The 56294-nt window shown below is 66.4% G+C and carries 53 protein-coding genes and 1 pseudogene (1 of these 54 only partly in view); 6 read left to right on the forward strand and 48 right to left on the reverse strand.

The window, feature by feature from the left end:
• Positions 1-34: 34 nt before the first annotated feature.
• The 34 genes and pseudogenes from AB8810_RS02090 to AB8810_RS02255 form a co-directional block, all read right to left on the reverse strand.
• Positions 35-433, reverse strand: a complete 399-nt coding sequence (locus AB8810_RS02090; protein ID WP_369915420.1) for a VOC family protein — start codon at positions 431-433, stop codon at positions 35-37.
• A 116-nt stretch (positions 434-549) separates the two neighbouring features.
• A complete protein-coding gene (locus AB8810_RS02095; protein ID WP_369915421.1) occupies positions 550-915 on the reverse strand; it encodes a hypothetical protein in 366 nt (121 codons plus the stop codon).
• A gap of 60 nt (positions 916-975) precedes the next feature.
• Positions 976-1263 carry a hypothetical protein gene (locus AB8810_RS02100; RefSeq protein ID WP_179571010.1) on the reverse strand — a complete coding sequence of 96 codons (288 nt, stop codon included), beginning with the start codon at positions 1261-1263 and terminating at the stop codon, positions 976-978.
• 25 nt (positions 1264-1288) lie between these two features.
• The gene (locus AB8810_RS02105; RefSeq protein WP_369915422.1) at positions 1289-1777 is read right to left on the reverse strand and encodes a YcxB family protein; all 489 of its coding nucleotides are present in this window, start codon (positions 1775-1777) and stop codon (positions 1289-1291) included.
• Between the two features lie 79 nt (positions 1778-1856).
• Positions 1857-2057 (reverse strand): annotated as a pseudogene (locus AB8810_RS02110) (AI-2E family transporter); the annotation flags it as partial.
• A gap of 353 nt (positions 2058-2410) precedes the next feature.
• Positions 2411-2854, reverse strand: coding sequence for a DUF3592 domain-containing protein (locus tag AB8810_RS02115; RefSeq protein ID WP_369915423.1), 444 nt, complete (start codon positions 2852-2854; stop codon positions 2411-2413).
• A gap of 216 nt (positions 2855-3070) precedes the next feature.
• The gene (locus tag AB8810_RS02120; protein ID WP_369916601.1) at positions 3071-3475 is read right to left on the reverse strand and encodes a VOC family protein; all 405 of its coding nucleotides are present in this window, start codon (positions 3473-3475) and stop codon (positions 3071-3073) included.
• A gap of 50 nt (positions 3476-3525) precedes the next feature.
• Positions 3526-4167, reverse strand: coding sequence for a DUF2625 domain-containing protein (locus tag AB8810_RS02125; protein ID WP_179571006.1), 642 nt, complete (start codon positions 4165-4167; stop codon positions 3526-3528).
• Between the two features lie 332 nt (positions 4168-4499).
• Positions 4500-5486, reverse strand: coding sequence for an AI-2E family transporter (locus tag AB8810_RS02130; protein ID WP_369916602.1), 987 nt, complete (start codon positions 5484-5486; stop codon positions 4500-4502).
• Positions 5487-5699: 213 nt separating this feature from the next.
• Positions 5700-6017 (reverse strand): hypothetical protein, encoded by a 318-nt coding sequence (locus AB8810_RS02135; RefSeq protein ID WP_255432865.1) that lies wholly within the window; start codon positions 6015-6017, stop codon positions 5700-5702.
• A 95-nt stretch (positions 6018-6112) separates the two neighbouring features.
• Positions 6113-6673: a hypothetical protein gene (locus AB8810_RS02140; protein ID WP_369915424.1), complete on the reverse strand. Its 561-nt coding sequence runs from the start codon at positions 6671-6673 to the stop codon at positions 6113-6115.
• Positions 6646-7323, reverse strand: coding sequence for a DUF1963 domain-containing protein (locus AB8810_RS02145; protein WP_179571004.1), 678 nt, complete (start codon positions 7321-7323; stop codon positions 6646-6648). Before AB8810_RS02145 ends, AB8810_RS02140 begins: the two co-directional genes overlap by 28 nt.
• Before the next feature lie 46 nt (positions 7324-7369).
• Entirely contained in the window at positions 7370-7915 is a 546-nt protein-coding gene (locus AB8810_RS02150) for an NADAR family protein (protein ID WP_369915425.1), read from the reverse strand.
• A 78-nt stretch (positions 7916-7993) separates the two neighbouring features.
• The gene (locus AB8810_RS02155; RefSeq protein ID WP_369915426.1) at positions 7994-8413 is read right to left on the reverse strand and encodes a hypothetical protein; all 420 of its coding nucleotides are present in this window, start codon (positions 8411-8413) and stop codon (positions 7994-7996) included.
• Between the two features lie 59 nt (positions 8414-8472).
• Entirely contained in the window at positions 8473-8805 is a 333-nt protein-coding gene (locus tag AB8810_RS02160; protein WP_369915427.1) for a hypothetical protein, read from the reverse strand.
• 648 nt (positions 8806-9453) lie between these two features.
• Positions 9454-9780 (reverse strand): DUF4288 domain-containing protein, encoded by a 327-nt coding sequence (locus tag AB8810_RS02165; RefSeq protein ID WP_369915428.1) that lies wholly within the window; start codon positions 9778-9780, stop codon positions 9454-9456.
• Between the two features lie 79 nt (positions 9781-9859).
• Entirely contained in the window at positions 9860-10210 is a 351-nt protein-coding gene (locus AB8810_RS02170; protein ID WP_369915429.1) for an excalibur calcium-binding domain-containing protein, read from the reverse strand.
• A 311-nt stretch (positions 10211-10521) separates the two neighbouring features.
• Positions 10522-10833, reverse strand: coding sequence for a hypothetical protein (locus AB8810_RS02175; protein WP_369915430.1), 312 nt, complete (start codon positions 10831-10833; stop codon positions 10522-10524).
• A 769-nt stretch (positions 10834-11602) separates the two neighbouring features.
• A complete protein-coding gene (locus AB8810_RS02180; RefSeq protein WP_369915431.1) occupies positions 11603-11857 on the reverse strand; it encodes a hypothetical protein in 255 nt (84 codons plus the stop codon).
• Between the two features lie 130 nt (positions 11858-11987).
• Complete coding sequence (locus tag AB8810_RS02185; protein ID WP_369915432.1) at positions 11988-12794, reverse strand: trypsin-like serine protease; 807 nt, start codon at positions 12792-12794, stop codon at positions 11988-11990.
• 82 nt (positions 12795-12876) lie between these two features.
• Positions 12877-13110 carry a hypothetical protein gene (locus AB8810_RS02190; protein ID WP_369915433.1) on the reverse strand — a complete coding sequence of 78 codons (234 nt, stop codon included), beginning with the start codon at positions 13108-13110 and terminating at the stop codon, positions 12877-12879.
• A gap of 55 nt (positions 13111-13165) precedes the next feature.
• Entirely contained in the window at positions 13166-13387 is a 222-nt protein-coding gene (locus tag AB8810_RS02195; protein ID WP_369915434.1) for a hypothetical protein, read from the reverse strand.
• 499 nt (positions 13388-13886) lie between these two features.
• The gene (locus tag AB8810_RS02200; RefSeq protein ID WP_369915435.1) at positions 13887-14612 is read right to left on the reverse strand and encodes a hypothetical protein; all 726 of its coding nucleotides are present in this window, start codon (positions 14610-14612) and stop codon (positions 13887-13889) included.
• A gap of 395 nt (positions 14613-15007) precedes the next feature.
• The gene (locus tag AB8810_RS02205) at positions 15008-15364 is read right to left on the reverse strand and encodes a hypothetical protein (protein ID WP_369915436.1); all 357 of its coding nucleotides are present in this window, start codon (positions 15362-15364) and stop codon (positions 15008-15010) included.
• Positions 15365-15477: 113 nt separating this feature from the next.
• A complete protein-coding gene (locus tag AB8810_RS02210) occupies positions 15478-16011 on the reverse strand; it encodes a hypothetical protein (protein ID WP_369915437.1) in 534 nt (177 codons plus the stop codon).
• Positions 16012-16088: 77 nt separating this feature from the next.
• Positions 16089-16463: a hypothetical protein gene (locus tag AB8810_RS02215; protein ID WP_369915438.1), complete on the reverse strand. Its 375-nt coding sequence runs from the start codon at positions 16461-16463 to the stop codon at positions 16089-16091.
• Between the two features lie 70 nt (positions 16464-16533).
• Entirely contained in the window at positions 16534-16929 is a 396-nt protein-coding gene (locus AB8810_RS02220; RefSeq protein ID WP_206257386.1) for a hypothetical protein, read from the reverse strand.
• 16 nt (positions 16930-16945) lie between these two features.
• The gene (locus AB8810_RS02225) at positions 16946-17515 is read right to left on the reverse strand and encodes a hypothetical protein (RefSeq protein ID WP_369915439.1); all 570 of its coding nucleotides are present in this window, start codon (positions 17513-17515) and stop codon (positions 16946-16948) included.
• A gap of 64 nt (positions 17516-17579) precedes the next feature.
• Positions 17580-18032 (reverse strand): hypothetical protein, encoded by a 453-nt coding sequence (locus AB8810_RS02230; protein ID WP_369915440.1) that lies wholly within the window; start codon positions 18030-18032, stop codon positions 17580-17582.
• 117 nt (positions 18033-18149) lie between these two features.
• Positions 18150-18470, reverse strand: a complete 321-nt coding sequence (locus tag AB8810_RS02235) for a hypothetical protein (protein WP_369915441.1) — start codon at positions 18468-18470, stop codon at positions 18150-18152.
• A gap of 399 nt (positions 18471-18869) precedes the next feature.
• Positions 18870-19211 (reverse strand): hypothetical protein, encoded by a 342-nt coding sequence (locus tag AB8810_RS02240; RefSeq protein WP_369915442.1) that lies wholly within the window; start codon positions 19209-19211, stop codon positions 18870-18872.
• A gap of 57 nt (positions 19212-19268) precedes the next feature.
• Positions 19269-19724 (reverse strand): hypothetical protein, encoded by a 456-nt coding sequence (locus tag AB8810_RS02245; protein WP_369915443.1) that lies wholly within the window; start codon positions 19722-19724, stop codon positions 19269-19271.
• A gap of 1249 nt (positions 19725-20973) precedes the next feature.
• On the reverse strand, positions 20974-21267 hold the full coding sequence (locus AB8810_RS02250; RefSeq protein ID WP_369915444.1) for a hypothetical protein: 294 nt from the start codon (positions 21265-21267) through the stop codon (positions 20974-20976).
• Between the two features lie 838 nt (positions 21268-22105).
• A complete protein-coding gene (locus tag AB8810_RS02255; protein WP_369915445.1) occupies positions 22106-22504 on the reverse strand; it encodes a hypothetical protein in 399 nt (132 codons plus the stop codon).
• 252 nt (positions 22505-22756) lie between these two features.
• Here AB8810_RS02255 and AB8810_RS02260 point away from each other — a divergent pair, with 252 nt between their 5' ends.
• On the forward strand, positions 22757-23770 hold the full coding sequence (locus AB8810_RS02260; protein ID WP_369915446.1) for an integron integrase: 1014 nt from the start codon (positions 22757-22759) through the stop codon (positions 23768-23770).
• A 130-nt stretch (positions 23771-23900) separates the two neighbouring features.
• Here the strand turns inward: AB8810_RS02260 and ilvD are convergent, their stop codons facing one another.
• Positions 23901-25739 (reverse strand): dihydroxy-acid dehydratase, encoded by a 1839-nt coding sequence (ilvD, locus tag AB8810_RS02265; protein ID WP_369915447.1) that lies wholly within the window; start codon positions 25737-25739, stop codon positions 23901-23903.
• A gap of 260 nt (positions 25740-25999) precedes the next feature.
• Here ilvD and AB8810_RS02270 point away from each other — a divergent pair, with 260 nt between their 5' ends.
• From AB8810_RS02270 to AB8810_RS02280, 3 genes are all read left to right on the forward strand, one after another.
• On the forward strand, positions 26000-26542 hold the full coding sequence (locus AB8810_RS02270) for a DUF1190 domain-containing protein (protein ID WP_191825863.1): 543 nt from the start codon (positions 26000-26002) through the stop codon (positions 26540-26542).
• A gap of 40 nt (positions 26543-26582) precedes the next feature.
• Positions 26583-27764 carry a glutathionylspermidine synthase family protein gene (locus AB8810_RS02275; protein ID WP_369915448.1) on the forward strand — a complete coding sequence of 394 codons (1182 nt, stop codon included), beginning with the start codon at positions 26583-26585 and terminating at the stop codon, positions 27762-27764.
• A 137-nt stretch (positions 27765-27901) separates the two neighbouring features.
• Positions 27902-28090, forward strand: a complete 189-nt coding sequence (locus AB8810_RS02280) for a hypothetical protein (protein WP_369915449.1) — start codon at positions 27902-27904, stop codon at positions 28088-28090.
• A gap of 211 nt (positions 28091-28301) precedes the next feature.
• On the opposite strand, the gene AB8810_RS02285 is transcribed toward AB8810_RS02280, so the two are convergent.
• The 9 genes from AB8810_RS02285 to AB8810_RS02325 form a co-directional block, all read right to left on the reverse strand.
• Positions 28302-29609: a PstS family phosphate ABC transporter substrate-binding protein gene (locus AB8810_RS02285; RefSeq protein WP_369915450.1), complete on the reverse strand. Its 1308-nt coding sequence runs from the start codon at positions 29607-29609 to the stop codon at positions 28302-28304.
• A 320-nt stretch (positions 29610-29929) separates the two neighbouring features.
• Positions 29930-41980, reverse strand: a complete 12051-nt coding sequence (locus AB8810_RS02290) for a filamentous haemagglutinin family protein (protein WP_369915451.1) — start codon at positions 41978-41980, stop codon at positions 29930-29932.
• A 24-nt stretch (positions 41981-42004) separates the two neighbouring features.
• Positions 42005-42358, reverse strand: coding sequence for a hypothetical protein (locus AB8810_RS02295; RefSeq protein ID WP_369915452.1), 354 nt, complete (start codon positions 42356-42358; stop codon positions 42005-42007).
• A complete protein-coding gene (locus tag AB8810_RS02300; protein ID WP_369915453.1) occupies positions 42355-43035 on the reverse strand; it encodes a hypothetical protein in 681 nt (226 codons plus the stop codon). The genes AB8810_RS02295 and AB8810_RS02300 overlap by 4 nt, the downstream gene beginning before the upstream one ends.
• Before the next feature lie 2 nt (positions 43036-43037).
• A complete protein-coding gene (locus AB8810_RS02305) occupies positions 43038-44741 on the reverse strand; it encodes a putative porin (protein ID WP_369915454.1) in 1704 nt (567 codons plus the stop codon).
• 28 nt (positions 44742-44769) lie between these two features.
• Positions 44770-45441, reverse strand: a complete 672-nt coding sequence (locus AB8810_RS02310; protein ID WP_369915455.1) for a TonB family protein — start codon at positions 45439-45441, stop codon at positions 44770-44772.
• A gap of 9 nt (positions 45442-45450) precedes the next feature.
• On the reverse strand, positions 45451-45855 hold the full coding sequence (locus AB8810_RS02315; RefSeq protein WP_185814983.1) for a biopolymer transporter ExbD: 405 nt from the start codon (positions 45853-45855) through the stop codon (positions 45451-45453).
• A gap of 4 nt (positions 45856-45859) precedes the next feature.
• The gene (locus AB8810_RS02320) at positions 45860-47629 is read right to left on the reverse strand and encodes a DUF2341 domain-containing protein (protein ID WP_369915456.1); all 1770 of its coding nucleotides are present in this window, start codon (positions 47627-47629) and stop codon (positions 45860-45862) included.
• 35 nt (positions 47630-47664) lie between these two features.
• On the reverse strand, positions 47665-49227 hold the full coding sequence (locus AB8810_RS02325) for a ShlB/FhaC/HecB family hemolysin secretion/activation protein (RefSeq protein ID WP_369915457.1): 1563 nt from the start codon (positions 49225-49227) through the stop codon (positions 47665-47667).
• A 774-nt stretch (positions 49228-50001) separates the two neighbouring features.
• Here AB8810_RS02325 and AB8810_RS02330 point away from each other — a divergent pair.
• Positions 50002-50385, forward strand: a complete 384-nt coding sequence (locus tag AB8810_RS02330; protein ID WP_369915458.1) for a hypothetical protein — start codon at positions 50002-50004, stop codon at positions 50383-50385.
• A complete protein-coding gene (locus AB8810_RS02335) occupies positions 50382-51383 on the forward strand; it encodes a hypothetical protein (RefSeq protein ID WP_369915459.1) in 1002 nt (333 codons plus the stop codon). The genes AB8810_RS02330 and AB8810_RS02335 overlap by 4 nt, the downstream gene beginning before the upstream one ends.
• A gap of 58 nt (positions 51384-51441) precedes the next feature.
• Here the strand turns inward: AB8810_RS02335 and AB8810_RS02340 are convergent, their stop codons facing one another.
• From AB8810_RS02340 to AB8810_RS02355, 4 genes are all read right to left on the reverse strand, one after another.
• Complete coding sequence (locus AB8810_RS02340) at positions 51442-52740, reverse strand: DUF58 domain-containing protein (RefSeq protein WP_369915460.1); 1299 nt, start codon at positions 52738-52740, stop codon at positions 51442-51444.
• Between the two features lie 163 nt (positions 52741-52903).
• Positions 52904-53896: an AAA family ATPase gene (locus tag AB8810_RS02345; protein ID WP_369915461.1), complete on the reverse strand. Its 993-nt coding sequence runs from the start codon at positions 53894-53896 to the stop codon at positions 52904-52906.
• Positions 53893-55080: a DUF4350 domain-containing protein gene (locus AB8810_RS02350; protein ID WP_369915462.1), complete on the reverse strand. Its 1188-nt coding sequence runs from the start codon at positions 55078-55080 to the stop codon at positions 53893-53895. The genes AB8810_RS02345 and AB8810_RS02350 overlap by 4 nt, the downstream gene beginning before the upstream one ends.
• Positions 55077-56294 carry the 3' portion of a DUF4129 domain-containing protein gene (locus tag AB8810_RS02355; protein WP_369915463.1) on the reverse strand. The gene runs 450 nt beyond the window's last position, so only the last 1218 of its 1668 coding nucleotides appear in the window; its start codon lies beyond the right edge, outside the window; its stop codon occupies positions 55077-55079. Before AB8810_RS02355 ends, AB8810_RS02350 begins: the two co-directional genes overlap by 4 nt.

Consider the following 56294-nt stretch of genomic DNA (forward strand, 5'->3'; position numbering starts at 1 on the left):
GCGAGCGCCGCCAACCGCCGCGGTGTCGCCGCGCTTACAGCGCCCGATTGATGACGGCTTCGATGTGGTGGCCATCCGCATCGACCACGAACGCCGCGTAGTAGTCCGGGCCGTAGTCCGGGCGCAGGCCGGCGGCGCCGTTGCTGCGGCCGCCATGCTGCAGCGCCGCCGCGTGGAACGCGGCGACCGCGTCCCGGCTGGGTGCGGCGAAGGCGAGGTGGAAGCCGGGACCGGGCGCGCGGGCACCGGCGCCGCGCAGCTTGATCGCCAGCTTGTCGCCGCCGCCGGGCAGTCCATAGCCAAGGGCCTGGTCGTCGTCCCCCGGACTCAGGTCTTCCCATACCCGGACATAGCCGAGCGCACCCAGCACGGCATCGTAGAAGCGCGCGGCGCGTTCGATGTCTGCGACGCCGAGAGACACGTGATGGAGCATGTTGCGGAGTTCCTGGTCGAGTGGAGCGGCTGCGCCGTTGCGGAAGCGGAATGCCATGGCGTGTGGGACTGGTGCGGATCGGACGATTCGACACGTGGTCCGACGCGAGGGGCAGCTTACCAACGCCAGCCGTACTTCTTCATCCGCTTGCCGTGCACCCGCATATCCTCCGCGGCCGTGGAGCCCTTGCGGGCCCTTCCATAGCGGCCGACCTGGTGGGCGGCAAGCGCAAGCAGGACGCCCAGCAGCGCATAGCCGACATGGCGAACGTCTTGCAGCGCGAAGGCGAGAGACACGTTGCGCAGTGCGCCCAGAACCAGCAACAGGGAACATCCAAGCATCACCAGGCGCCTGACGCCAAGCCATGTCGTCGCAATGGCTTCTTCTGCAGAGCGCATGGGCCTGCGCCGGCGGCGCAGCCAGAGCAACGCGCAGAAAAGCACTGCCAATAGGCCGAGAATGTAGATTCCAGAATGCGGCACGCAACGTCCCTGTCAGCCCCGATATGTCAGCGCCGCGCCAGAGGCGCCGGCTCGCGTAGTTTAGGTGTCATTGAGCGGTTTGTGGTTCGCCCACTCGCGCTCGAACTCGGTGCGATCGATGCGAAACGGCTCGAACTCGTCTGGATCGAGCGCCGCGGCACTGAGGCCTCCATACGCATCCTCAAGGCGGTCGCGGTGGTAGAACAGGACCGGGCCGGCGTCATAGATCTCGATCTGCCGGCTCGGCCAGAACGCATCATCGGTCTCGAACAGCCACCAGGAGTGACCCCATGCGTCGTAGCGATCGGCGCGGGACTGATTCCAGCGGCGTTTGTAGTAGTGGGGCATTGGGTGGCCGCGACCGTATCCGGCGTCAGGAAACCTTGCCGCCCGCAGCCAGGATCCTTGTGCGGATGAACTCCGCGGCTTCCGGGCTGAGGTCGGCGAGAGGCAAGGTGACGAATTGAGACTTCGAAAGCAGCAGCAGCCAATAGGAGTCGAATCGCCACACTTCGCAGACTGCCGACCAGGGCATGGTCGTGGTGCCAGCGCCGGACGAAAGCGACAGCGAGGTTTCGGATGCCGCGAGCGTGCCGAGGGGAGTACCCATTGCATCGAGCCTGAGCAGCGAGTTGCGATAGTGGATGGCGTAGAGCGCTACGGGAAGGGCAATGCCGAGCGCCAGTACGCTTGCCAGGACGCCGACCAACCAGGAGGCGTTGCCGCCGCGAACGAGGAACACGAGGGGCCCCGCCACCAAGGCCAGGGCGACGACATAGCGCAGCCCGACGACGCGCCACCAGTAGCTCGCCACGGCTTGCCGGATCAGCTTTCTGTCGTAGCTCAGGGTGGCGCGGTGCATCGGATAACGTCCGCATTGGGCGCCGCTGTGCGGCGGCATCGGTCATGAAGATCCGGAGTCTACGCGTTACCCGGCCGGATCAATCCGCCGGCACGGCATCGTCGGGGTCGTCCAGGGCATGGTGAACGTATAGGTGCTTGACCAGCACGTAGATCACCACGGTCAGCGGCGCCGCCAACACCACGCCCATCGGTCCGAACAGCACGCCGATGCCGAACAGCGAGAACAGCAGCAAGGCCGGCGGCAGGTCCACCGCACGCGCCTGGATCAGAGGCAGCGCGTGCAACTCGCCGCGGACGCCGCCAGCCTCCAGATACAGATAGCCCACGCCGATTGGCAGAGTGAAGCGGCGCGGCCCGGCGCTGCCGGGATTGAGGTGCAGCACGCCGTCGCGGGTCTGCAGTGCGGGTGCGTGCGCAGGCCGATCCGTAGAGGCTGGGTTGGACGCATGGGGGCCATTCACAACGGAGGGATGCCGCTAGCCTAATCGGTGGCACAGCAAGGATGCCGCCAGGGCGCTGGCTTCGGAGAACTGCCGCTAGCGCCTAGGCGCTCGGATGGATCCCCACGTTATGGTCCGATGGTGCCATCGACCTTACGATCATCGGCATCGAAGTGGTGTGGCGCCTGCGTTCAACGCCTTTGCTGCGAACGATCGGTATCGCTGCTGCGCCAGCGAACGGCCTTTGCCAAGCCGACGCCGCCGAATATCAGGCCCAGACCTCCCAGGAACCCAGGGACGCCCCACAATGCGCCCGGATCATCGACGATGGCGCTGCCTGCGGGCCGCTCGGGCAGGTAACGCACCCGCACCCGCTGATCCTGCCGATAGCCGGAGATCAAGCCGCCCTGGGGATAGGAAATTTTTTCGCCAGCACCGGTAGTGAAGGCGATCTCAGGGTGCGAACCGCCGGCGTTCAAACGGCTGACGACGCCATCGGCGATGCGTGCGCGGGCGAGGAACGCGTGCCGATCCAGCGCAAGATTGACGGCGATGCCCAGCAAGCCGATCCCTATCAGGGCGAACAGCAGGCCCAGCAACATCTTCCCGATGTGGGGCGAGGAGTGGTTGGACATGGTTCTCGGCGTTCGTCCATGAAAAAAGGGAGCCAGGATAACAAGAAGCTTCGCCGGCGCATTTCCCGATACCTCGCCATCGCCGACCAGCGTTGCGCAACGATGCGGAATGGGGTCCGGTTGGAGGAGCGAACGAAGTCGCGGAAAGCTTCTCGACGGCATCCATCGATGCACCGATGCTCGCGCTCGCTAGGAGGCCTCGAGCGTATCCCGGCGTCAGTGCATCGGGTTGAGGACGGCCTCAAGACGATGGCCGTCGGGATCGACGACGAATGCGGCGTAGTGGCTGTCCCGGTAGTCCGGACGCAGCCCGGGAGCACCATTGTCCTGACCACCGTTGCATAGCGCCGCCGCATGAAATGCGTCGACGGCAGCGTGGGTATCCGCTGAGGAGGCCAGATGGAATGCGGGACCGGGCGTTCGCGCATCCGCGCTCCTGAGCTTGATGGCCAGCTTGTCGCCGCTACCGGGAGTGCCATAGCCGACGGCTTGATCGTCGTCTCCCGGGGTCAGGTCTTCCCCTACGCGCACGTAGCCGAGTGGCAGAAGCGCGGCGTCGTAGAAGCGCGCCGAGCGCTCGATTTCGGAAACGCCCAGGGAGATGTGGTGCAGCGTTTGGATAGATGTCTTTCAGCGCTGGACAGTGGATGCTACCCGAAGCGGGGACGGGTTCATTCCGCTTCGCTGGCCCACCCTGTATGGGAAGCGTAGTGTTCGGCGACGTCGATCAGCTTGCGGGAGCTGGATGCAACGGATCCTTCCTTGCTCCAAAGAAACGGAAAGAAGCTGAAACACTGGCTTCCACCGGCCTGCCTCACGTCTGTCTCCCACCCGGGCCAGCGCAAGCCTTCGTAGAAAATGTCCAGACGGTCGCTGAGCGCCCAGCGGAGGAAGTCGGTGTAGCCGATATCCAAGGCTTCCCATCGCAGCGTGTCGGGTGCGAAGTAGTACATCGCACCCAGGTCGCTTCCCAGGCTGCCGCCGTTCACCGAGAAGAAGCCACCGGCCACATCGTCTGCGACCAATAGGTGGCCCGAAGCGCGGCTAGCATTCCACTCGACGATGTCGCGCGGCAACTTGGGATGGCCCGAACCGAGGATGCGCAGCCAGCCGTGATCGATCAACAGCCCGCCGGTCTCGTACGCGATGGCGCCCATGGGGGAGCGGGTCGTGACTTGGAGACCGAGCAGAACGCCATCGCGTTGTTGCGAAGGCGAGAGCACCTCGAACGGCCGGCTGGCTTCGGAAAGCCATTGCCTGACCAGCGGCATCGCCGGATCATCGCGGTCGAGCAGTTCTTGCAGCGTCAGCATGAATGTCTGATACCTGTACAGCGTGGTGCGGCCAAGCAAAGGGGTCTATCCGACCGCAACGCTTCAATTGGCGTCCAGGATACCAGCCCACGGAATCCCGGACGAATGCGATGCCGGACGCACCGCCTTGCTCGGCGGCGAGCACGATCCAGAGGATCGGGCGCCGCCCGACGTGGCCGGAGCACGCTCCAGTTCCGATGCAAATCTATCCGCTGGCCAGATCGTTTGGCCGACCGACCCACGCATTTCCCGGCAAACGTTGACTCTTGGGGCGGTTGCTTGGCATGTCCTGGTGCAGAGCCCACGAGGTGGCCTCGGACGACTCCAGCGGATCAGGTCACCGGCACGGCGTCGTCGGGGTCGTCCAGGGCATGGTGAACGTACAGGTGCTTGACCAGCACGTAGATCACCACGGTCAGCGGCGCCGCCAACACCACGCCCATCGGTCCGAACAGCACGCCGATGCCGAACAGCGAGAACAGCAGCAAGGCCGGCGGCAGGTCCACCGCACGCGCCTGGATCAGCGGTTGCAGCACATGGCCCTCGATCTGCTGCAGGACCACGAACACCAGCAGCGCGCCCAGCGCCACTTGCGGACTGACGGTGAAGCCGAGCAGCACCGCCGGAACCGCCGCCACGATCGGGCCGACGATCGGGATGAAGTCCAGCAGCGCGGTCAGCAGGCCGATGCCGAGCGCCACCGGGACGCCCAGCAGCCACAGCCCAAGGCCGGTCAGGCTGCCGATCACCAGCATCGCCAGGAACTGACCGCCCAGCCAGGCGCGCAACACCTGGCCGCTGGCGGCCAAGGCCTCGTCGGCGACATCGCGCCGGTCGCGCGGCAACAGCCGCAGCAACCCGCGCCGGTACAGCTTGGGCTGCGCGGCCAGGTAGACGCCGCCGACGATCATCAGCACTGCGTCGGTGATCCCGCCGCCGGCCGACAGCACGATCGCGCCGGCATGCGTGGCCAGCGTCGAAGCGCCGTCGCGCAACTGGTCGGGGATGCTCTCGATCTGCGGCCCGAGCGGGCCGGACTGCAGCCACGCGTGGAACTTGTTCCATGCCGCCGGCAGCGTGGTCCGGAACGCGTCGATCTGGGCGGCGACTTCCGCGCCGAACAGCAACACGATCGACGACAGGATCAGCACCAACAGCAGGATCACCAGGCCCAGAGCCGCCCACTCCGGCACCGGCAGCCACTTGCGCAGTGCCGACGCCAGCCCGTGCAGCAGCACGCCCACCACCACCGCGCCGAACACGACCAGCAGCAGTTCGGAGAGCTGCCAGGCCAGCAGCGCCAGGCCGGCCAGCGCCATGACGACCAGGACCCGCGCCGCGAAGGGCCGCAGCGGGGACGGAGAACTTGGGGCGGAGGACAGCATCTGGAACATCCCGGCAGAACGGCAGTGGGCGGACGATACGGTCAGCGAAGTGCAAGCCGAGCGAAGGGCGCGAGGCGCCGGGCTTGCCGGAACCATGCCGGTCCATGACCGGGGCTCTCGGCGCGGATGACCGGTCCGGGCGCATTGCTAGCATTGGAAGAAGAAGTACACGAAGGCCAACGCCAGGCCGCCCACCCACACGGCGATCATCCCGCAGAAGCCAAGGACGATGACGGCCGATCGAGAAAGCCAACGCATGCCGCGCGAGCGCCGGACGAGGTAAGCGAACAGCAGGCCGCCAACGACGATGCCCACGGCGACGACGAGCCAGCCCAGCAGGTTGACGGTCGGATCCTTCGGGCCGAATTCGGGCGGGCATTGGCTTGTCGCGTAGGCGGGGAAGGAGAATGCAAGCAGTGCAACAAGCGCGCTGCCTGGCGAACGCCGCTGTTGAATCCCTGTCATTGCTGGCGCAGCGATTGCACAATGGCCGCACGGGCGTCGACGGAGGCCAAGACCACGACAGGCGAAACGGCAGGCGCGGGACGTAGGTCGCATGCCTATCTGAGTTCCTTGCGAATGACCAACTTCAAGCCCGACCAGATCGCGTCCACCGCGCAGACCTTCACGTCGACAAAACCGAGCGGTAGCGCCAACTCCCGGATGGTGTCTTCGGTGATGTCGGTCGGCAGTTTCGATGCCTTCTTGGGCCAGGACACCCAGACAACGCCATTGGGTCTGATCGCGCTTCGCAGCACCGCAAGTTCGGCTTCCAAGACACGCTTGCGCTCGGCGAAGAGATGCACGATGTCGGTGGCAGGGGAGACGGTCGATTCGAAGATGGCCCCAGCGGGAACCGGCTCGAGCAATGCGCGGTAGTTGTCGGGCGCGTATCGCGCAACCACGGTGCTGTTCGCCGCGATACCCAGCTTTTGGGCGAGAGGTGTTTCGGAGTAGCCGGCGGGCTTCATGTCATGACTGTCCGAATGCCTGACTTCGTGGTGGGGCCGGGCCGGAAGCACGAACACCGCCAGGGTGAGCACCCAGACGACATTGCGCTGGTGGCTCGGCTTGGATGCATCGTCGGCTGTATTCAGTAGAACTGGCAAGACCATGACCATTGCCCTTCGGGCGAGCGGAAGAAGTAGCCGACTCCGTTGTCTGCCCACATCCAGCCCACTTTTTCTTCCGATGCCACCTGGAAGACGAAGTCCTTCAGGCCGACGCCATGCTGGACCTCGACAGGGTATCCGCCGAATTTGGTACCGGCATGGCGCGCGAAGTCATCGAAGAATGCAGCGGATGCCGCCTCGTCGTCGTTGACGGGCGTCAGGTCGACGCAGTCCCAGGCATCTTCCCACCCGGGAGCATCGTCCTCCACCTCGCTCCAGCTGATCGGAAAAGGCCGAAACGGGTGCCTCATGGAGGGAAGCGGCTGCAGGCCATCCAGCGACCTGTACTCGCGGACCAGCCAGCCATCGCCATGCGGGCGATCGAATGGGTGGCGCTGCAGGTTCTGGAACAGCACCAGCAACGCGATGCCTTGCAACTGCGGGGGAACGAAGGGCAACTCGTCGATGCGGACCTGCAACAGCGGAAACATCGGCTCGCCATTCCACGAAGGAAGGCCTTCGTTCGGCGGGCCGACTGCGCGGCAGAACCATGAAGTCAGCGGGTCTTCGGGTGGGCGGAAGCCGCCGACCGTAGCGACGGAAGCACGGCGCAGCTTGGTGCTCAGCTGGTTCAGTACTTCGAGTGCGGTAGGGGTCATGGGGGTGCAATGAAGTGTCGGCGGCGCAGCATGGTCCGCAGCGTTCCTAGAAGCCGTCGCGCACCTGCATGAGGGCGAAGCCCAGGAGATTGAGGCCGAGCCAGAGGTTCGGGTTGCCTGCCCTTGCGTCGTCTTGGGCGAGGCCAATGCCCCAGATGGTGTCGACGGGACTCGCCTCGACGAGAATGCGTGAGCCTGTTTGCTTGAGGAACAGGCCCAACGCCGTGTTCTGAGCAAACTTGGCCTCGTTGGCACGGACCACCACGGCGAAGCGATTCTCCAGCCAAGTCGCCTCATCGAAGCCGCGCACCTGCCGCCCTAGCGCCTTCGCTGCTCCGGGCGTAGGCGCCTGAAGTACCAACGCTCTTGTTGCCTGATCCCCGAACAGCGCGGCCTTCTCCGCCATCATGAAGTGTTCGGCTGTCGGATAGCGCTGCCCTTCAGCGACGAACGGAGCTTCATACCATTGGCTGAAGCAGGATGCGGTCACTTTGCCTTTGCTGGTCCGATGACCCCAGAAGAAGAGGTACTTCAGGTCCTCGCCAGCGTTGAAACGGTAACGAAGGGCTTCCAGAGGCTGGGAATCATGCATGGTGGATGTCATGGCGCCTACGCAGGAATCAATCTGCACCGCGAAGCGGCGTACGCTCGAACAGCACGCCAGGGTCCATCAGTCCCACCAACAGGCAACGGGGCGTGTCTCGCGGGGAACTTGATAAGGCTCGTATGGTTGATCCACGAAGCCGGTCCAAGTCTCGTCGGGCTTTAGGTGCTTGGGGAACCATGTCGCCACCTCCTCGGGTGTGGCGGAGGTCATGATGTAGACGGTATCCGAAAACGGCCACTCGGGACAGTCGAATGCGGTGATCTGAACGCGGATGTCTTCGACATCCGGACGCTGTGCAATAGTGCGGAAGAGGTTGTGGAACGCGCCGGGTCCCGGAGCGCCGTCAAGGTTGCAGCCGATGCTCCCGACCTCGACGTTACCCTCGAAGAACTCGTCGACGGTCAGCAGTGGTCGCGGGGTTCCAGGCTCGTCGGGATGCCCTAGACGGCTGACGCGCTCGGTGATGCGGTCGAGAGGGGTCATGGGGACTCCAACATTTGAACTGAGTTGGCACGAGAGGTGGCATCGGCTTGAGTGCGTCGTTAGGCGTCGAGCTCGCGAAGCCTCTGCTCGATCTTGTCACGGTCCAAGCAGCGAGCAACCACGGGCCAATGTCGTGCCGCGGCAATATGCCGTATGCCAATGCCGGTAGCCAACCCGACGATAAGTGCGCCAACCGTCGTGAACAACGCCAGTAACGACTGAGAGCGCATGACGCCAAGGACGATCGCGACAACGAGGAAGGGAACCAAGAGTCCGACAACTTCTCGCTTGAGCATCGATCGCCAGCTGTTGTCTATCGGCTCGTTCAGGCTGGCCAGCATCCATGCCAACGCCTGCTTCTCCTGGCGCTTGTTGAGTGGGCGTAACTTCATTTGATCTCCGAACGTGAACTATGCCGAGCCACCAAGCGGAACTCTGCCTGGGTTGGTCTGCTGTGTGGCGTGCCCCTGCAACAGGCACGGACGATGACACGACTGTCTCCGTCCGGCGCGAGTGCCGAGCATTCCCCGATCTTCATGGCCGAGCTGTTGAGATGCGATTTGCGCTACCTGACGCATGAATTAGGTCGAGCCGTCGGTAGCGTCGTTAGGCCTTATCCGCCTAGACGGATAGGGCTACCGACAGAAATCCTGAGCCAATCCAGATGAGAAAGCAAAGCCCAGCGATAGGCAACAACAGCGGGCGAACGCTTGCTCCAACGATGGCAACGACCATCACCGCCAATGTGCAGCCCCAAAACATGGGCCTTGCGCCAGTGCTCCAAGCGAGCCAATGTGGCGGGCCAATGAGAGATGCATAAAGGACAGAATTTTTTGGTAGCCAGTCCTGCCTGTAAAGAACGATAAGGCAAAGGGCTATGTACGCCAGGACTGCAAGAGAAATGAATGCCGCTGCAACTACTCCAGTCAAGCCAGCCGCTGAAGCCTTGGGAATTTTCATGTCCATATCAAGGCCGGTTGTGCGGAATAAGAACCAAGTTAAGTCTCTTCGGAGCGCATGGTGGGTGTGCCATGTTCGGACTAGCTGCTAGGCCGAGGATCGGGATGGTATTCGTAGGAGACGTAACGGCTCTCATAGAATTCATTGAGTTCGAGACGCGACTCAAAGAGTTTGGACCAAAGTTCATAGCCGTCGGTGAGAGCGTTGCCATCCTGTTTGTAGCTGACTTGATCGGGATGCGCCTCAAGGTTCAGGTCAGCCGCATAGGTAACGGACTCCTTGTGGGCTTTAGTGAAGGCCTCATCCTGGTCGTTTGCCTCAAATGCAACGATGCGCTCCTCAAAGACGTTGGTTCCATCGTCTTTGGTTCCGAAGGCATACACCGTCCTTATCGCGTACCACCCCATGGCAGCTCCTACGCAGCCTGATGCCCGATTTAAGCCGACCCGGAAGCGGGTTCGGTCTGAATGATTGCCAGCGCATAGTCTACCGACGCCCACGGGAAGGCTCGCATCCCACACCGTCGTTGTCCCGGTCCAAGTGAGGCCCGTAGCCTGGATCGCCGCGATGGACTGGAGTCGCCCCCGCGGCACGGGCCTCCGTACAGTTTGCAAATGCGTGACTGCCCGACGTAGATCCCGAGGGGGAAACGCTATTGGCAGGGACATAGGAGCTGCGTGGAGAGGGGGGAGTGCTTCCGCCCCGGTGGCAGTGGTAGTCACCCGTTTTGCGATTGGTGTGGCAGCCGTCCTTGTTGAGGCCGCCGCCGTGCGCCCACGCGCTTCCGGTGATGGCCAAGGAAGCGAGTGCCACAAGCGTCGCAACGAAAGATCGCACACAGCCCCCTGATGCGCGGAAAATCCTATTGGACCGTGTATACGCGGCCTGGCACGATCCTCGTCGAGTCGTCGGTCGCCGTCAATCATTCCAAGCGCTCAGGCTCCTCGTGTGTTTCGGTGCGGTGTTCAGTCTTTGGAGGACATGCTCAGCATGCGGGACCTGTGCCCTGGCTGGTCGTCGCTGCGGTGCCCTTGCGCACCGACCCGACTCGGGATACCGCGCGCCGCAAGGGTGACAAGGTAGACCGCATCGCCAAGCGCGGGCAGGCGCTAACCGTGCCGCGAAGCGGCGTCGGCTTTAATGAATCGCTAGGCTGCGCCCCCATGACCGCTGCCTGAGTCACCATCGTGAACCAAGAAGAAGTCTGCAGCATCAAGGCCGTACTCGAGGTTTGCTTGGGCGAATGCAGCCTCCAGGTTCTCATGCCAAGTGTCCCCGTAGAACTCACCGGACTTTGCATAGCGGAAAACGAAGTAGTGAGCGCTTCCTGGCTCAGGTTCAATCTCGATGCGCTCAGGCAGTGGCATCGTGTTTCCTTCGACCAAGTGCCCATCGACGATACTGCCGACTATATGCATATCAGGCCGTTTGAAATCCCCTGGCCTTGCGATGTATTTCATGGTGATCGAATGCCTGAAATAAGGCGCACCGGGAAGCGGCGTGGACCTCAATGAATTGTTAGGCGCCAACCCTGTTGGCACCATGAATGGACTGCGCAAGGCCACGCAGTATATCCAGCTTGTTGGGCGGGGCATCCGGCGCCATGAAGTCCGGGATTGTATGGGGCGTTCGCCTGGGGCGGGAGAGGAATTGCACCGGCCACTCTGCCACCCGACGTTGCTTGACATGTACGTACCGCCCAGGCTCAGGCTCGTCTATGTACTCGTCCTGCAGGATCAGGGCCAGAGGTTCTTCCGAGCCCTGCGTGTCTTGCGAGAAAGCCAGCGCCTCCTCATACGTTTCGAAGGGATAGTAGTAGTCACTCCCATCAGCGAGGTCCGGTGCACCGCGCTCCGGGTGACACCACACCCGATACTCAAGAACGGCGTCCCATACGTAGCCGCCGCCAGCCTTTGCGCTCGCTGGGTACGTGCCAACGAGCATTGGATCTACAACTGGATGCGATGGAGCTGTCATTGTTGCCTAATGCTTGACTTGAGCCACGCGGCTGAGCAGCGGCGGATCGAATGAGAAGCCAGAGGAGAGCACATGCCGGCGCCGCCTATCTCCGATGATCTTGTTTCCTCCATTCGAGCCGCTCCGAAAAATTGAATTTAGCCTACAGGCGAGGTGGCCTCGACTCGACTGGATTGTTGGCGCCCGCATTGGATTACGAGTTAATAAATGAGTCAAGTCAACTGGTGAAGTGAGTTCGGATTCAATGAAGTGTTAGGCCTCATCGTCGCGGAGATCGCCAAGGCGTGCAATGCCCGTGAAGACTATGCCAACCAAGAGAGGAGCGAATGCGTATTTCTTGAATGGCGCGTCAAAAACGCTGAGCAAAGTTCCCAATCCCATAGCCAAAAGAGTAAACGACTGAGTTGCGGCGCCGAACTTGGAGGCGGTGCGGCCGAACAGGCGCCACCGGGCGCAGAAGATCCGGCGGAATCGCGATGATGGCCTGATCCATGTGACATAGATCATCCCAGCACCGAAGACAAGGAAAGTGAGGCTTGCGGCTATGGCAAAGCCTAGAGATTGCATCATAAGGCCCGGAGTCTGAGTTGAATCAACCGCTAGGCGGCTTCGACCTGATGTAATGATTGGCGCCCGCCTACGGGTGCGTAGATATGATGCTCCCAATCCACTCGCTGTAGTGACTCAGGCGGACATTGCAGGTGATTTGACCATACCTCCCGGGCGTCCTGATAGCGCTTTGAGGATCCGACCATGAAGTCAGTCCAGCCACCAGCCAATCCTTGTCAGCCTGGATAAGGACGGGCCCGCCGCTGTCGCCACTTCCTGACCCACCCTCAAGGGGAAGGGCGTCCGACGGCTTGTCGAACACATAGCAGAGCCAGCGGCCATCGGCGCTGGTGACCGTGTTGTAAGCGCGGCGAAGCTCCGTGCGGTGGGATCTGCCGAATTCATAGCCCGTGACGCCGTTACCGGTAGCGCCTTTCCCCATGACCTTGATGGTCTTGCCGAACTCGTCATCGCGCTTGTTGAGTGCGGCTGGCGAGACATCGGTAACGGGTTGTGCCAGCTTGAGAAGTGCGATGTCATCCGAGGAGGAGAGCGCCACCCGGAAAAGCGTCCAATCCCAAGTGGCGAGCGCCTGGTCCAGCAGCGCTTGTGGCGGCTTCTTGTATCCGGGGTGTATCACGAGACGTTCAACATCCCTGGATATCCCATTGATAGTGACCTGCTTGATGTCCGGTTGCCAGGTGACCGCATGGGCAGCGGTTATCACCCATTGCGGTGCAACCAGCACGCCATGTCCCTCACCAGGCATGTCGACTAGCGCAGGAAACTCAGATACCGGAACTCGATACTTCGCGTCATCCACGTCATCCCGAATGACGATTGCGCTTGCACCGAAAGGCACAACGAACAGTGCGAGCAACAAGAGTCGTGTCATATGCGATTCCCTTGGAAGGATCTCCGAGTGGCTCGCGCCTGAGCCAAGCCAAGCCATGATGCGGATGCCGCTGAACGAGGTGTCAGGTGGGCGCCCCGCGCTCGATCAGTACGAAATCCTCCGCCGTCTCCGTCGTGTAGTGCACAAGCCCGGCGAAATCCGTGTCGACCATGATGCCTGCGCCACGATATGCCCAACTGTCCTCGCCCGGCAGGTACTCGTTTGTGTCCATCGAGGCAATGACGCGGCCACGGTAGGCCCCGTCGATCCTGAGAATGTCGCCAACTTCTATATCTGTGCCATCCGCGTACTTCATGCTGTCGCCTGACGTTCGAGCTAGGTCCCGCTGCGGAACGGCCCCCGATTGAGCGCTAGGCCGCCGCTGTGTGTCCCGGCCGCCAACCAAGGAGGCGGGCAGGCAGGAACAGGAGGGCGTGCAGGAGCGCGAACACTGCGGAGAACGTGATCCCCACTAGGTGAAAGGGCAAGGTCAGTAGCCAAACGATCGGCCACAGCACCAAGACCAGCAGGGCCAGCGGCCAGCACAGAACAAAGAGAAGGCACCAGGCAACTGTCGCAATTAGCGCTTTCACGACGCGGCTCCTTTGGCCCGTGAGCGGAAGCGGAAGGATTGCAGCTCCAGGGAAATGCGGCAACTGGCGTGCGACGAACGCGCCAAAGCACCGGATGAAGCGCCAGATATGGCGACGAACTCTCCCAGTGGGCTGACGCCTGAGTCAAGCCGATCCGCGAGGCGAGTCCGGTCGCGATGGTTAGGCAGCATCCGCAACGCCGCACGCGCCATGGCTTGATGCTACTGACGTCAAGGGCGCTGACGATCCGAGCAGCCATGGACCGCCAAGTCCGAAAGATGCTTGTTCAACGCCTAAGCGACCAGGCCCAGGCACTCAACGTGGCGTGGCCGTCTTTTGGGTGTAATGCACAAGCGAGGTAAACGGGCGACGATGGCAGGACGCCAAACCCAGGTCTGCGAAGAACGTACCGCGTTCCGCCAGACCGAGCTTGCTGACTTGCCATTGGCGCCCCGCTTGACCGAAGGGTCAGGCATCAGCGTGGCCGCCGATGCAAAGCCTACGGGTGTAGAGGTCTGAGCGGCGCGACTTGCAGGTTGGCGTATTGGCCGTCATCTGAATCGACGAAAAGTCCAACGGGGCGTTCGGTACCACCGCTCGACAGCCTGGCGACGACCAGGCTCGGCTCCTTTGCGTGATTCACGAATACGCGCACCTGGCTGGCGGTCACCTCAATCTTGGCGTGAAACCAGGCGTCCGGATCCGGGACCGGGTTCACTGCCTTCTCGAACTGACCCGGTGCGCGTTTCCTCAGATGCTCCCAGGTGTTTTCCGGCCACGCTATGTACTGTACCGAGCGGTTGCGAATGGGCGCTTCGGCGTTGAAGTTGAACGGCCGAAAATACACGGCCTCGAAGGTCTTCTCGTCGATGACGTTGAACGCTACGCCGAGAAAGCTTCTCTGCTTGACGTTCTTGCCCTTCAAGTCGACCTCAATCGTCCCGGTCGAGAAGGTCAACCCGCGCGGAAGCGCCAAACCCACGATTCCAATGGGTGGGTCCCCTTTGGCGATTAGGCGCACCGCAGTGCTCCCATCCTTCTCGGTGGGCTCGACGTTTGCATGAAACACCTTCCACGACTTGCCGTCGGCAATCGTCGAGAGATCCGGCGTGGAAGGTTGCGCCTGAGCTGCATGAGCCAAGCCAAAAACTGCAACAAGCAAGGAGAGAGCAATGGTCTTCATCGCAAACCTTTCTATCGTTGATGCTGCACTGAGGTCGCTCATGATTGGCCTTGGTAGGGCGCGATGCAGGTTATATCGATTTGAAGCCGAAGCCTAGAGTCAAGCCCCGCCGCGGAGCGGGTTCGGCTTGAATGAATTGTTATGCCGCTATGCCGGGATAGCTGGCGGCCAGTGCTTGAGCAGAACCTAACGTGCCGGTGATGGAAACTCCACCATCTTTAAACCATCCCATGTTTGATAGATGCATGCTAGTCGTTGAGCATCTGACGATGCTTCGACGGCGCCTACGACCTTGATTGCTGCCATTGCGGCCCGATGCCTGAATTAAGCCGGCCCGCAGCGGGGCGGCGACTGAGTGCGAATATAGCCGAAGGCATACACTTGGGCACCGCCACTGATGTGGGCTCGGCTTGAATGAATTGCTAGGCGCCGCCCGATTACGGTACATAGACCAGATGAACTTTAACCGAGAAGACAGGAGCGTCGGTTACGTGGGCATGGAGCACTAGATCGCTCCGGCCCTCTTCTTGGGTCCACAGGTCAATAAGCGTGTCCCAGTGGCTACCGGTCCAGATGCAAACGGAAGACTCCCAAGTCTCGTCCGGCAGGGCCGTCAATGTAGCGCCATAGTCGCAGATGTAGCGTTGGATCTGAGTTGCTGTCTCAGTTGAGACCGGCTCGACTCCTGGAATTTCTCCAAAATGATAGTCGGCAGCTACGAAGGCAGCCACGACTTCCCGAAATGTCTGCCGCCAATGATTCGGGACTGGTCGCTGTTCGCTTTCGTCGCTCATGCTGCAATCACTCAAGTGCGGCGCCTAAAGCTGAGCTAAGTCGCGCCGCGAAGCGGCGTCGGCTTGAATGAATTGTTAGGCAGGGTAGCGGAAGGCTAGGCCCTCCGGCTGCTCTAAGAAGTTGCCCCACAAGGCCACTCCGATTGGTCTACTGTGGCGGCACCAAAGACCCACAGGGCGGCGATATTGGCTTGAGGTGGGGCCAACTCACTGGGCTGAAACCGGCCTTGCTGGTTGAGCTTAACGGCGACCGTCAGTTCGCTTGAATCGACGTACTTGGTGAGAGACGCAAGGACTTTCTCCAATGAAGCATTAGCGTTGAGATGTTTTGGCACAACCTCTTTGAGCTGTACTGGTGCCAAGTGCTGCTCAGAACCGACAACCCATGACGCAGCAAAATCGTAGTCTTGAGACTCGGCGGGAGCGAAGTAGACGGTTTGACCGACCCGTTGGCTCATGCCGTAGCAGAACAGAGCCGCATCTCTAGCCTCCCGCCAGGCTTTGAGTCCGTTGGTCCGAAGGTTCTTGATTCGGTCTGGAGTGTCAGACGCTGCGACCGCGTGCTCAAAGTTCCGAAGATTCACCAAAAATGGCTTGGGATCCCGGAACTCAAGCTTCTTTGCCGCCCATAGCCAAGATCTGTCCATCCTGCCTAACGCCTGAATTAAGCTGACCCGCGAAGCGGGTTCGGCTTGAATGAATTGTTAGGCACCACCCCGAGGAACTAGAAGCGCTGCCCCCTGTATGGCTTGGCGATAACCTGCCAGTCGTCCTGATACACAACTGTACCCGGGTCTGACGTCCGCAACACATTGACGTGGTGTCCATGCAGGTCCAGCAGGTTCTTTAGCTGCCACATCCGTCGGATTGCCTCGTCCGCCGCCGGCTTGAACCAAGAAATGGCGCGCCGATGTTCGGGGTCCGCCAGTGCAGCTGGTACGGGCAGGTGGTCATTGAACCAAGCCAACGCCGTGCGGAGCGTCTCATGCTCTTGAACAGAGAGGTCGCCATCATCGCGAAGTGTATGCGCGGCAACGAGCACTCCACCAGAGCGACCTGAATCCGAATCAGTAGCAAGAGTGGCGAATCGGATGAACACTGAAGCTTCTTGTGGGGCCTAACGCCCGAATTAAGCCGAGCCGTGAAGCGACTTCGACTTGAATGAATCGTTAGGCCGCGTCACCGAACTCCCGGACATGCGGCACATACGCTGAAATAACAGAAACACATAGGCCCTCTGAGACTACGAGCCACTCTTGCATGGCGTCTAGCGACGCAGTCACGTGTAGGAACTGGCCTGCGGCGCGCTCTCGCCAGCCGCCAGACGCGACCTTGTAAAGAGCATTACCCGTAGTGAGAGGAGTCTGCCAATACTCAAGCATATCTCCCTCATCCATGACCTGGAATGCCCGGACGAAGGGAAAGTGGATCTCAAGATAGCGGTCAATGCCTTTTGGTGCGGCTACAACAATGCGTAAGCCGGAACTGGTGTTGGTGATCTCGGTAACGTCCGAGCCCCCATGCCACTCGATCTCGGACCCAACAGGTTCTAGGAGTGTCTTCATGCGCCTAACGTCTGAGTTAAGGCGTACCGCGAAGCGGCATCGCCTTGAACGAATTGTTAGCCTTGCCGACCAGTGACATTGAAACCATTGCCTGAGCAGTGGCGTCAGCGCTGTCCGAGGTGGTAAGGACAAACAAAAGCTGATCTTTGTCTTCTGATCGCGACCACGAGTAGGCTGTTGTGCGAGTCTGCGGGGCTTGGGGGCCAAGCGCGGTTGCGCCCTGTGCCGTGGCCACGAGCGGTTCCGGGGCCGTGCCAACCATGTTCGAGAAGCCTGAATGAGCTTGATCAGCGTTGGCGCGCTGAGCGAAAACTGCGCAGACAGAGTCATCTCTGAGCGCGACCACATATGCGGTGGAGGGCGCTACAACGAACCACGCCTTGCCTGGCTTGCCGGCGAGGAAGAACTCCGCCTTCTCTACTGGAGCCTCCGGAGCGCCTATGTCGCTCATGGCTTTCCGCAGAGAGTCCTGCGAGTAGAAGTGCTTCATGCACGTGCCAGCGAAAAGGTCGTTGATGCTGTCCGGCGGCATAGACGCCACAGCGAAGGCCGGAAATAGTGCTGCGACTGCCAGAAGCTTACGCATGATTTGTCTCGGAAGGCTAACACCTGAGTTAAGCCGCGCCGAAGGCGTCGGCTTGAATGATTGGTTAGGCCACTGGCCCCGCGCCATACAACTCCTTCCAGTAGTGACCGTAACCCCATGCCTTGGCACCTGAGGATCGGCAGATGTAAGACCTTTCATCAGTACGTAGCTCACTCGTGCACTCAAAGCTGAAATGTGCGCTATGAAAGACATGACCATAGGACTCCTTGACCTCGATTCCTGTGACCTCGAATGCGACATTCATCGATGCATGCAGCAGTGCGTCCGCGGGAATGTTATGCGCCTCCGACTCTTTTAAGAGCCACTCTCGATAGCTAGCACCGGTGCGCATCTCTGGCTTGGAGAGGCCATCAATTGAGGCAGTTCCTTGCAGAAAATCAAACTCCACTACGCCATTCTTCTCCCTCGCCAAGACCGCTAGATCCAGCCCCTCGGGAAGATCCAGGAATCTCTGAGGAAGCATGTTTGCAAAATGTTGGATCACCTTGCGGCGCATGAAGGGGTCTAACGCGTGAATTAAGCCGACCCGCGGCAGGGCGGCGACTGAGTGCGAATATAGCCGAAGACGTGCACTTGGGCGCCGCCCTGCTGCGGGTTCGGCTTGAATGAATTGTTAGGTGTCAGCCGTGCTGTTGATTGCACGTCGGAGAGCAGTACCAACGCAGGAGCGGATATGCTCAGCTTTTTGAACATGACTTTTTATCCGGCCTAGTAGATGTTCTGGGGAGTAGCCGGGCGACTCCATGTAGCCGTGCCAGACCCGATGCTGGATCTCGTTGATCCACTTTATCCCCTCCAATTTCTGGGTATCGCTGTAATTGTCATAGCTCCAAATGTCTCGCGCCGCAATAGTGAGCTCAAACCACAATCTAGCGTAGACCTGGCGCCTCACGTCTGCGCTGAACGCTACTAGCTCGGCAACGAAATCGGTCATGTGGCACCTAACGCCTGAATTAAGCCGCGTTGCGAAGCAACGTCGGCTTGAATGAGTTGTTAGGCAGTGAGTGGCCGAAACGGTTGAGACCGCAACCGTGCTCCCCAGCACTGCCCGCCTGAGCCGAGTGTGCCACAGCTTGCGGGATGAAGCTTGCGCCGCAATGCCACGGGGCCTGTTGGCTCCGAAGCCAGGCGCAATGAGTGCCGCGCGGCAGTGACACGAAATGACGAGGCGGTGGACTGTCCGATGCCAGTTACGGTGAGAACCCCTGTCCGGAGCCGACCGCGTGCGCGCCAGTGAACTGGTCGAAGATGCGAGCCCCGATGCTATTGCTGCACCACAGCCTAACGCCTGAATTAAGCTGACCCGCGAAGCGGGTTCGGCTTGAATGAATTGTTAGGCCCCATGCTGGGACACCTGGACAGCAGTTGCAAGATGCTCCTGAACTGCAGAAAGAGTTGCGAAGTGTGGGTTGCCATCGATGTGACGGATGGCGGCAATAGACTCCGTCAGCGTGGGCTTGTCAGTAGCTTGGGTCAGCCGATAAGTGCCCCCACCAACAGCGAACCTACTAGGATGATTTGGAGTGAGGAACTCTGCGCTCAGAGCGTCGCCAACGTCATCCCAGAAGATCCAGCCACCATCCTCCACGTCGATACCCTCGCAGTATGCGATTGCCTCCGCGATGGTGGCGAATACGAAAAGCGTGTTCTCGTCGGTTGCTACAGCAAAGATCATGGGGCTTAGCACCTGAGTTAAGCCGCGCCGCGAAGCGGCGTCGGCTTGGACGAATTGTTAAGCCCTATCCTTGCTACTGGAATAGGGCGTGATCAGTGACTTGTGTGCCGCGTGTAGCTGGAGCATGACGGCCTGGATAGCACTGTTTCGCACGGTGAGATCTTCTAGAAGCTTGCTGAAGTCTTCCGGAGTTGGCTGAGACTTGGCAAACAGGACAAGCAGCGACTGATGTGCGATGTGGTCGCGGTGCGGGACCTCCGCCCGAAGCGCCGCCACAAGCTCCTTGTCCGCACAAATCTTGTCAAATGTTTGCAGAAGACGGCCGAGCGGCGCTTGCTTGTAATCCTGCTTCCGGAAACCGAAATAGATCTTGTCTTGTACTAAGCTTCTGACGATCCCGAAGTAGTTGCCAATATAGGTCTTTAGCAACTCCTCGATCATTTGGTAGCCGGCGAGCGCGTGACTCGCGCCCTCTCGATAGAGCTCTTTGTCGGTCGCTAGAAGGTCAGTCATGGGGCCTAACGCCTGAATTAAGCCGCGTTGCGAAGCAACGTCGGCTTGAATGAGTTGTTAGGCAGTGAGTGGCCGAAACGGTTGAGACCGCAACCGTGCTCCCCGGCACTGCCCGCCTGAGCCGAGTGTGCCACAGCTTGCGGGATGAACCTTGCACCGCAATGCCACGGGGCCTGTTGGCTCCGAAGCCAGGCGCAATGAGTGCCGCGCGGCAGTGACACGAAATGACGAGGCGGCGGACTGTCCGATGCCAGTTACGGTGAGAACCCCTGTCCGGAGCCGACCGCGTGCGCGCCAGTGAACTGGTCGAAGATGCGAGCACCGATGCTGTTGCTCCACCACGGCCTAACGCCCGAGATAAGCCGACTGGCGAAGCCAGTTCGGCTTGATTGAGTTGTTAGGCCACAACACTAGGCCAGCCGAAACCGGATGGCAACGCCCTCTGCTGACAGAGACTCCATGTGCTCAAAGGCACGAAGGAGTTCCTGCTCTGACGCAGGGAGGTTGAGATCAATGCCGGTCAGCTCAGTGATATGTGCGATGAGTTGTTCCCGGCTCAATCCAAGACGAGCAGCAACGTGATTGGCACAGGACCGTGCGTGGGACGCTCGATGGGCCAAGGATCGAGAAGAGTCGAGGACTGCTTTCCGGCTAGACGAGTGCGACATAGTGCCTAACACCAGAATTAAGCGGTGCCGCGAAGCGGCATCGGCTTGAATGACTTGTTAGGCATGCGTGCGCAAGTCTCTGCAAGTCTTCTTGCAGCTGAGGCCGCGCACTCTTCGCCCCGTCCCGAGCAGTTTAGTACGGCTGCCGAGTCAAATTTATCGTCCCGATACTTTAAGACGTAGAAAACCCGGAACCGATCGTTGGGAGGGTACGACCGAATATCGTTCGCCGGAGCGCCGACGAGATAGAACTCGATGTCAAAGTCGCCAGAGGCTCGCGCCAAGCGGAGGAAACTATGACCCCGTACCTCTTGCTCAAAGGCGACCGCGAAGTGCTGCGCGATGCTGCTGTGTGCGCTTCCATTCGCGAACTGAACCACGCATGGCCCTTCTGCCGAGCCGCTTGAGCTAGCGAGTGCTGCTGTGAAAACCGTGGCCGCGAGCAGTGTCATAAGCATGCCTAACGCCTGAATTAAGCCGGCCCGCATCAGGGCGGCGACTGAGTGCAAATATAGCCGAAGGCGCGCACTTAGGCGCTGCCCTGATGTGGGCTCGGCTTGAATGAATTGTTAGGCAGCAGTCTAACCCTCATGGCGGTAGAAGGCGTAGCCCGAAGGGTTGCGCCCAAAAGTGCCGGTGAACCAACCCACTTGAAATGACTGGTCAACCGAAAGCACTGGCACTGAACCTAGATTGGCTTGCGCATAAGTGCCGCCCGGGCGCCACTCGGATAAAACTAGGCTTTTTGCTAAAGATTCGGCGCTTGGCAGATCGGCAGCATGAACTTTTCTGGTGGTAAAAAAGCCGACAGCCGGCTCACCCTCAAACGGCAGCTCAATTCCACGACCATTGATGATGACTTTGAAGTGCGGCATGTTTGGTCTGCTGCCTAACGCCTGAATTAAGCCGACCCGCGAAGCGGGTTCGGCTTGAATGAATTGTTAGGCCCCATACCCAGGTACCCAGGGGTGCGACTGGATAGCCGCAATTTGTCCGCTTGAAAGCAGCTGCCAAAGATTGAGCGAGTGCTGCGGCGAAGGAAGCTGCATGTGCCAGGGGCCTTCGCCGATCTCAACGTTCTCAAAGATGACGAGGCCGCTCCCGAACACGCTCAAACACCATCCGGACTCATGACTAAGCGAAACGTCAGGGTGTTCGGAGTCCGAAGCAGCCAAGGAGCTCAGGAGCAAGGACATTGCCGCCTCATCTGGCGAGGTGACGGTGCTTCCCATCCTGTCGTAAGCGAAATAACTCATATGGGGCCTAACGCCTGAATTAAGCCGACCCGCGAAGCGGGTTCGGCCTGAATGAATTGTTAGGTCCCAACACTACCACGGTAGCTCCGACCAACCCTTGCCCTGCAAATTGCGGTAGCGGCCGGAGAGCTGACCGAAAAAATAACTGAGGCATGAAAAAGCCGCAGTAGCCCAGCAAGCAACAACGACCCAAACGCCCGCGCGCCCTGCGGCTTCCAGCCCGGCGAAGTAAAAAAGGACACATAGGCTGCCGAGTAGCAGGCCAGCGAGGCAGGCAGCCGCAAATACCAAGAAACTCCGCGGCTTACCAAGTTTTCGGATCAGTATGTGCATGAGTGTTGGATCGGGGCCTAACGCCTGAATTAAGTCGACCCGCCATGGATTGGCACCGAAGCCGATAGTGCCTAGAACGACCCGAAGTTAGCGAGCCCGATGCGGGTTCGGCTTGAATGAATTGTTAGGCATCTCGCTCAATGGAAGTATCCAACTTCACTCTTGTGCCCAGCAAGAGAATTTTGAGCGCAGCAGCCACTGCGCGCTTTGCTTCATTCTCCATGTGGGTTTGCTCATAGGACATGCCAGCAATGTCAGTGGGGGATCTAGCTGTTGAATGAACGATCTCGTTCCTTCTGCTTTGCAGCCATATCCACTCCTCTCTAAGTCCATATGGGCCTAGAAATTTTGCCTCTTTTTTCGCATCTTGGCCGGCCACATAGACTTCGGCTGCTGCGCAGGCAAGAACAATTGTGGCTAGCCACGCGCCCGCACAGAAAACCGTTTCAAGTTCAAGCTCTAGGACTCGAGTCTGCTTAGTTGAAACCCCGACAAGATCTCCACTACCTAGTGCTTGACCCATCTCATAGGAAAACCATTTGTGTCGGAACTCCCAAAGTTCAGGCGATGGGTATGGGTTCTTAAGAGGGCGAGATGACATTTCGTGAGGCCTAACTACTATTGGACCGCCTAAAAGCGGTGTTGCGCCAAGTATCGACTAATGCCAGAAGTCTGGGAAGAGGGGAATTCCTACTTCGTAACAATGACTTGCCGGATGGCAACCGGCGGTCTTGGCGTCGATGCTGGTTGCGTTATCCGACGTTTGAGCAGGCGTATGAGTTACACCCGTGACGATGCAGGCGTAACGACGCGCCTGGCGCCCCAGCTGCTGGATCGGGTCCGTGGTCGGCTGCGGCTTCGGCATTACAGCCTGCGCACCGAGCAAGCGTATGTGGGCTGGATACGGCGCTTCATCCTGGCCAACGGCAAGCGGCATCCGGCGCAGATGGGGCAGGCCGAGGTCGAAGCGTTCCTGACCGATCTGGCGACCCGGGGGCAGGTCTCGGCCGGAACGCAGAATCAGACGCTGGCGGCGCTGTTGTTCTTCTATCGTGATGTTCTGGACGTGGAACTGCCCTGGATGGAGAATCTGGTGCGCGCCAAGTGGCCGCGGCGGATTCCGGTGGTGCTCTCGGCGGAGGAGGTCGCGCGCTTGCTGACGATGCTCGAGGGGTCTTGTCGGCTGATGGCGGGGCTGCTGTACGGCAGCGGGATGCGGTTGCTGGAATGCCTGCGGTTGCGGATCAAGGATGTGGACATGGTTCGCGGCGAGATCGTGGTGCGCGACGGCAAAGGCGGCAAGGATCGGCGGGTGCCGCTGCCGCGCAGCCTGCGCGGGGAGTTGATGCAGCAACGCGAGCGGGCGCTGCTGCTGCACGCCGCGGATCTCGCCGACGGGGCGGGAAGGGTGTTCCTGCCACATGCGCTGGCGCGCAAGTATCCCAATGCCGATGTCGAGTCCGGCTGGCAGTATCTGTTCCCTGCCGCGCGCCGATCGGTGGATCCGCGCAGTGACCGAGTGGGCCGGCATCACGTGTCGGAGGAAACGCTGCAGCGCGCCGTGCAGGCGGCACGGCGCCGTGCAGGCATCGCCAAGCCGGCGACCTGCCACACGCTGCGGCATTCGTTTGCCACGCATCTGCTGGAAGCCGGCCACGATATCCGCACCGTGCAGGAGCTGCTGGGCCACAAGGATGTGGCCACCACGCAGATCTACACTCATGTGCTGGGGCGCGGGGCCTCGGCGGTGCGCAACCCGCTGGATGGGCTGGGTGTCGGCGGTGGATGACGCTGGCGTCAGAAAAAAGCAACCCAGCTGTGGGCTTTTGTGGTCACGCGTCGGGACTGAAGTCCCTCCCACAGTGCAATCCCGGGATGCCATGAAGACCGTGGGAACCCACGGTCTTCATGGCAACGCCTCAACCGTCCAACATCGCCTTGTCGCGCACCGCGCCCTTGTCGGCGCTGGTCGCCAACAGCGCATACGCCTTCAGCGCGGTGGTGACCTTGCGCGGGCGCACTTCCACCGGCTTCCAGCCCTGTGCGTCCTGCGCGGCGCGGCGGGCGGCGAGTTCGGCGTCGTCGACCAGCAGGTTGATGCTGCGGTTGGGGATGTCGATCAGGATCCTATCGCCGTCGCGGACCAGGCCGATGGCGCCGCCGGCCGCCGCTTCCGGCGAGGCGTGGCCGATCGACAGGCCGGAGGTGCCGCCGGAGAAGCGGCCGTCGGTGAGCAGGGCGCATTGCTTGCCCAAGCCCTTGGACTTCAGGTACGAGGTGGGGTAGAGCATCTCCTGCATGCCGGGGCCGCCCTTGGGGCCTTCGTAGCGGATCACCACCACGTCGCCGGCCTTCACTTCGTCGGCGAGGATGCCCTTGACCGCCGAATCCTGGCTCTCGAACACCTTGGCGTTGCCTTCGAACACGTGGATCGATTCGTCCACACCGGCGGTCTTGACCACGCAGCCGTCGAGCGCGATGTTGCCGTACAGCACCGCCAGCCCGCCTTCCTGCGAGTAGGCATGGGCGACATCGCGGATGCAGCCCGCTGCGCGGTCGGCGTCCAGCGTCGGCCAGCGCGTGGCCTGGCTGAAGGCGACCTGGGTCGGGATGCCGGCCGGGCCGGCCTTGTAGAACGTGTGCACGGCGTCGGCGTCGGTCTGGGTGATGTCCCACTGCGCGATGGCGTCGGCGAGGGTGCGGCTGTGCACGGTGGCCTGGTCGGTATGCAGCAGGCCGCCGCGCGCCAGTTCGCCGAGGATGGCGACGATGCCGCCGGCACGGTGCACATCCTCGATGTGGTACTTCTGGATGTTCGGCGCGACCTTGCACAGCTGTGGCACGTGCCGCGACAGGCGGTCGATGTCGCGCAGGGTGAACGGCACTTCGCCTTCCTGCGCGGCGGCGAGCAGGTGCAGGATGGTGTTGGTGGAGCCGCCCATCGCGATGTCCAGGGTCATCGCGTTCTCGAACGCTTCAAAGGTGGCGATGCCGCGCGGCAGGGCGGTCGGATCTTCGGCGCCATACCAGCGGTGGCATAGCTCGACCGCGGTGCGTCCGGCCTTCAGGAACAGCTGCTCGCGGTCGGCGTGGGTGGCGACCACGGTGCCGTTGCCGGGCAGGGCCAGGCCCAGCGCTTCGGTCAGGCAGTTCATCGAGTTGGCGGTGAACATGCCCGAGCACGAGCCGCAGGTGGGGCAGGCGCTGCGCTCGAACGCGGCGACCTTTTCATCGGAGGCGTTGGGGTCGGCGGCGATCACCATCGCGTCGATCAGGTCCAGGTTGTGGTCGGCGAGTTTGGTCTTGCCCGCTTCCATCGGCCCGCCGGACACGAACACCGTGGGGATGTTCAGGCGCAGCGCGGCCATCAGCATGCCGGGGGTGATCTTGTCGCAGTTGGAGATGCACACCAGCGCGTCGGCGCAGTGCGCGTTGACCATGTATTCCACCGAGTCGGCGATGATCTCGCGGCTGGGCAGCGAATACAGCATGCCGTCGTGGCCCATGGCGATGCCGTCGTCCACGGCGATGGTGTCGAATTCCTTGGCCACGCCGCCGACGCGCTCGATCTCGCGCGCGACCAGCTGGCCGAGATCCTTCAGGTGCACGTGGCCGGGCACGAACTGGGTGAAGGAGTTGGCGATGGCGATGATCGGCTTGTGGAAGTCGGCGTCCTGCATGCCGGTGGCGCGCCACAGCGCGCGCGCGCCGGCCATGTTGCGGCCGTGGGTGGAGGTCTTGGAGCGATAGTCGGGCATGGGGGCGTCGTACGGTCGGAAGGCGGGCGGAATGCTGGCGGAAGCGGGCGGCCCGGCGAGGGCGGTAAAGGGTTGCATTCGCAACCTTTTGCGCCGCGCACAGGGCCATTCGCCACGTTATCACGCGGCCTGCGCGGCTGCCCTTGCCGGCGATGAACCGGCGCGATGCGCATGGCGCCCGGCGGGCGCCGCGGTGCCGGCGATTTCCGTCCCTGGCCGGAACCAGGCATCATCGGGGTCTGTGCTCCGGGAGGGAACCGATGAAGCGATCCAAGAAGGCCGCGCTGTTGCTGATGGGCAGTGCGCCGCTGCTGTTCACCGCCTGCGCGCCCGAAGCCAAGCGCCAGGAGGGGCTGTACACCTCGGTGGAAGCCTGTGCGGCGCAGACCCACGACATCACCACCTGCCGCGAGGCGTTCAAGCAGGCGCAGCAGCAGTCGGCGGACCAGGGGCCCAAGTACGCCAACCGCGAGCAGTGCGCGCAGGAGTATTCGGCCGAGCGCTGCGTGGAGCAGCGCGACAGCCAGGGACATTCGTTCATCGGCCCGCTGATGACCGGCTTCTTCCTGTCGCAGATGCTCAACGGCAATCGCATGGCCGGCTTCAACGCCGCGCCCGCCTATCAGGACCGGCAGAGCCAGTGGCAGCGGCCCGCGGCCGCCGGGGCCGGCGCGGCCGCCGCCACCAGCCTGCGCGGCAACCAGACCATGACCCATATCGGCGCCACGCCGAACCGGGCGGTCACGGTGAGCCGCGGCGGTTTCGGCAGCTCCAGCGGCGCGCGCGGCAGCGTCGGCGGCTGACCGCCGCGCCTCCCTACGCCGCATCAACCAAGGCAAGCACATGCAACGCATCGCGATCGTCGAACGCGGCGACTGGCGCGCGCAGGCCGCCGAGTGCGGCTTCCGTTTCCACACCATCGGCGGCGAACGCTACTGGGACGAACGCGCGTACTACGCGTTCACCCTGCGCCAGATCGAACGCGACCTGGAGGATCCCAGCGCCGAGCTGCACCAGATGGCGATGGGGCTGGTGGACGAGATCGTCGCCAGCGAGGAGTTGATGCAGCGCCTGGCGATTCCGCCGGCGTTCCGCGACTGGATCGCCGAGAGCTGGCGGCGCCGCGATCCGCACCTGTACGGGCGCCTGGACCTGGCCTACGACGGCACCGGCCCGGCCAAGCTGTACGAACTGAACTACGACACGCCGACCTCGCTGTTCGAGTCGTCGTTCTTCCAGTGGCAGTGGCTGGAAGACCAGCGGGCGCAGGGGCGGCTGGCGCACGACGCCGACCAGTTCAATTCGATCCACGAGACGCTGGTGGAGCGCTTCGCCGAACTGGCGGCGCAGTTGCCGCCGCCGCTGTCCTTCGCCGCGGTGCGCGATTCGGAGGAGGACCAGGGCACGGTCGCGTACCTGCGCGACTGTGCGGCGCAGGCCGGGCTGTTCGGCGAGGCGATCGCGATCGAGGACATCGGCCTTTCCGAGGACGGGCGCTATACGGATCTGAACGACGTGGTGATCGGCACCTTGTTCAAGCTGTATCCGCTGGAAGACCTGTTCGCCGAGCGCTTCGGCCAGGCCCTGCCGGGATCGGGCCTGCGCCTGCTGGAGCCGCCGTGGAAGGCGGTGCTGAGCAACAAGGGCATCCTGCCGCTGCTGTGGTCGCGCCATCGCGGCCATCCCAACCTGCTGCCGGCCGCGTTCGACGACGGCGCCGCGCTGCCGCCGGGCTGGGTGCGCAAGCCGCTGCATTCGCGCGAAGGCGCCAATATCGCCCTGCATCTGGCCGACGGCCGCATGCTGCAGAGCGACGGTCCCTATGGCGGGCCGTGCATCGTCCAGCAGGCGCATCCGCTGCCGGCGTTCGATGGTCGCTATCCGATGGTCGGCAGCTGGATCGTCGGCGATAGCGCGTGCGGCATCGGCATCCGCGAGGACGACGGCCCGATCACCCGCGACAGCGCGCGCTTCGTGCCGCATGCGATCGTTGAAGCGGGGCGGCCGGGCGTGCTGTATGCCTGAGCCGGCGTGAGGTCGGTTGTCCGCCCGTGCCGGATGATCCAGGCATGGCGATGGCGATTGTGCGCCGTTGCCGCTGCCGTGCAGGAGCCGGGGCGGCTGGTTTACTGTAGCGATCCCACCCACGCAGGTGCCACGCCATGGATCGCCATTCGATCGCGCAACGGTTGCAGCAGTTGAAGGACGAGCGCCGTGCGGGCGATGCGCAGCTGCAGCAGCTGGATGCGCGCAGGTGCGATCTGCAGCAGACGCTGACGCGGATCGATGGCGCGATCCAGGTGCTGGAAGAGGTACTGCGCGATCAGGAGGAGCCGCCGGCTTCGGCATAGCGCCCTTCGGCGCAGTGGCGTTGCAGGTTGCCGGTCTCGCCCGGCCAGGCCTGCGGCGATGTTCGGCTGCATGCCAAGGCCGCGGGATGCGGGAAGACGGCGCGCATCGCCGCGTCCCCATCGCTGCACCGATTGCAGCGCCCAAGAAACAATAAACCGGCGGGCATCGCTGCCCGCCGGTCGCAAGCCATTCTGGCTCGAAGCGTTGCCGTTACTGCACGCAGGTGTTGACGGTGTTCTGCGCCGAGGCGGTGACGCCGCCCAGGTAGGCGAAGCCGTCCGGCAGGGCCGGGCGCGTGCTGGTGTTGTAGAAGATGTTGAACAGGTCCTTGACCGCCTGCACGTGCGCGGCGCTGCCGTTGCCGCTGGTGAAGCCGGCCAGGTAGGTGATCGCCGCGATCGGGTAGGCATTGGTGATGGCGGTGGTCGGGTTCACCAGGCGCACGCAGTTCTTCACCGCGGTGGTGCCGCTGCCCGGCACGGCGTTGACGGTCGCACCGTCGAGCACGCGGCCGCTCAGCAGCGCCGACGCCGCCAGGGTCACCGGCGCCGGGTTGCCGCTGGAATCCTTGCCGAAGTTCTTCGGATCGAAGCCGGCCACGGTCACGTAGCGCGCCGACTGCAGCAGCACTTCGCCGACGTCGGCATAGCCCAGCGCGTTGCTGTTGGTGACGCGCACCGAGGTCACCACGCCGTTGTTGCCGCTAGCGCCGATCGCGCGCGAGCCGTACACGCCGCTGGTGCCGCCCGGCAGGGCCGAGTTGAAGGTCTGGTTCGGGCTGAACACGAAGCCCGACGGCACGTTGCTGGTGCCGTTGCAGGTGCGCGCCAGGTAGCTGGTGAAGGCGAAGGTGGTGCCGCTGCCGTCGGTGCGGTAGACGATCTTGATCGGACCGGTGGTGCCGCTGCCGGACACGCTGCTCCAGTCGCTGACCAGGCCGGAGTAGATCTGGCAGACCTGGGCGGCGCTCAGGTTGAAGCTGACGGTCGGGGTGCTCTGCGGCAGCGCGATGGCGCCGGCCAGGGTCGGGACCTGGACGATGCCGACGCGGCTGGCGGCGTTGCCGCCACCCAGGAACGCGTTGTAGTCGGCGGTGCTGTACGGCGCGTCGGTGCCGATGAAGTCCGGGGCGGCAGCGGCGCCGCTGAGGCCCAGCGGCGACACGCTGAAGTCCTGGCAGGCCTGGTTGGCGGCGGTGCTGCCGGCGACGGTGTTCTTGCCGAAGCCGCTGCCGGTCTGGCAATACGACACCTTGTTGGTGCTGCTGTTGCTGTAGGTCAGGAACACCGAACCGGTGCCCAGGGTCGCGGTGGTGAAGCCGCTACCGGCGGTGTTGCCGGCATTGGTCGACAGGCGCGCGTTCGGGGTCACGCCGGTATAGGTGTTGCCGACATACGGCTGCGCCGGAAAGGTGGCGCCGCCGCCGTAGAGGTTTTCGGCGGCCATGGCCGAGCCGGTGGACAGGGTCGCGATCGCAATGGCGATCGCGCTGACGCGGGGGGAATTAAGATTAAGCACTTGCCTCTCTCCTTGGTGAGAAAACGACGGAATGGATCCGGGGGAATTCTTTACCTGTAGCGTGCTGGCGCCATGGACTGGCGCAGAGAAAGGTTGCGCTGGGCAGATGATAATGCGGCGACATTCGTCGGAATGTTTCTTTACCTGTGATGCGCAGTCTGAAATATCCCGATTGTTATGGCGCTGACATCATGAATTGACCGGAAAATAACGATTAACTCGATGATTTTCTCCGGCGCGAATCCGTGTCTACAAAATGCGCCGATTTTCGTTTGCCGCAGCGACGCCGCAACGTCGCCGCGGCCCACGTCGCCGCAGTGTCATGGACCGGGCTGGCAGCGCGGATCGTCCACCTTGCAGTCGCCGAAGCCGAGCACCTGCACGGTGATGACCGAAGGCGCTTCGCGTGGCGTGGAGGTTCCGCGCGCCGCCAGGTCGCCGACCGCATCGGTCACCGCCGCTGCGGCATTGGAGGCGGCGCTCAACGCGCCGCCATCGACGTTGCGCGCGGTGCCGACGCCGACCGTGTCGCCCTGCACCTGGATGTTGTCGGCATTGGCGACGAACTGCGCGGCCACGATCAGGTTGCCGCTGGCGCGGATACCGGCGTCGCCGGCATCGACGGTGCCGCGCGGGGCGACCAGCACCGCGTTGCCGCGCGGATCGTCCGTGTTCAGGCGCAGCGTGGCGATGCCGGCGCCGCTGACCTGGCCGCCGGCATCGAGCACGCAGTACTGGTCCTGGTCGCACAGGTAGCGCGCACGTGCGCGCTCGGCGCTGGTCTTGCTGCCCTTGCCGGCGTTGATGTCGCCGTTGGAACTCCACAACATCAGGTCGCCGCCGCGCTGGGTGAAGATGCGGCTCTGCGCCAGCAGCACGCTGGCGTCGGTGAACACGCCGATGTCGCCTTGCCCCACCGCCAGGATGCCTTGCTGCGCCGGACCGATCAGCACGTTGCCCTGGGCATCGGTGACCACCGGCGGCGCCAGCACGCTGCCGACCTGCAGGCCGCCGCCGGGACCGAGGATGCGGATGTCGCCGCCGGCCTGGGTCTGCAGGGTGGAGCCGCGCATGTCCAGGGTGCCGGTGATGCTGCGGGTCGCCGCGCCGTTGGCGCCGCCTTCCAGGTTGTTGCGGGTGTAGCCCAGCCGTGCCGGGAACAGCGCTTCGATCGCGGCATAGCCGCGCGTGTATTTCTGGAAGTCCGCGCTGGCCGGATCCGCGTAGCCTTCGCCGACCTGTTTGAGCACGTCCAGGAACACGCGTTCGCTCAGCAGGCGCCGGGTGGCGCTGGGCAGTTGCGCGAACTGGCGCCAGGCCTCGGCAGGCGTCGGCGTGTCCTGCTGGGTCGCGGCTTGCTGCGCGAGCGGTGTCGAGGCCGGTGCGGACGCGTCCTGCGCATGTTGGCGCACGAAGTCGAGCAGCCATTGCCGGTAGGTGTCGGTGCTCTGCCGGCTGTCCGGGTCCAGATACAGCGCGGCCAGCGCGTCGGCATCCTCGCCGTTGGCCACGCCGTAGCGCACCACCAGGTCGGCGCCGGAGGTGGTGCGGATGCCGCCCGCATTGCGGTCGACGAGCCCGATGCGCAGGCCCTTCATCGCTTCCTCGGCCGAGGTCAGCGGGCCGAGATTGCGTCCGGCCTCCACCTCGAACGTCCCTGGGCCGTCGAGCGACATCCAGCCCCAGCGAACGGCCTGGTCGCCAAGCGGGCCTCCGAGGATGGAGGTGTAGCGGAGGTCGCGCCCGGCCTGCACCCGGGTCACGTCCGAGGTCCGGTAGTTCTGCGCTCGCAGATCCAGGTTGACGATGTCGCGCCCGGCGCGGATGTCGGCCGGTTTCGGCAATTGCAGGGTCAGCGGATTGAGCATGAAACCGTCGGCCGCATATCCGCTCGCCACGTCGCCGTCGCGGCTGTAGATGCGCACCGGTTGCGCATCGTCCCGATGCAGGCCGAGTTGCGCGCCGCTGCCGGCGGCATTGTCGTTGCCGTCGTAGTTGCCGGTTTCGTCGAGCATCGCCAGCTGCAACCTGCTCTTGCCGGCGACCAGCGTGTCGTTGAACAGGCGGACGTCGCCCTGCGCCATCGCCTCGAGTTGCCCTTGCGCCGAGGGATACAGGCGCCCGCCGGTCTCGAACTGCAGACTGCCGGCGTGGGCGACCGCTTGCACCTGTGCCGGCAGCACGTTGTCGAACACACCGTCGTTCAAAATGAGACTGTCGGTACCGCGGCTCGCATCGCGCGCACCGTTGCCGAACAGCGTCGCCGGCAGCTTGAGCGTGCCGAGACGGATGTCGCCGTTCAACGTGTCGATGGCGATCGCCGAGGCGCTGCCGTAGTCGGTGGTAGCGCGGGTGCTGTCGCTCATCAATGCGGCGACGCCGCCGGAGGACAGCACGTAGCTGGGATTGACGATGGCGCCGAGCGCGGCGTCGCCGCCGACGTGGATCGTCCATTGCCCGTCCTGCAGCGCGAACACCGGATCGACCGCGCTGCTCACCTGCAGCAGCGTTCCCGAGGCGTCGTAGCCCTGGCCGCTCAGCGTGAACGCGCTGCCCAGGTCGCCGCCAGCGTTCAAGCGGCCCTGTCCGTGCGCCACGAAATAGTCGCCGCCGAGCACATCGCGTCCGGCCTGCACCTGCAGGTCGCCGCCGCCATAGGTCTGGCGGCCCTGCGCGGTCAACCGGTAGCTGGTCGGCAGCGACACCGACAACTCGCGGATGTCGCGCCCGGCCCGCACTTCGACGTCGCCGCCGCTGCTGAGCACGCCCTGGGCGAAGCCGCCGTAGTTGATCAGCCCGGCACTGGGGGTGACGCCATCGGCGCCGACCGGATTGCCGACCTGCAGCCACGGCCACCAGGACTGGCCGACGTAGTTGCCGGCCACGCCGGTGCGGCTGCCGTCGCGATCGTATATCTGGCGATTGCCGAGGATGTCGCGCCCGGCCTGCAGCAGCAGGTCGCCGGCGGCCTCCGCATTGGCCTGCGCGCTGACCACCTGGTCGGCGCTGCGGCTGGCGGCGTCGCTGCGCACGATGCGGATGTCGCTGTCGGCCTCGCTGTCGGCGGCGGGCTGGCCGGCGCTGTAGATGCTGGCCGGCGCGTCGGCGTCGGCAAAGCGCAGGTCGCGCGCGGCGGCGATCTGGATGCTGCCGATGCCGGTGCGCACCACGGTCGGCAGCAGTACGTCCTTCTTGCCGTTTTCCTGGTAACGCTGGTGGCCGTCGAGCACCACGTCGGCGTCGCTGTCGGCGCGCAGCGCGTCGGGGCGGATGCCGGCGAAATCGGCGCCGGCGACGATGCGGTAGCGGCTGCTGTCGCCGCCGATCAGGCTGGTGGTGGCGAGCGGCAGCGGATTGCTGGCGTTGGCCTGCAGCGACGGGGTGTTGTGGGTGGCCGCCGGCAGCAGCGGGCCGAGCACCGGCGCGGCGGGCAGGGTCAGCGTGGCCAGGCCGAACACGCCGGCGTTGGACAGCTCGGTGTTGTAGGCGAACAGGTCGAGCAGATAGCTCTGGTAGCCGGCCAGGTAGGTGGAATAGTCGGCGGGCGAGGTCGGCGCGCGCGGCGCCTGCGGCTGGTCGGGGTAGTCCTGGACCGGGTAGCCGTTGTCCGGCGAGTAGCTGTAGATCACCCCTTCCAGCAGGCTCATCGGCAGGCCGCCCAGGTCGTGCGGCTGCTGCAGCATGTCCAGCAACTGCAGGTATTGCCCGTAGTACTGCGCGGCTTCTGCGGGATCGCCGAGGTCGGCCGACGGCGCCGGCAGCAGGCCGTCGATGCTGATGAAGGCGTTGTTGAAGGCGTTGTCGAGCAGCGCCTGATAGGCGTTGGCCGCGCCGCTGTAGGTACCCTGCGGCCCGCCGCCGCCGAACGGGTTGCGCAGCTGGTAGAAGCTGTCGCTGAGGCTGGCCTTGATGGTCACGCCGCCCTCGGCGCGCAGGGTCAGCACCGGCGCGTTGCCGTTGTAGCGGAAGTCCAGCTGGTCGCGGTTGGCGCCGGAGCCGAGGTTCCAGTTGCTCATCACCCGGATCTCGCCGCCGTTGATGGCCGGATCGGGATTGCGCAGCTCGATGCCGGGGCGCGCGCGCAGGTTGGGCAGGTTGCCCAGGCGCGCTTCGAACGCGAAGCCGGGGCGTTGCACGAAGCCCATCAGTGTGCCGGGCGTGCCGGCGCTGTCGTCGGCATAGCCGTAGAACTGGCGATGCGCGGCGTTGGCGCTGTCCGGGGTGAATGCGTAGCGGGTGAGGTAGTCGGCGATCTGCGCCGGCGTGGTGGGCGCGGCCACCGCGTTGCCGGCCAGGTCCGTCCAGCTGCCGGCCAGCAGTGCGCCCTGCGCGTCGTACCAGCCGGCCGGATCGATGATGCCGTCGAAGTGTTTGACCGGATCGGTGCTGGCGTCGGTGGTGCTCCACACCGCATAGGCTTCCAGGCCCACTTCGCGCGCGCCGCGCACGCTGGCGCCGTTGGCCACGGTCACGTTGACCTCGCCGTCGGCCAGGAGCGGCGTGCGGATCTCCACGCTGCCGCCGGACAGGCCGCCGGCGCTGCCGCCGGAGACGTCCAGCACCGCAGCTGCGCCGAGCGCGATAGTGCCGGCCGCGCCGGCCTGCACGTTCTGGTAGCCGTAATCGGCATTGAGGGTGCCGTCGTCGCGACCGCTGCTGCCCAGGGTGATCGTGCCGCCGCGCTTGTCGGCGGCGCTGCCGCGGGCCAGCAGCTGGCCGTCGATCGCCACCCCGTGACGTCCCCACAGCGCGATGCTGCCGCCCTGCGTGCCGGAGGCGTCGATGCTGCCGGCGATGCGGATGTTGCCGTTCGCCGCATCGCGGCCGATCGCATCGGCGCCGCCGTCGGCGGTCAGGGTCACCGCGTCGGCGCGCAGCGTGTTGCCGGCGGACAGCAGCAGGTTGCCGCTGCGCGCATGCAGGTCGATGGCGCCGTCGAAGCCACCGCCGGCCAGCTGCGCGGCCAGCGGATCCAGCGCGATCGCGCTGCCCGAATCGAGCAGGAAGCGGCCGCCGCGGCCCTGCGCGGCGTGGCCGTCGAGGCTGCCGGGCAGGGTCACGGTGCCTTGCGCCGCCGACAGGTTGACGCTGCCGGCATCGGCGCTGCCCACGGCCGACACGTCGATGCGGGTGGAGGCATCGGCGCGCACGTCGCCGGCCGTGGCCTGCAGCGTGACCGTGCCGCCTTGAGTCGGCTTGGTGGTGTCGAAGAACGTGCTGGCCATGCCGGACGCATCCAGCGTGGCGCCATCGTGCAGGCGCAGCGCGCCTTCGCTGCTGCGCAGGACGATGCCGCCGGAATTGGCGCGGATCAGCCCGGTGCTGTCGATGCTGGCGCCGACCAGCGTCACCCGTCCGCCCAGCGGTTGCGCCGTGTTGGCGCTGGCGCCGCCGCCTTGCAGGCGCAGCGCGCCGGCGGTGCGCAGGGTCTGGTCGGCACCGGCGTCGGCCAGCAGCAGCGGGGTGCGCAGGTCCACGTCGCGCGTGCCGAAATCGAACTGGCCGCGGTCGCGCACGTACAGCGTCTGCGCCGCATCCACCGCGACCGCGCCGAACCCGGTCAGCTGCTTGTCGCCGCCGGCGAAGGCGACTTCGCGCCCCTGCAGGTGCAGCAGGCCGCCGCCGGCCACGGTGTCGGCCGGTGCCGCGCTGGCGCCCTGGTTGGACAGGGTCAGCTGATCGGCGCTCAGGCTGACGTCGCGGCCGTCGCCGACGAAGCGGCCGGCGCTGAGGGTGAGCGCGTTGCTGACGCGCAGGTCCAGGCCGCCGGCGAAGTCCATGTCGCCGTAGCTGTGCAGGTTGACCTGTTTCGCCTGCGCGAACTGGGACAGGCTGCCGGCGCCCAGCACCAGGCCGTCGGCCTCGCCGCTGGCCGCCTGCGCGTCCAGCCGCACGTGGCCGGCGCTGGCGTCGATGCGCTGGCCGCGCAACAGCGCGCCGGCATCGATCGCGCTGTCGCCGGTGGAATCCAGGCTCAGCGCCGCGCCGCCGTCGAGCAGCGCGCCGGCGCCGATCTGCAGCCGTGCGCGCGCCTGTGCCGCCTCCGGCACGTTCGCCCGTTCGATCGTGGCCGCGCCGAGGCTGGACAGGCGCACCAGCGCGCCGTCGCCGCTGCTGCCGCCGTCCTCGCCGATCAGCAGCGTCGTGGCCGCGCGATCGCCGCTGCCGCCTTGCGCGCGCAACACGCTGCCGGCGTCCACGCGCAGGCCGCCGTCGGCAGCGTCGCTGGCGGCGGTCGCCAACAGCAGTTCCGGCGCTTGCAGCGCGCTGCCGGCGTCGTTGCTGATCCGCAGCTGTTGCGAGGTGACCTGCAGGCGCGTGCCGTCGGCGCTCTGCTCGCGGGTACCGCCGAGCAGCAGGCTGCCGGCGTTCATCGCGTTGAGCGCGCTCGCCTCCACGCCGACGTAGCCGGCCGCGGCGGTCTGGCCGGCGCCGAGCACCTGCAGCGCGCGCGCTGCGATATCGATCTGCGCGGCGTTGCCGCCGCTGGCCGCGGCGGTGTTCAACGTCGCGCCCAGGCGCAGCGCGTCGCCGGCGGCGAGGATCAGTTGCCCGCCGTCGCGCGGCAGTTGCGGCGTCGCGTTGCCGGCGCCGGCTGCCTGCGCGGCGAAGAACGCATTGGCGCCGGTGCGGGTGTATTCCGAGTACTGGCCCCAGGTCGCCGCCGACTGCACTTCGAACAGCTGGCTGCGCGCGCTGCGGGTGCCGCTCAGGGTATCGACCAGATAGCCGGCGACCACCGCGGTGCCGTCGGCCGCGACCAGGTTCTGCGCGGCGGTGGCGTCGGTGCTGCCGCTGCGCGCGACCACCCGGTAGGCGCCGGGCAGGGTGGCGTACTTGGCCGGCAGCAGCGTGTAGTCGCCGTCCGCCAGGCCGGGCACGCCGCTCAGATGCACGGCGCTGCCGAGCGCGGGCGTGCCGCCCTTCTGTTCGAACGCCGCGTCGCTGGCGGCGACCGGCGTCTGCACCCCGGGCACGATCGCGTAGACCGTGCGGCCGTCCGCGTACAGCGGCACCTGGGTGGCGTTGCCGCTGGCATAGCTGGTGTTGGTCGAGGACAGCAGGTCGCGGCTGCCGCCGGTGCCGGGCACCCACTCGCTGGCCTGCAAGTCGCCGCCGCCGGACAGGTCCACGCGTGCGCCGGGCGCCAGCGCGACGCTGTCGGCGTCCAGCCGGATCTGCTTCTGCGGCGGCGCGCTCAGCGCGGTGCTGCTGCCTTGCGCACTGCCGTCGTAGCGCCACTGCGAACCGTCCACGGTGCTGCCGTACGGCAGGGTCGCGCCTTCCAGCGACACCGAGGTGAGGCTGCCGGCGCCGAGGCTGACCTCCAGCGTTGGCGTCAGTGCGCGCGTGCCGAACACCGCGCGCGTGGCCGCGTCGTCGAGCGCACCGACCCCGAGCAGCAGCCGCCCGCTCGGCGCGCGCAGGCGTCCGTCCTGGGCGATGCGGGTCGCATCCAGCGCCAGGGTGCCGCCGGCCGACAGCGGCAGCGCCGGCGTGTCGCCCTGGGCCTGGATGCGGATGCGGGTCTCGGCGCGGCTGCCGTCGCTGCCGAGCGCGCCGAGCGCGCGCACCAGGAAGGTCTCGCCGCTGGCCGGATACAGCTGCGCGGCGCTGAAGGTCAGATTGCCGGCGGTCAGCAGTTCGCCTGCGCGCGGCGTGGCGATGCCGTTGGCGTCGAGCAGGTAGGCATAGGCCGCGGGCGTATGGAAACGCACTGCGCCGCTGCTGGACAGGCGCGCCTCGCCGACCCCGTCCAGCGCGAACTGGCCGCCGAGATCGATCTGCGCAGCGTTCACCGTCAGCGTGGTCGCGCCGGGCGCCTGCGGCTCGGCCAGCACCGCGGCCGGGCTGTTCGGCGACTGCCAGCCGTTGAGGCCGACGTAGGCGGCGCTCAGGGTGACCTGGCCGCTGTCGGCCAGGCTGCCGAACCCGGTCGCATCGCTCGCCAGCAGCGCATAGCGCGGCGCGTTGAACACCAGCGCGCGCGACAGCGACAGCGCGACGTCGCCGGCGAAACCGACCGCCACCTGCGGGCGCAACGTACCGGTCGGCGACTGGTCGCCGACCAGCAGGGTGTCGATGCCGCTGCCGTCGAGGCGATCGGCGGCGAAGTACAGCGGGCCGGGTGCGGCGGTGGCGTTCGGCAATGGCGCGCCGGGCTGCGCGCCCTGCGGCAGGCGGCTGTCGTGCTGGGTGAAGATCACGCCACTGGGGCCGGACAATACCTGGTTGCTGCCGTCGACCAGTTTCAGCGGCAGCAAGGCCAGGGTGCCGCCGCGGTCCTGCGCGCTGCCGCCGCCGGCGCGGATGCTGCCGTCGAAATACAGGCCGGTGCTGGCGGCCAGGTCCAGGCGCCCGCCGGCGCTGCCCACGGTCTGCGCCTGCAGCGTGTCGCCGCCGCCGATGATGGCGTTGCCGCTGGGCAGGTCCAGCACCGCGCTGGTGCCGGACAGGTCCAGCTGCGCGCCGGCGGCGACCACGATCGCGCCGCTGTCGTTGCTGAGAGTGATGTGGCCGCCGTCGAGCACGCGCCCGCTGCGCGGCCGCACCAGGCCGCTGGCGCCGGGCTGCAGGGCGGCCTGCGGATCGAGCAGGGCGACGCCGGACACGTCCAGGCGGCTGTTCGCACCCAGCCACAGCGATTTGCCCGGTGCCGCATAGGCCTGGCCGCGGTCCACGTCCGGCGCGGCGGACAGGCCGGAGTCGCGCGAGGTGTCGCCGGAGATGGCGATGCTGCCGCCCTGCGCCTGGATGCCGCCCAGCACCTCGACCTGGCCGCGCCCGCCGATGCGCACGTCGGCGCCCGGATCCAGCAGCAGTTGCGTGCCTTCGTCGAGCAGCACGCGGCCGCTGGCGCCGCTCAGGCTGGGATTGCCGGCGACGCGGCCGAGGAAATCGCCGCCGCGCAGCGCGAAATCGGTGGCGGGGCGATAGAACGGATCCAGCTGGCCGAGCGTGGCGTAGCCATTGCCGCCGGCCTGCGCCGCACCGGCGACCACGTCGCTGCCGCTGGCGGCGCCGCGCAGCGCCTGCAGGTTCGGGAGCAGGTTGCGCTGGCTCACCCGCAGCTGGGTGCCGGCGACGACGGTGGCGTCCTGTTCGGCGGCCAGGTCGTAGCCGCCGAAGCTGTTGTCGGCGAAGAAGCCGGCGTCCAGGTGCAGCACGCGCGCATCGCTCGGCGCGCTGCCGCCGATCTGCACGCCGAAGGCGCGCAGGCTCAGCGTGCCGCCGCCGGCGAAGTTGTCCGCGCGCAGGCTGGCCGGGTCGAACTGCAGCAGCCCGGCGCCGTCGGCCACCGGCAGGTCGGCGGTGTAGGTGGGGGAGCCGGCAGTCTCGTTGGACGGACGCACGTAGGTATGCAATGCGATGTCGCCGCCATGGCCGAGCGGCCGCCCGTCGCGCATCGCCAGCGCGCCGTCCTCGTCGACATAGCCGCCGCTGGAGGCGTCCAGCACGGCGCCGGAGGCGATCAACAGCGATCCGCTCTGGTCGACGTTCTGGCCGGTGACGGGATCGGTGATGCGCAGCTGCAACGCGTCGAGGCTGATGCTGCCGCCATCGACGAAGGCGCTGCCCTGCGCTTCGGCGCCGAAGCGGCGGTCGTCGTTGATCCAGCGTCCGCTCACGTCCAGCCGTGCGTCCGCGCCGAGCAGCAGGTCGCCGTGGCCGAGCACCTGCCGCGTGTCCATGGCTCGCCTGGGATCGTCCACGAAGGCGAAGCCGCCGCTGCTCTGCAGCGCGATCTTGCCGGCATGCGCGGTCAGCGTGCCGTCGATCTCCAGACGCTGCGCCTGCAGCGAAATCGCGCCGCCGTCGGCGACCTGCAGCGCCGCGTCGGCAGCGACCTCGATCACCGGCGCGTTGCCGATCGCCAGCGTCTGCAATCCGCTGCCGTTCACCATGCGCGTGGACAGGCGCGACCAGAACAGCGGGTTGTCGCGCTCCTGCGCCGCTGCTGCGCTGCCCGGCAGCGCATCGGCGCGCGTGCCGAGCGCAAGCCCCTGCGGCAGCGCCGCTGCCTCGTCGACGATCAGCCAGCTGCGTTGGTCGCGGGAAATGTCGCCGCCTACCGACAGGCCGATGGTGGCGTTGTACAGACCGATGTCGCTGTCGATGCGCAACGCGCCGCCCTGCGGCAACGTGCCGCTGGCACGTTGGTAACGCCCGGCGAGCGCTTGCGCGGAGAGATCGCCCTCTAGCAGCGCCACGCCCGGTTCCGGTCCGTTGCCGCTGGAATGGCGCCCGAGTTCGATGTTCAGCGCACCGGCGTCGCCGCCTTGCAGATAGTCGCTCTCGTAGTAGCGGCGGCTGCCCAGCAATGGATTGCTGAACTGTTCGCTCACGCCCCAGCGCGTGTGCGCGACGGTCTGCGTGCCGGCCACGCCCAGGTAGCGCAGCGACGGATCCGCGCTGGCCAGGTCGTACAGGCGGCCGTCGGCACCGAGCAGGCGCGGCGTTTCGATCATGCCGCCGAGCATGTGCACGTAGCCGCCGTCCATGTTCACCTGCGCGCCGGGCGCGATCACCAGGTCGCGCGCGCCGATGTTGATGGTGCCGCCGTCGAGCAGCATCTCGTCGATCGTGCGCGGCACCTGGTCGACGTAGCCCTGCGCATTGAGCAGCGGGCTGCCGACCCAGGCCTGGCCATCGGCGCGCACGCCGCTGGCGCGGCGATCGAACTGCAGCGCCTGGCGGAACAGCGCGCCGTCGCGTTGCAGCGGCGCGTCGGCCAGTTCGTTCTGGCCCACGCGCGGAATCTGGATCAGGTTGCTGCTCATCGCCTGTCGCACGTCGGCGATGCCGGACACGTCGAGCTGCGCGCCGCTAGCGATCATCAGCCGGTTGTTGAGTTGCGGACGACCCTGCAACCGAGTGACCTCGCTGCCCAGGCCGATCAGGTCCACGGTGCCGCCCGGGGCGAAGGTGAGCGACTGCTCGCGCAGCTGCACCTGTGCGCCGGCCAGGATCATCCTGGGACCGAGGAAGGCCAGATCGGCGGCGCTACTGGAGGTGGTGGTCTCGCCATCGTGCTCGGGCAAGGTGGCGGTGACCGAACCCGGGGCCAGTTCCAGCGCGCCCCCCTTGTAGTTGGCCAGCGCATCGCCGCCGGCTGTGGCTTCCTGGTTGATCGCCAGCAGCATCACGCTGCCGGGGCGGCTGATGCTGGTGGTGGCCTGGACCAGGCTGCGTTGCTGCACGTCGTAGCCGACCAGTGTCGCGTTGCCGCGGGTCGCCGCGATCGTGCCGCTGTTGTCCAGCGTGCCGACGGCGGAGCGGTCGCTGCCGCTGGGCGAGAAGAAGCCGCTGAAGCCCAGCGGCATGATGTTGCCGCTGCTGGTGCCGAGCAGCGTCTGCAATTCCTGCGATTGCCGCAGGCCCAGCACCGCCGCCAGCAGCGCCTGCCCGTCCTGCGCGGTCACCGTGCCGGCGTTGCTGACGTTCGGCGCGGCGATCAGGGTATAGCCCTGGCTGCCGCTGGCGATGCGCGCGCCGCTGTCGATGCGGATGTGGCCCGGGGTCTGCCCGGCGGCCATGCTGTCCAGGCCGGTCAGCACCGTGCCGCTCTGCCCGGTAGTGCCGAACAGGCCGCGGGCGAGGAAGGTCTGGTCGCTGAGCGCGCGGTTGGCGTCGAACAGATCCAGCGACGACACCAGCAGCGAATGCACGTTGACCTGGCTGGCGCCGCCGAACAGCACGCCGTTGCGGTTGAGCAGATAGACCTGGCCCGGCGCCTGGATGCGGCCCAGGATTTTGCTCGGCGCCGCGCTCGGGTCGTTGACCCGGTTCAGCGCGATCCACTGCGCCGCGTCGCTGCCGCCGGCCGACTGGTCGAACTGCAGCACGGTGCGGCTGCCGACGTTGAACGTCTCCCAGTTGAGGATCGCCTTCTTCTGGGTCTGCTGGATGGTGACCTGGGTGTCGCCGCCGACCGTCTGCTGGGTCGGCGCGTGCGCGCCCAGCCAGACGTTGCGCTGACCCAGGCGCGGATCGTCGCTGCGTACCGCGCCCGGATCGATGACTGCGCCGTCGGGCAGCTGCAGGCCGCCCTTGCCCAGGCCATCGGGGACCATGCCGGCTTGCGCGGCCTGCGCCGCGGCGCGCGCGGCGGCCTGGGTCGCGTCCAGGGCCTGGCGCGCCTGCGCGGCGCGCTGGAACGCCTGCAGCGAGGTCTGCGCCAGCTTGCTGGCCGCCGCCGATTGCAGGCCTTGCTGCTGCGCGGCGGCCGCGGCCTGTGCGCCCGGATCGGCGCCGCGGCGCACGAACGGACTGCTTTGCGCCTGGCTGCGGCCGACCAGGGCGGCCGAGATCGCCACGCTGAGCAGCAGCAGGCGAAGGGGACGGCGGGGGCGGCGGCGGTTGCGGGGCATGGCGGCGATCTCGGTAGCGGCGCGTCAGCGCGCCGGAGCGAACGGAGTGGGGAGGTAGCGCGGTTGCGGCCGCTGCGGCACCAGCGAGCGGCCGTAGGCATCGCCGTAGCGCTGGCGCAGCGCGGCCGGCGTGGGTTGCCCGCGCTGCAACGGATCCAGCGTGGTCGCGGCGGCGGCCAGCGGCACCGCGCCGGGGCGGGCGCTGGCGGCCGCGGCGCGCAACGCCTGGTTGAGGCAGTCCAGGTGGCCGGCGACGTCCTCGCCGATCCGCACCTGCACGCATGGCGCAGTCGCCGCGGGCGTGGCCGGCGCGGCGTGCGCGTGCAGTGCCAGCGCGGCCAGCGCGAGCGATGCCAGCGCGGCGCCGCGGTGGTTCATTGGGGCGTGTCCTGCAGCGCCGTAGCCGTTGCTGTGGTCGCGGTGGCGCCGGTGCAGGCCTGGGTCTGCGCGTGCTGCTCGGCCAGGCGGTCTTCCAGGGCGCGCACGCGGTTCTCGCGGGTCACCCGGGCCATGCCGAACATCTCGCGGCCGTGGCTGCGCACGAAGCGCACGAAGGCCGGGTCGCGGTACAGCGCGGCCAGTTCGCGCGCGGTGGCGTACAAGGCCTCGCTGCCGCTCGCGCACTGCGCCATCCGCGCGCGCTGGCGCTGCAGTTCCGCCTGCAGCGTCGCCTGCGTCTGCGCCTGCTGCGCCGCGGCCTGCGCGGTCCTGGCCTGCGCCTGTTGCTGTTCGCGCTGTTGCGCCAGCGCCGCGTCGCGTTCGCGTTGGGCCTGTTGCAGTTGCCGCTGCAGCGCGGCCTCGCGGCCCGGATCGGCACCTGCGGCGCGTGGCGCTGGCGTTGGCGCGGCGCGCAGCGCATCACGCTCGCGTTCGGCGGCGGCGGTGGCCAGCTGCTGCTGCACCAGGTCCGCTTCGGCCTTGCGCAGGCGCGTGCCGGTTTCGCGCAGCGCTTCGCGCAGCCGCGTCTCGGTGCTGTCCTGGGCGTGCAGCGGAGCGGCGGCGAGCAGCGTCGCCGCCAGCACGACGCAGGCCAGGGAGGAGGGAAGGCGCAGCATGCTCAGAACTCCGTGCCGAGGTCGAGCTGCAGCAGGTCAACCGCGAACGGCGGGCCGGACACCTCGTTGGCGCTGAGCCAGCGCAGGCCGACCCAGGTGTTGCGCGCCAGCGCATAGTTGCCGCCGACGATCAGCCCACGCGCATTGGTGCCGCCCAGGTGGAAATCCGAATCGGTGAAGCCGTCCGGCACCGCGTCCGATTCCAGGTACTTGTAGCCGACGCTGACGTTCCAGTCGCCAGGCTTGACCGGCTTGGGCTGGCCGACGGTGAAATTGAGGTAGTAGCCCATGTCGCCGCCATCGAACACGCCCTGGTCGCCGAGGTTGTTGACCGGGCCGAGCGAGCGCACGCGTGCGGCGTTGTAGCGGGTGTTCTTGACCACGTCGGCTTCGACCAGCACCGCGACCGGGGCGAACTGGTCCAGCTGCAGCTGCGCGTGCAGGTCGGCCACGCCGAACTTGCTGGCATAGCCGTAGTACTGCAGTTGCGGCCCATTGGGGTTGGCGCTGTCGGCGACGATGTCGCGCAGCGCGAACAAGGTGTTGCCGAACTGCTGGAACTGCGGCCGCGCACCGTCGGTGTCGCAGCTGTCGGCCGAGCTCGGCGCCAGGCACGGCGACGAGCGTTTGCCTTCGAACTGGTCGTACTGGAAGTAGCCCAGGCCCACGCGCAGCGCCATCGCGTCGGCGAAGCGCCACTGCATGCCCAACTGCGCGCCGTACATCCACTTGTCGCGGCTGCGGGTCTTGCTGGTGCTGGTGGAACCGAAATCGAACTCGGTGTTGTAGACCGGGAACAGGCCGGCGCTGATCCACGGCGCGAACGCCGCATCGGCGTCGGCCAGGTCGTAGCGCGCGGCCACGCCGTCGAAGTTGAGGTCGTTGTCGAACACCAGCTCGCTGCTCCAGAACGGATTGGCGAAGCGGCCGAACGACAGGGCCAACCCGTCGAGGGGCGTGAGCTGCAGCGCGGCGCGGTCCAGCCACAGCGAATACTTGGACAGGTTGCCGTTGCCGCCCAGGGTCTGGTTGGTGGATACCGGGCTGCGGTCGCTGCCGGTGGCCAGGCGCAGGTCGGCCTGCACCCAGTCGGCGATCTGCGCGCTCACCCCGAGCCGCGCACGCACGCGCATGCGGCTGCGGTTCTGCGTGGTGTTGAGGAACGGGGCGTTGTTGCTGCCGACCGTATCGAAGCCGGAGCCGGCATTGATGGCGCCGAAGTTGGGGAAGGTCGCGTAGTTGTCGTCGGCGTTGAACACGCCTTCGCCGCGCACCCGCAGGTCGCCGTACACGCGCACGCGCTGGGTCCATTCCGGCAGCGCGCCGGGCGCGGCCCAGCCTTCGGACTTGGCCTGCGCGGTGACTTCGGCGCGCAGCTCGTCCTTGATCTGCTGGCGCACCGGCTCGGGCACGTACGGCACCACCACCGCGCCGGGCTGGGTCGTGTACGCCGCGGCGCCGGCCAGTGCCGGCGTGGGTGCCGCGGTGGCGGAGGCCTCGCGGATCAGGTCGTCGGCCTGGGCGCGGGTCATCACGCCTTTGGCGACCAGCAGGTCGATCAGCCGCAGTGTGACCTGCGGGTTGATCTGCGCAGGATCGATCGCGGGCGCGGCGGACTGGGCCATGGCCGCGGCCGGCGCCAGCAGGAGCGCCAGCAGCGCCAGGCGCAGCCGGGACGGACGGGGGAAGGAAGACGGAGTGGTCATGCGGGAGTCCTTGGTGCGAAACGCGGCGTCAGCCCGGCGCCAGCGCGCCGATGCGCAACTGGATGGGTTGGGGAAGGGAGGCGGGCGGCGGCTGCGGCAGCGGCTGGTCCTGCAGCGCGCGCACGATCGCCGCGTCCAGTTCCGGCTTGCCGGCCGAGGTGAGGATCTGCAGGCGGCCGATGCTGCCGTCCGGGTTCAGCCACAGCGCCACGGTGGCGCTGTAGCGGCCCTTGCGGGTGCGCTCGTCGCGCTGCAGCAGCTGCTGCACCGCGCGCTGCACGCTGGCCGCATAGCTGCCGAACGGGCTGCCGCCGCCGCCCTTGCCGCCGATGCGGGTGCCGCCGCCATCGCCGGCCTGCAGGCCGAAGGCGTTGTCGCCGGGACCGGCCGGCGCGGTCAGCGGATCGCCGGGCGGGGTCGGCTCGGCGTCCGGCTTCGGTTGCGGCGTCGGCTCGGCGGCCTGCAAGGGCTGCGGCCGTTCCTGTGGTTTGGGCGGCTGCGGATCGGGCTTGGGCGGCGGCGGAGGCGGCGGGGGCGGCAGCATCACCTGGGTGATGCGCGGCGGCTGCGCGCGCGTCGGCGTCGCCTGCTGCGGGCGCAGCAGCAGGGAGACCAGCCAGCCGAGCAGCAGCAGTGCGAGCAGCGCGGCGCCGACTTTCAGCCAGCGCCGCGGCGGCTCGGTGTACTGCAGGGGATCCATCGTGTTCACTCAGCCGGCCGCCGGGCGTTGCGTGGCCAGGCCGATCGAGGCGATGCCGAGCCGGCTGCACAGGTCCAGCACCGCCATCACCTTCTCGTACTGCACGGTGCGATCGCCGCGCAGCATCACCGGCAATTCGGCATCGCTGGCCAGCGCGTTGCGCAGCTGCTGTTCCAGTTCGCTCATGCTGACCGGCACCGCGTCCAGGCTGACCTGGCCGTTGTTGTCGATCGCGATGACCTTGGTCTTGGGCTCGGACAGCGGCTTGGCCGCGCTGGCCTTGGGCAGTTCCACCTTGATGCCCTGCACCGCGGCGGTGGTCATGATGATGAAGATCACCAGCAGCACGTACGCCAGGTCCAGCATCGGCGTGATGTTGATGTCGTCGTAGGGCTTCTTGCCTTGGACCTTCATCGGCTCAGCCTCCGCCCGCGCGGACCGGCGCGTCGCCGGCATAGTCTTCGGCGATGCGTTTTTCCAGTTCGTCGACGAACACCTGCATGTCCGCCGAGACCGCTTCGGCCTGGCTGAGCAGGTAGTTGTAGCCGAACAGCGCCGGGATCGCGACGGCCAGGCCGGCCACCGTGGCCAGCAGCGCGGCGGCGATGCCGGGCGCGATCGCGTTGATGTTGACGTCGCCGGCCGCGGCCACCGCGGCGAAGGTGATCATGACCCCGACCACGGTGCCGAGCAGGCCAAGGAACGGACCGCCGGAGATGGCGATGGTCAGCAATACCATGCCCTTGTGGATGCGCTGGCCTTCGCGCACCGCGGCCGCGTCCAGCGCCGAGCGGATCGCCGCGATCGACTGCGTGCGCACGACAGTGGTGCCGCTGGCCTGCAGGCGTTCGCGCAGTTCCTGCTGGCCGACCTGCAGCAGCCGCGCCAGGTTGGAGCGCACGCCGGCCGAGGTGCCGAGCTGCTGCCAGTGCGGCGCATGCAGCGGATGCGCGGCCACCTGCTGGCGGTAGGCGTGGAGGAAGCGCGCGTTGGCGCCGGCGGTGGCGTTGAGGTACAGGCCCTTGCGCACCATCACCCACCAGCTGATCAGCGCCATCACCGCCAGGATCCCGATGACCGCCCACGCGTCCGGCGTCAGCGCGGCGATCAGGATGCCGAAGTAGTTGTGGCCGGCATCGCCGGAATGCTGTTCGACCGGATCGAAGCGCAGCAGCCGCGCGTCCACGCCCTGGCTGCGCGCCGCCGCTTCGATCGCGCCGATCGCGCGCGCGTTCCTGGTGATTTCGACCTCGTCGAGCAGGCCGATGAAGTTCGGCCGCGCCGCGCCGGGTTCGCCGCCGAGCAGCAGGCCGCCGCTGCCGGCCGGCAAGGCCACCGCGGTCTCGCCGGCGGGCTGGCCATTGACGAACAGGGTCGCGGTCTTGCCGTCGCTGCGCAGCGCCACATGCGCCCAGGCATCGGCCGGCAGCGCGGTGGTGGCGGCGATCTGCGCGGTCGCGCCGAACTCGGCCAGCACGCGGCCTTCGTCCAGGCGCAGGGTGAGCACGCCGGGCAGCGCCAGCAGCACGCCCGACGCAGTGGCGCTGGCCGGCTTGGCCCACAGCGACACGGTTGCCGGCTGCGCCGCCGGCCAGGTCAGCGAGGCCGAGGCCGGTACCGTCACCGGCGCGCGCCCGTCCAGGCGCAGGCCGGCGCCGATCAGCGCGGTGTCGGCCAGGGTCGGCGCCGTGGCGGCGTTGTTGGCGTAGGCGGTGCTGTCGGCGCCGGCGGCTTGCGTGCTGGCGAAGTGATACACCGCGACGGTGTCGGCGTCGTAGCTGCCCTTGGCGTCGCTGCCGCCGCTGGCCTCGGGGTTGCCGAAATAGACGTACAACGGCGTGCTCGCATTGGCCGGCAGCTCGGGCAGATCGACCCAGGCCAGCGCCACCTGGTCGACCAGGCCGTCGTACTTCTCGAAGTGGTACTTCAGCGGCGTGCGGTCGTCGCCGGCGACGAAGCGCACGTCGCTGCCGTCGGCCTTGGCATCGGCGAAATTGAAGTTGCCCGCATGCAGGCGCACCAGCACCTGGGTGCGCCCGGACGGCTGGCTCAGCGCCGCACCGGTGGACGTGGTGTCCAGGGTGAGCTTGGCCCGATAGTTCCACTTGCCGTCCCACCATGTCGCGGCCATCGCCGGCAATGCGAGCAGCAGCAACCCCAGCAGCACGAAAATACGCAGTCTGATCACGATCTACCCCGATTGATGTTTGAACGACGCCGGCGTCAGAACTCGCTCCACAGCCGGAACAGCACGTTGATGTCTTTCTGCTTGTGCCCGCCGGGGCTGGATAGCGGCGCAGCCACTTCCAGCGCGCCGTTGAGATGCGCGAAGGCCTTGAAGGCCGCGCCCAGTCCGGTCGCAACCAGGGTCTCGCTGACCGACTGCTCGGGCAGCGGGTCGTGGATGCGCGCATAGCCGGCGTCGACGAACGCGTGCACGCGCGCTTCCTGCACCATGCGCCCGGCCGCGGAGGCGAACGAGGGACTGCGCAGTTCGAACTGGCCGGCGGCGCCGTAGTCGCCCAGCGCCTGGCTTTCGCTGTAGCCGCGCACGCTGTCCATGCCGCCGATGCTGAATTGCTCGTTGCTGATCAGCGGCTCGGACGCCAGCTGGGTCTGCAGCCGCGCATACCACTGGTAGTCGCCGCCGAAGCTGCGCGTGCGCGAGGCATCGGTGCGCAGGTGGAAGAAGTTGGAGCGCGCCTTGTAGCGCTTGATGTCGAAGCGCGCGCTGTCGTCGCCGACGCCGCGCACGTTCATCGTCGCGGTCAACTCCAGCGTGTCGGTGCCGCGCGGCCGGTTCCAGGTGGCGTTGTAGGCGGCGCTGAGCGGCAGGTAGCGGATCGGCGCGGAGCTGCGGTCGCCGCCGAACAGGGTGTCTTCCTTGAAGTCCTTGTAGTCGGCGCCGATGCTCAGGCTATGGAAGAAGCCGGCATCGGCCGGCAGCGCACGGATCAGGCGCAGGCCGGACAGGCTGCCGTTGCCGATCACGTTGAAGCCGCCGATCGCGGCGACCTCGCTGTCGCTGCGCACCGTGTAGCCGAGCAGCGACCACGGCGATGCGCCGAAGCGCGCCAGGTACGAGGCGGAAAAGACCCTTGCATCGGACGGCCGCTGCGGCGCGGTCTGCGCCGAGAAGGTCAGGCTGTGGCCGCGCTGCCACAGATTGTCGTAGCGCACCGAACCGCTCAGCCGCAGTTCCGAGGTGTTGGCGCTGTTGCGGTTGTTGAGTTCCAGGCTGCCGTGTAGCGGCAGCGTGTCCTCCACGTTCAAGTCCACGTCCACCGTGTTCGGCTGCGCGCCGGGTTTGACGTCGGGGGTGACGCGGCGATCCGCCCACTGGTTCAGCGCGACGATGTCGCGCTGCACGGCGTTGAAGTCGGGCACGGTGCCTTCCCGCAGCGACGGCGCGCCGTCGGCGATGGCATCGGGAGAAAAATAGTCCGCGCCATTGACCCGCAGCCGGCCGATGCGCTGCTCGCTGACCTGCAAGGTGACCAGGCCGTTGCCCGCATCCTGCGCGGGAATGGTCACCGCCACCGTGGCCAGGCCCTTGCCCGCGTACAGCGTCTGCAACGCGGCGCGCGCCGCTTCCACATCGGCCTCGCTGCGCTGCGGGCCGAGGAACGGATACACCGCGCGCTCGATCTCCGTTGCGCTCAATTCGCTGTTGCCGACCACCTGGTAGGCCATCACGTCGAAACGCGCGGTCGGCGCGTCTGCGGCGAAGGCGCACGGCACGCCGCACACGGCCATGCCGAGCGCTGCGAAGATTCGCAACTCCATCTGAAAATATCCCCTGACGTCGGCGCGCGGCGCGATGCCGCCTAGGAAGACCGCCTCAATGCGGCGAGGACCATAGGAGCGCTAAATGACTATCCGCGAACGCTTTTATGACGGCGTGTGTAAGGTGTTTGCCATAGATGGCGGAAAAGTGCCGAAGGATGAAATATGAATTCGCAGTGCATCAACATAATCCGCGGCCAGCGCCAGGCTGCGTATGGCGACGGGCAGTGATTACCGCGCGGTGACTCGATCAGGCGTGCACGCAGCAGCACAGCGGCGCCGGCGCGACTTGTCTACGAGATCGTCCGCGCCGCGGCCACGCGACGACAGGAATCGGTCGCGCTTAAATGCGAGGTAACGTTCACCAGCGCAGCCGGATGCTTCCTGCCGGTGGCGGTCAGCCCCCGCGGTATCGTCCTGGTGCTGCACCAGGCACGACACCACAGGCGCGGCGTCGACCACATTGTCGAATACGACAGGTCGCTTTTGCCGGCCATCCGCCGCCGCCCACTCGGTCAGTCTTGGCGACCATTGGTTTTCTCGTTTCTTCGCGGCCACCCAGCCTGTGGTCGGCGATGTTCGACCACGGCGCGATCGCTGGCGACCGGGGCATGTCGATTGCGGCAGCCGATCCATGTAGACATTTCACCGCTGCGGGCTGCATCGGACATGGCCGTTGCGCGGTGCTTCCTGCGTATCGACCGTACAGCGTTGACACCCTCGCCACGGATATCGATGATCTGACGGGGTGAAGCGCTGACTGGGGAGTCGAGCGTGCTGCCATACCGCCTTCGGGAATTGCGCAATCTCGTCGCTGCCGCAATGGCGCTGTCTTGCGTGGGCTGCGCGATGGTGACGGTCTCCTCCGGCGCCGACCAGGTGGTCGTCAGCGGCATGTTCGGAGCGCGCATCAAGACATTGGGCATGGCGCCGGTGGCGATCAGATCCCAGGGCCTGGGCGTGTCGCAGACCGCGCATGCGTTCAGTGCGGGCTGGTATTCGGAGGTGGGCGTCTATGCGCCTGCCGATATGGACGAATGCCGTGTCGTCCTGCTTTCCACTACCGAGCAGGAGGCGCGGCATCTGGTCGACATCCTGCATGCCGGCGGTACCGATGTTTCGCAGATCTGCATCGACCAACAAGGAGTGTCGCGATGAAAGCATGTCCGAGTCTGTGTGTGGCGCTGTGCGGCCTGCTGGCTGGTTGCGCGCATCTGGAGCAGGCGCCGCTGGTGTATGCGTCCAAGACGTCGTTCGGCGTGGATATCTCCAGCGCGTCGACCGAAAATCCGGGGCTTTCGGTGAACCTGGGCTACAAGCAGGTGGATGCCGCCTATGTTCCGGTCGCGGTCGCCCGTGCTTGCCGCGAACCATATGCCAGCGGCGCCAGCGCTCAGCCCTGCACCGGCCCGCAGTACCAAATGCAGCTGATCACGGGTAGTGCAAGGGTGGGGCAGGCCGGGCCGGAAGGATTGAGCGAGGAAGCCAGGATCGAGGAGGCCGGCAAGGCCTACCTGAGCTATACCAAGGCGCTCGAAGGCGAAGCCCGCGCGAAGGAACTCCTGGACGTCGCCGAACTGCAGCTCGGGCAACTGCGCGATCGCCATGCGACGTTGAGCGACCAGAAGAAGCAATACGAGCAATACGCGGCGGAGGTGAAGTCGCTCGGCGACCTGAGTGCGCAGGCGGGCCAAACCGACCTGGGCATATCCGACGAGAGCGCAAGGAAGAAGGACGCCGCCGAGAAGAACGCAGCCAAGTACAAGCTGGACGAAGAGCAGCTCGCCTTTCTGAACAACTACGAGAAGGCCGAAAAAGCGGCGCGGGACGCGGCCAGTGTCGCGCGCTCGGAATATGTCACTCGGCAGAACCAGGTGCAGTTGGAAGCGCTCAAGCTCAAATCGGCGAATTCGAAGGTCGCGCAAAGCAACCTCGGCGACTCCTACTCCGTTTTCGGCAGTTTCGACGGGTCGAGCGCGACGGAGAGTACGGGCAAGGCGTCGATCGGTTTGGGAAAGATGTTTTCGACCGGCGTCGCTGCGCAGAGGCTGGCAAGTGGCATATCCACGATGGCTTGCTACGATTTGATCAAGAACAAGCTGTCCTCGGCCGTTTCGCCAGCGGACTTGGAGAAGCTCCTGCAGCGGTGCGAGTGAGCGCAGCAGGCGCGGTTGCGCTGCAACGCTTGGCGATACGATTGCGGCGGCCGCCGCGCTACAGCAACCCGTCGCGCTTGACCGCGAGATAGCGTTCCACCAGCGCGCCCGGCAGCTCCTCGCCGGTGACGTCGAGCACCATCACGCCGTGGCTGCGCAGCGCGTCGTGGGCGTCGCCGCGTTGTTGCAGGTAGCGCGCCACCGCGCCGGCCTGCACCGCCTGCTGCAGGTCGTGCACGTCCTGGCGCAGCGCCTGGTCCAGCGCGTGCTCGCGCAGGCTGGCCACGCACACCAGATGCCGGCGCTGCAGCAGCCGCACCGCGGCGAGCAGGTCTTCGATGTCTTCGTCGCGCACGTTGCTGATCAGCATCACCAGCGAACGGCGGCGCTGGCGCAGCGACAGTTCGGTCGCCGCGGCCAGGTAGTCGGTGGCCACCGCCTGCGGCTGCAGGTCGTAGCTGGCGCGCAGCAGCGCATCGACCGTGCCCATGCCGCGCTGCGGCGCGACCCAGCGCGCGTCGCCGCCGCTGGCCATCAGCCCCACCGCATCGCCCTGGCGCAGCGCCAGGTACGACACCACCAGCGCGGCATTGAGCACGTTGTCGAAATGCGCCAGGCCGCTCTCGCTGGCCATCATCCGCCGGCCGGTGTCGATCAGCATCAGCAGCTGCTGGTTCTTCTCGTCCTGGTACTCGCGCGAGATCAGCTTGCGCGCGCGCGAGGTGGCCTTCCAGTCGATCTGGCGCAGGCTGTCGCCGACGCGGTACTCGCGCATCTGGTGGAAGTCGGTGCCTTCGCCGCGGCGCCGCTTCAGGTGCGCGCCGACCAGCCGCGACGCCTGTTCGGCGCTGAACAGGGCGAAGCGGGTCAGCGGCGCGAAGTTCGGATACACGCGCACGGTCTGCGCCGCGCCGGCCACGCGCCGCTGCCACCACAGGCGCCAGGCCGAATGCAGGCGCAGATGGGTGCCGGGAAATTCGAAGCGGCCGCGCGCGGTCGGACGCAGCCGGTAGGTGAGATGGGTCTCGCTGGCCGCATGCAGGGTCACCCGCCGGGGCAGGCCCTGCATCCACCAGCCGCTGGGCACCAGGTCGAACACGTCCAGCGTCTGCCGCTGCGCGCTGTCGAGGCGCAGCCCGGCCTCGCGCTCCACGCCCAGCGGCAAGGCCTCGGGCAATTCGCGGCGCACCTGCGGGGTAGGGCTGCGCCACAGCCGCCACGCATCGACCGCCGCGATCACGCCGATCGCCACGCCCAGCGCCTGCCACGGCCACAGCGCGACGACCTGCAGCGCCGAGGCCAGGCCGCACAGCGCCCATAGGCCGAGCAGGGCTAGCAGTGGCGGGGCGGGTCTCATGGATGAGTGGCCGGGAGTGGGGAATCGGGAATAGGGAATCGCAACAGCGCGGCGCGTGCACGCATGGCCGCACTGGCAGCGGTCCGGATTCGATCAGGGAATGCCGGCGTCGCCGCCGGTGCAGGCTTTGCCGATTCCCCATTCCCGATTCCCCACTCCCGGCTCATTTCCGCGGCGCCTCCACCTTCGCCAGCAGCGCGCCCAGCGCGTCGTCGGCGCTCTGGCCTTCGATCTGCAGTTCCGGGGCCAGCGCGATGCGGTGGCGCAGCGCCGGCTTGGCGATGTCGCGGATGTCGTCGGGGGTGACGAAGTCGCGCCCGGACAGCACCGCCTGCGCGCGTGCGGCGCGGATCAGCGCGATGCTGCCGCGCGGGCCGGCGCCGAGGGCGATGCCCGGCCAGCTGCGGGTGGCGGCGACGATGCGCACCGCGTAGTCGATCACCTGCGGGTCCACCACGATCGCGGCGGTGCCCAACTGCATCGCCACCACGTCTTCGGCGCCGAGCACGCGCGGCACCTGCGTCAGGTCGAAGTCGCCGGCGCTGCGCCCGGTGGTGACCGCTTCCACCATGCGCTTCTCGTCTTCGAGCTGCGGATAGTCGATCAGGATCTTCAGCAGGAAGCGGTCCAGCTGCGCTTCCGGCAGCGGATAGGTGCCTTCCTGCTCGACCGGGTTCTGCGTGGCCAGGGCCAGGAACGGCGGCGCCAGCGGAAACGATTTTCCTTCGATCGTGACCTGGCCTTCCTGCATCACTTCCAGCAGCGCCGACTGGGTCTTGGCCGGGGCGCGGTTGATCTCGTCGGCCAGCAGCAGGTGGGTGAACACCGGGCCGCGGCGGATCTTGAAGCTCTCGGTCTTGGGGTCGTACACGGCATGGCCGCTGACGTCGCTGGGCATCAGGTCGGGGGTGAACTGCACGCGCGCGTAGTTCAGTTCCAACGCCTGCGCCAGCGCGCGCACCAGCAGGGTCTTGCCCAGTCCGGGCACGCCTTCGATCAGCACGTGGCCGCCGGCCAGCAGCGCGATCAGGATCTGCTCGAGCACCTCCGGCTGGCCGATGAAGGCCTGGCCGACCGCGTCGCGGATCGCCTCGACGCGTTCGATCAGGGCGGGGCCGGTGAGGGGGGCGACGGATTCGGCGGGGGCGGTGGTCATAACTGGTTTCTCATCTGGACGAGGAGGCGAATGCGATCGCGGAAGGCGGCGTGTTGCTTGGGCGCTGGCGCCTGCAGCGCCTGTTCGACCTGCGCCGGCGACAGGTTCAGGCGTTCGGCGATGGCCGCGGCCTGGGCGGGACCCTGCAGCGCCGCGGCGAGCGGCGCGCGGCGCCGCAGCCGGGTCAGGAACGCCTGGCGCATCGCCGCGTACAGCAGCGCGGACTTGCCGTAACGGAACAGGTGCTCGCCGCTGGCGCGCACGTGCTCCAGCAGCGAGCGGCGGTCGCCGGCCGGCGAGGCGCGCAGCGGGCCGAAGCGCTGCATGCGCGACCAGAGCCAGGCCAGCAGCATCAGCAGCGCCGGCAGCCAGGCCGGCCAGCCGCGGGTGAACAGCGTGCGCCACAGCGACGGCAGTTCGGCGGAGTAGATCAGGTAGATGGTGCCGTGGCCGTAGTTGGGCGCCAGGATCTGCCGCGCCAGCAGGCGATGCGGCACGTCGCGCAGGCCGCCGCTGGGCGGGGCGGGCGGCGCCTCGAGCGCGTCGTCGCCCAGGCGGCTGCCGCCGTTGCTGCCGTTCTGCAGGAAATCCATTTCCGCCAGCAGGTCCACGTAGCCGTCGCCGTACGGCAGGCGCGCGTAGGCGTAGTCCTCGTCGCTGCCCCACAGGTTGCTCGCCGCGTCGTAGTCGACCTGGAAACGGCGGCCGTTGCAGAACTCGCTGTGTTCGGGCTGCCCGGGAACGGCCAGCTTCAGGCAGTGGTCCGGCTTGCCGTCCTCCAGCGCGACATCGAGCGCATCGAAGATCGGCAGCTTGGCGGTGGCGTCGTCCTCGTCGGCCGCCGGCGTGCGCAGGATCAGGTGGCCGCCGCGCTCGACCCAGGCCAGCAGCGCATCGCTGTCGGGCTTGCTCAGCGCGCGCGGGTCGCCGAACAGCAGCACGCTGTCGTGCGGCTGCAGGCGCATCGCCGCCAGGTCCAGGCGCTGCCGCGATTCGGCGCGCGCGCCGTCGGCGCGCAGGGTCTGGCGCAACGCATACAGCGGGTTGTACGCGGCCTCGCCGCGCGGCGGCAACGCCAGCTCGCGTTCGGCGCGTTCGTAGCGGCCCAGGAACCAGGCCGCCAGCACGCTGGTCACCAGCAGCCCGAGCAGGAAGATCAGCGCATTGCGGGTGCCGCTGTTCATGCGCGCCACCGGTACTGCTGCTGCAGGTCGTCGAGCAAGCCGGCGAAGGCGTCGTCGTCGGGCAGGCGCCCGGCGTAGGCGGCGTATTGCCAGGTGCGCACCATGCGCGCGAACAGGCTGCGGTCGGCTTCGTCGGGCAGGCGCCTGGAGGCGCGCAGGCATTGCGCCTCGGTGGCGCCCGGCGGCAGCACCAGGTTGGCCCGTTCGCACACGGTCGCCACGCTGGCGCGGTACAGCAGCGCCAGCGCGTCGCGCTGCCTGCCCTCGCGCCACAGCCGGCGCGCGAGGGTGGCGACGTCGTCCGGCAGCGGCTCGGCGGTCAGCACCGGCGCATGCGCCACCGGCGTCTCGACCGGGGCACGCCTCCGCACGCTGCCGCGCATCCACGGCAGCCAGTGCTTGGCGGTCAGCAGCAGCACCAGCACCAGCATGCCGGCCAGCAACCACATGCCCCATTCGCCGACGAACGCGAACACGGCCGCCACGCTCGCCAGCAAGCCCTTGCCGAAGCGCGGATCGAGCTTGGCGGGATCGGCTTTCTTCTCGTCGTCGTCGCTGCGGTCGCGCTTCTTCCAGTAGCCGATGCTGCGCTTGCCCGACAGCAGTGGATCTTCATAGGCACGGTCTGCCGCGCGATCGAAGCGCGCGTCGGCGGCGGGAACGGTGTTGAAGATGTCGTCGAGCGCGGCCGGCTCGGCCGCGTCATCGTCGGTGTCGTTGTCCTTCTCCGGATCTTTGATGTCGTACGGATCGCTGGCGGCATCGGCATCGGCTTGCGACGGGGCGGGGGGCAGCGCGTGCGAGTCGGTCGCGACCGGGCCTTCGCTGCCCGGCGCTGCGCTTTGCGCGCGCAGCGCGGCGCCGGGTGCGCCGAGCAGGACCAGCGCCAGCAGCAGCGGCGCGGCGCCGCCCAGCCGATCGCGCAGCCGGCGCAGCGCCATTTCCACGTCCCAGGCTTCGATCTCGGTGCGGCGGTTGAGGTACAGGCCGAAGCCGGCGCCGACGAAGAACGGTTCGATCAGCGTCATTCCCAGCCAGCCGAAGGCATTCAGGCCGATGTCGGCCCAGGCCGGGTTCTCCTCGCCGACCAGCGCCCACGCCGCGCGCACCGTTTCCGGCAGCAGGTCCACCGGCACGAACATCAGAATCGCGGCGATGCAGGCCAGGCACAGCATCAGCTCGAAGTGCCAGCACACGCTGGCCAGCAGCAGCGC

The organism is Xanthomonas sp. NCPPB 3005 (genome assembly GCF_041228095.2).
Taxonomy (GTDB): Bacteria; Pseudomonadota; Gammaproteobacteria; order Xanthomonadales; family Xanthomonadaceae; genus Xanthomonas_A; species Xanthomonas_A bonasiae.

Excerpts from the sequence above, each read along its gene's own strand:
- AB8810_RS02090 (WP_369915420.1), bottom strand. The coding sequence starts at position 433 with ATGCTCCATCACGTGTCTCTCGGCGTCGCAGACATCGAACGCGCCGCG.
- AB8810_RS02100 (WP_179571010.1), bottom strand. The coding sequence starts at position 1,263 with ATGCCCCACTACTACAAACGCCGCTGGAATCAGTCCCGCGCCGATCGC.
- AB8810_RS02105 (WP_369915422.1), bottom strand. The coding sequence starts at position 1,777 with ATGCACCGCGCCACCCTGAGCTACGACAGAAAGCTGATCCGGCAAGCC.
- AB8810_RS02115 (WP_369915423.1), bottom strand. The coding sequence starts at position 2,854 with ATGTCCAACCACTCCTCGCCCCACATCGGGAAGATGTTGCTGGGCCTG.
- AB8810_RS02125 (WP_179571006.1), bottom strand. The coding sequence starts at position 4,167 with ATGCTGACGCTGCAAGAACTGCTCGACCGCGATGATCCGGCGATGCCG.
- AB8810_RS02130 (WP_369916602.1), bottom strand. The coding sequence starts at position 5,486 with ATGGCGCTGGCCGGCCTGGCGCTGCTGGCCTGGCAGCTCTCCGAACTG.
- AB8810_RS02135 (WP_255432865.1), bottom strand. The coding sequence starts at position 6,017 with ATGACAGGGATTCAACAGCGGCGTTCGCCAGGCAGCGCGCTTGTTGCA.
- AB8810_RS02140 (WP_369915424.1), bottom strand. The coding sequence starts at position 6,673 with ATGGTCATGGTCTTGCCAGTTCTACTGAATACAGCCGACGATGCATCC.
- AB8810_RS02145 (WP_179571004.1), bottom strand. The coding sequence starts at position 7,323 with ATGACCCCTACCGCACTCGAAGTACTGAACCAGCTGAGCACCAAGCTG.
- AB8810_RS02150 (WP_369915425.1), bottom strand. The coding sequence starts at position 7,915 with ATGCATGATTCCCAGCCTCTGGAAGCCCTTCGTTACCGTTTCAACGCT.
- AB8810_RS02155 (WP_369915426.1), bottom strand. The coding sequence starts at position 8,413 with ATGACCCCTCTCGACCGCATCACCGAGCGCGTCAGCCGTCTAGGGCAT.
- AB8810_RS02160 (WP_369915427.1), bottom strand. The coding sequence starts at position 8,805 with ATGAAGTTACGCCCACTCAACAAGCGCCAGGAGAAGCAGGCGTTGGCA.
- AB8810_RS02165 (WP_369915428.1), bottom strand. The coding sequence starts at position 9,780 with ATGGGGTGGTACGCGATAAGGACGGTGTATGCCTTCGGAACCAAAGAC.
- AB8810_RS02175 (WP_369915430.1), bottom strand. The coding sequence starts at position 10,833 with ATGAAATACATCGCAAGGCCAGGGGATTTCAAACGGCCTGATATGCAT.
- AB8810_RS02180 (WP_369915431.1), bottom strand. The coding sequence starts at position 11,857 with ATGATCTATGTCACATGGATCAGGCCATCATCGCGATTCCGCCGGATC.
- AB8810_RS02185 (WP_369915432.1), bottom strand. The coding sequence starts at position 12,794 with ATGACACGACTCTTGTTGCTCGCACTGTTCGTTGTGCCTTTCGGTGCA.
- AB8810_RS02190 (WP_369915433.1), bottom strand. The coding sequence starts at position 13,110 with ATGAAGTACGCGGATGGCACAGATATAGAAGTTGGCGACATTCTCAGG.
- AB8810_RS02200 (WP_369915435.1), bottom strand. The coding sequence starts at position 14,612 with ATGAGCGACCTCAGTGCAGCATCAACGATAGAAAGGTTTGCGATGAAG.
- AB8810_RS02205 (WP_369915436.1), bottom strand. The coding sequence starts at position 15,364 with ATGAGCGACGAAAGCGAACAGCGACCAGTCCCGAATCATTGGCGGCAG.
- AB8810_RS02210 (WP_369915437.1), bottom strand. The coding sequence starts at position 16,011 with ATGGACAGATCTTGGCTATGGGCGGCAAAGAAGCTTGAGTTCCGGGAT.
- AB8810_RS02220 (WP_206257386.1), bottom strand. The coding sequence starts at position 16,929 with ATGAAGACACTCCTAGAACCTGTTGGGTCCGAGATCGAGTGGCATGGG.
- AB8810_RS02225 (WP_369915439.1), bottom strand. The coding sequence starts at position 17,515 with ATGCGTAAGCTTCTGGCAGTCGCAGCACTATTTCCGGCCTTCGCTGTG.
- AB8810_RS02230 (WP_369915440.1), bottom strand. The coding sequence starts at position 18,032 with ATGCGCCGCAAGGTGATCCAACATTTTGCAAACATGCTTCCTCAGAGA.
- AB8810_RS02235 (WP_369915441.1), bottom strand. The coding sequence starts at position 18,470 with ATGACCGATTTCGTTGCCGAGCTAGTAGCGTTCAGCGCAGACGTGAGG.
- AB8810_RS02240 (WP_369915442.1), bottom strand. The coding sequence starts at position 19,211 with ATGATCTTTGCTGTAGCAACCGACGAGAACACGCTTTTCGTATTCGCC.
- AB8810_RS02245 (WP_369915443.1), bottom strand. The coding sequence starts at position 19,724 with ATGACTGACCTTCTAGCGACCGACAAAGAGCTCTATCGAGAGGGCGCG.
- AB8810_RS02250 (WP_369915444.1), bottom strand. The coding sequence starts at position 21,267 with ATGCCGCACTTCAAAGTCATCATCAATGGTCGTGGAATTGAGCTGCCG.
- AB8810_RS02255 (WP_369915445.1), bottom strand. The coding sequence starts at position 22,504 with ATGGGTCAAGCACTAGGTAGTGGAGATCTTGTCGGGGTTTCAACTAAG.
- AB8810_RS02260 (WP_369915446.1), top strand. The coding sequence starts at position 22,757 with ATGAGTTACACCCGTGACGATGCAGGCGTAACGACGCGCCTGGCGCCC.
- ilvD (WP_369915447.1), bottom strand. The coding sequence starts at position 25,739 with ATGCCCGACTATCGCTCCAAGACCTCCACCCACGGCCGCAACATGGCC.
- AB8810_RS02270 (WP_191825863.1), top strand. The coding sequence starts at position 26,000 with ATGAAGCGATCCAAGAAGGCCGCGCTGTTGCTGATGGGCAGTGCGCCG.
- AB8810_RS02275 (WP_369915448.1), top strand. The coding sequence starts at position 26,583 with ATGCAACGCATCGCGATCGTCGAACGCGGCGACTGGCGCGCGCAGGCC.
- AB8810_RS02280 (WP_369915449.1), top strand. The coding sequence starts at position 27,902 with ATGGATCGCCATTCGATCGCGCAACGGTTGCAGCAGTTGAAGGACGAG.
- AB8810_RS02290 (WP_369915451.1), bottom strand. The coding sequence starts at position 41,980 with ATGCCCCGCAACCGCCGCCGCCCCCGCCGTCCCCTTCGCCTGCTGCTG.
- AB8810_RS02295 (WP_369915452.1), bottom strand. The coding sequence starts at position 42,358 with ATGAACCACCGCGGCGCCGCGCTGGCATCGCTCGCGCTGGCCGCGCTG.
- AB8810_RS02300 (WP_369915453.1), bottom strand. The coding sequence starts at position 43,035 with ATGCTGCGCCTTCCCTCCTCCCTGGCCTGCGTCGTGCTGGCGGCGACG.
- AB8810_RS02305 (WP_369915454.1), bottom strand. The coding sequence starts at position 44,741 with ATGACCACTCCGTCTTCCTTCCCCCGTCCGTCCCGGCTGCGCCTGGCG.
- AB8810_RS02310 (WP_369915455.1), bottom strand. The coding sequence starts at position 45,441 with ATGGATCCCCTGCAGTACACCGAGCCGCCGCGGCGCTGGCTGAAAGTC.
- AB8810_RS02315 (WP_185814983.1), bottom strand. The coding sequence starts at position 45,855 with ATGAAGGTCCAAGGCAAGAAGCCCTACGACGACATCAACATCACGCCG.
- AB8810_RS02325 (WP_369915457.1), bottom strand. The coding sequence starts at position 49,227 with ATGGAGTTGCGAATCTTCGCAGCGCTCGGCATGGCCGTGTGCGGCGTG.
- AB8810_RS02335 (WP_369915459.1), top strand. The coding sequence starts at position 50,382 with ATGAAAGCATGTCCGAGTCTGTGTGTGGCGCTGTGCGGCCTGCTGGCT.
- AB8810_RS02340 (WP_369915460.1), bottom strand. The coding sequence starts at position 52,740 with ATGAGACCCGCCCCGCCACTGCTAGCCCTGCTCGGCCTATGGGCGCTG.
- AB8810_RS02345 (WP_369915461.1), bottom strand. The coding sequence starts at position 53,896 with ATGACCACCGCCCCCGCCGAATCCGTCGCCCCCCTCACCGGCCCCGCC.
- AB8810_RS02350 (WP_369915462.1), bottom strand. The coding sequence starts at position 55,080 with ATGAACAGCGGCACCCGCAATGCGCTGATCTTCCTGCTCGGGCTGCTG.